Below are 55,720 nucleotides of genomic sequence, written 5' to 3'. Positions count from 1 at the left end.
TGTCGGCGATCCTGCCGTCCACGGACTGCACGGCGCTGAACGCGACCAGCGCGGTACCGGGGCGCACGGCGTCGGCGAGCGCCTCCAGCGGCACGGTGCGCAGTGTGATGCCCGGGTGGGCGGCGAAGGGGTTGACCAGCGAGCTGAAGTCGCCCTCGGGCACCAGCACTTCGGCGCCCGCCGGGAGCGAGGCGGCCACGAACCCCGACTGCACCGCGACCGAGCTGCCGACGGCGACCCGCTCGGCGGGCACGCCCATCAGCCGGGCGAAGGTGGCCCGGGAGGCGGTGGCGGCGGCGAAGTAGTCGCGGCCCATGGTGCCGTAGGAGGCCGATTCGTCGAGGGCCGCGCGCAGGGCGGCGGCGCTGCGTGCCGGGAGGAGCCCGCTGGAGGCCGAGTTCAAGAAGGTCGTCTCGGGCGCGAATTCCGCCCCGCCGAGTGGCACACGTCGCTGCATGCCCCCACTGTGCTCGGTGACACCCGCCCCGTCCATGACGCGGGCCCGTATCCCGCCACGGGGGCGTTGGGGGGGGCGGGGTCCGGGGCACGCGGGGGCGGCGCGGCCTGCGGGCAGGCCGCTGCGCGCTCACTCCCCCGGCACGGCGCAGCCGTCGTCCCCGCACACCGCACCGGCGCCCTCATCGCCGCCGTGTCCGTCACCGCCCGGCTCGCCACCCTCCGCATACGCCCGCTCCAGGGCCTGCCGGAAGACCTCGGCGGGCTGTCCGCCGGAGATGCCGTAGCGGCGGTCGATGACGAAGAACGGCACGCCGGTGGCGCCCAGCTCGGCCGCTTCGCGCTCCTCGGCGCGCACCTCCTGCGCATACGCCCCGGGGTCGGCCAGCACCCGCGCGACCTCGTCGGCGGGCAGCCCCGCACCGACCGCGAGCTCACTGCGCACCGCCGGGTCCCCGAGCGCCCGGGCCTCGGCGAAGTTGGCGCGGTAGAAGGCGTCGAGCAGCGCGTCCTCGACGCCGTGCGCCCTGCCCAGGTGCAGCAGCCGGTGCAGGTCGAAGGTGTTGCCGTGGATCCGGTCGGAGCGGTAGTCCAGCCCCTCCGCGGCCGCGGCCCCGGCGACCCGGGCCTCCCTCTCCGCGGCCTGCTCGCGGGTCACGCCGTACTTCTCGGCGAGCATGTCCAGCACCGGGAGATCACCGGTGGCCGGCGCCTTCGGGTCCAGCTCGAAGGAGCGGTGCACCACCTCGACCACGGCACGGTGCGCGAACCCGGCGAGCCCGGCCTCGAAGCGGGCCTTGCCGATGTAGCACCAGGGGCAGGCGATGTCGGACCAGATTTCCACGCGCATGGGACGGCTGACTTTCCTCGTGACGGATGTGCGTGGGGGCAACCATGTGCGGCACGCGCCTATTCCGGGGGTAGCGTCCGGGCATGACCTCGCCACAGGGATTCCTCGGCTTCTGGGAGACGACCGGGTCGGCCAAGACCTTCACGCATCCCCTCGATCCGGCGCTGCTGGAGGAGCATGTGCCGCGTGACGCGCGGGTGCTGGACTACGGCTGCGGCTACGGGCGGCTGACCGCCGAGCTGGCCGGGCGGGGTTACCGCTCGGTGCGCGGGGTGGATGTGTCGGCGGCGCTGATCGCCCGGGGGCGGCGGGAGCATCCGGAGCTGGATCTGCTGCGGTGGGGCGGGTTTCCGCTGCCGTTCGAGGACGGGGCGTTCGATGCGGCGCTGCTGTTCGCGGTGCTCACCTGTGTGCCCGGGGACGCGGACCAGAGTGCGATCGCCGGGGAGCTGGGGCGGCTGGTGCGGCCCGGCGGGGTGCTGTATCTGAGCGATGTGCCGTTGCAGGACGACGCGCTCAACCAGGAACGCTATGCGCGGTACGCGGAGCGGTACGGGACGTACGGGGTGTTCGAGACGCCCGACGGCGGGGTGTTCCGCCACCATCCGCCGGAGCTGCTGCGGGAGAGGGTGCAGGCGGCGGGCTTCTCGCTGCTGGCGGAGCGGCGGGGGTCGGTGGGCACCCTGGACGGGCGGACGGCCGAGCGCCTGCAGCTCGTCGCCCGCAAGGAGCCGGCGGCGGCCGGCTAGACGCCCTCCGCGCGGCCGTTGATCCGGCGCGGGAGGCCGAGCGGGTTGTCCTCGCGCAGCTCGGGCGGCAGCAGGGCGGGCGGGGTGTCCTGGTAGGCGACCGGTCGCAGCCAGCGTTCCACGGCGGTGCCGCCGACGGAGGTGGCGGTGGAGGTGGTGGCCGGGTAGGGGCCGCCGTGGTGCTGGGCGGGGGCGACCGCGACCCCGGTGGGCCAGCCGTTGACGACCACCCGGCCGGCGAGCGGGGTGACCGCGGCCAGCAGCCGGGCGCCGCGCCCCGTCCCGTCGGTGCCGGCGCTCTCCGCGTCGCCGAGGTGGAGCGTGGCGGAGAGGTTGCCGGGGAGCCGGGCGAGGACGGCGGCGATCTCGGCCTCGTCGGTGTAGCGGGCGACGACGGTGACCGGGCCGAAGCACTCCTCCAGGAGGAGGTCGTGGGGCCCCTCGGTGGTGAGGCGGGCGGCGGGGACGGTGAGGAAGCCGGCGCTGACGGTGTGCTCACCGCCGGCGCCCGGGGTCACCGGGGCCTCGACGCCCGCGAGCCCGGCGCGGCTGCCGATCCCGTCGAGGAACGCCTGGCGCATCCGGTGGTCGAGCAGCACCCCGGCCTCACTGTTGCTGACCGCGGCGGTCAGCGCGGTCACCAGCCGCTCGCCCGCCTGCCCCGCGGGCGCCAGGACCAGGCCGGGCTTGACGCAGAACTGGCCGACGCCGAGCGTCATCGAGCCGGCCAGCCCGGCGCCGATCTCCTCGGCGCGTTCCCCGGCCGCGGCCTCGGTGATCACCACGGGGTTGAGGCTGCCGAGCTCGCCGTGGAAGGGGATGGGGTGCGGACGGGCGGCGGCCGCGTCGTACAGGGCGCGGCCGCCGCGGACCGAGCCGGTGAAGCCGGCCGCGGTGATCAGCGGGTGGCGCACCAGGTCGATACCGGCCTGGAAGCCGTGCACCAGGTGCAGCACGCCCTCGGGCAGGCCGGCCTCGGCGGCGGCCCGGCGCAGCAGCGCGGCGCACAGCTCAGAGGTGGCCGGATGGTCCGGGTGGGCCTTGACGACGACCGGGCAGCCGGCCGCCAGGGCGCTGGCGGTGTCGCCGCCCGGTACCGAGAAGGCGAGCGGGAAGTTGCTGGCGGAGTAGACCGCGACCGGGCCCAGCGGGATCTTGTAGCGGCGCAGATCGGGCCGGGGCGGGGCGAGCGCGGGGTCGGCGTGGTCGATCCGTACGTCGAGGAACGCGCCCTCCTGCACGAGGTCCGCGAAGGCCCGCAACTGGTAGGTGGTGCGGGCGAGTTCGCCGGTGAGCCGGCCGGGGCCGAGCGCGGTCTCGGCGTCGGCGGCCTCGATGACCGCCTCGCCCGCGTCGTCGAGCAGCTCCGCGGCACGGCGCAGCAGGGCGGTGCGTACGGCGCGGTCGGCGAGCGCGCCGCGGGCGGTGTGCGCCGCGCGGACGACGGTGTCCACCTCGTCGGCCGTGGCCTCCACCGCCACCTGTTCCCGCTGCTTCCCGGTACGGGGATCGACACTCCAGACTGGAGCTGCTGCTGCCACCGTGCATTCCTCCCGGGCGATGCCGTGCCGAGTCGTTCAAGACGTTCCGCTTTCGCGCAGCACACCGGACCGCGTTCGCTATGCTGAACAGCGTCCCAGATCATGAACAACTGGGACTCTATGGCGGCCGGAACAGGGGGGTCAAGGGCGATGTCAGCTGCCGATACCGGTGGATCGCAGGTCAAATCCGCGGTGCGGACGGTGAAGTTGCTCGAATACTTCGCGGGACGCCCCGGACTGCACAGTCTGACGTCCGTCCAGGAAGCCGTCGGCTATCCGAAGTCCAGCCTCTTCATGCTGCTGCGCACCCTCGTCGACCTGGGCTGGATCGAGACCGATGCGACCGGCACCCGCTACGGCATCGGCGTCCGTGCGCTGCTGGTCGGCACGTCCTGCGTCGACGGCGACGAGGTGGTGGCCGCGGCGCGGCCGGCGCTGGACCGGCTCGCCGAGGACACCGCCGAGACCCTCCACCTCGCCCGCCTCGACGGCACCCACGTCGTCACTCTCGCCACCCGCCCCTCGCCGCACCACCTGCGCCCCTTCACGCGCGTCGGCCGGCGGCTGCCCGCGCACTCCACCGCGCTGGGCAAGGCGCTGCTCGCCACGCACACTGACGACCAGCTGCGGTCGTTGCTGCCGCCGGTCCTCCCCCGGCTGACCGAGCACACGCTCACCGACCGCGAGCAGCTGCTCGCGGAGCTGCACACGGTGCGCGCGCGGGGATACGCGGTCGACCGCGAGGAGAACACCCTGGGCCTGCGCTGCTTCGGTGTCGCGCTCCCCTACCGGGCACCCGCCCGGGACGCGCTCAGCTGCTCGGTGCCGGTGGCCCGGCTGACCCCGGCCCATGAGCAGCTGATCAAAGACGCCCTGTGCGGCGCCCGCGACCGACTGACGCCGGCCGCCCGGCAGCGGTGAGCCGTCCCCGCCGGGCGGCCCTCCCCCGTGCGGCGGAGGCGGATCGTCGCCGGGGCCGACGCGTACCGGTCCGGCTGCCGGAAGGCTGGCGGCCATGAGCCTTTCGACCGGCCGGGATGCCCTTCGCCGCCTGCGGGGCCCTTCCGCGGTGCGGATGACCGGGCGGCGCTGGGTCCATCTGGTGCTGGGCGGCGCGCTGTTGATGCCGTTCTTCCTGCTGGTCTCCGTCTTCCTCCCGCCGTTCGACGAGGACAAGGGCCCGCTGGGCTCCGCCGGCCGGCAGTTCCTCGACCTCGGCTGTGCACTGCCGCTGGCCGCCCTGGCCGCGCTGCTCTTCCCGCTGGCGCGGCCGCTGGAGGTGCACGCCGTCCGGTCGCTGTGCGGGGTGCCCGCGGAGCTGTTGGCCGAGGGGCCGGCTCTCTCATGGGCGGCCCGGCGGCGCACCGCGCTGTGGTTCGTGACGCATCTGCTGGCCGGAGTGATCGTCAGCGGGGTGTCGCTGGCCGCGCCGCCGGCCGCCGTCCTGCTGCTGGTCCTGCCGTTCTCCCCCTCCTTGCAGCACACCGAACCGCGCTGGCCGGACGCCTTTCACGGGGTGCTGGGGCCGCTCACGGGACTGGCGCTGCTGGCGCTGGTGGCCGGCGCCGCCTGGGGAGCCGGGACCCTGCTGGCGCGCTGCGCCCCGGTGCTGCTGGGGCCCACGCCCGCCGACCGGCTGGCCGCCGCCGAGCGCCGGGCCGCCGATCTGGCGTCCCGCAACCGGCTGGCCCGCGAACTGCACGACGCGGTCGGGCACGCGCTGAGCGCGGTCACCCTCCAGGCGGGCGCGGCCCGCCGGGTCCTGGACGCGGACCCGGAGTTCGCCCGCCGGGCGCTGGCCGCCATCGAGGAGACCTCCCGCACGGCGGTCGCCGAACTGGACGCCGTACTGGGCCTGTTGCGCGCGGAGGACGGCAGTGACCCGGCCGCGCCCGCGCCCACCCTGGACGGCCTGGAGGCGCTGCTCGACCGGACCCGGGCGGGCGGCGTACCGGTCGAGGCGACGGTCGAGAGGGGATGTACGGGGCTGCCGCCGGTGGTCTCGCGGGAGGCCTATCGGATCGTGCAGGAAGGACTCAGCAACGCCCTGCGGCATGCCGGGCCGGTGCCGGTCCGGCTGTCCGTACGGGTGGCGGACGCGCAGGTGAGGATACGGATGGAGAATCCGCTGCCCGGGGCGGTGGCCGGGCCGCCGGCCGCCCGCGCCGCCCCGAAGGCCCGCGCGGGCGGCGGCCGCGGGCTGCGGGGCATCACCGAGCGCGCCCGGCTGCTCGGTGGCGGGGCGAGCGCCGCCGCCGAGGACGGCGTCTGGCGCCTGGCGGCCCGGCTGCCACTGGCGGGCACGGGGGCGGGAGCGGAGACATGAGGAGTAAAGGCGAGTAAAGAACAGTAGAGGAGAGCAGAGAGGCGCAGAGGGGAGCAGAGGGGGTTAAAGGGGTGCAGAGGGGCACAAAGGCACAAAGAGGCGCACCGCCGGAAAAGGGGGACGAGGGAATGGCCACCGTACGGAACGACGGACGGCCGGCCGGTGACGCGGAGGCAGCCCGCCCGCTGCGCATCGTCCTCGCCGACGACGAACGGCTGGTGCGCGGCGCTCTGCGCGCGATCCTGGGCGCCGAGGACGGCATGGAGGTCGTCGGCGAGGCGGCGACCGGCGCCGAGGCGGTGCCGCTGATCCGGGAACTGCGCCCGGATCTCGTGCTGATGGACGTCCGGATGCCGGAGATCGACGGGATCCGGGCGACCGAGCAGGTGCTCGCCTCGATGTCCGCACCGCCGCGCATCATCGTGGTGACGACCTTCGAGAACGACGCCAGCGTCTACGGTGCCCTGCGGGCCGGTGCCAGCGGCTTTCTCCTCAAGCGTTCCGGCGCCGAGGAACTGGTCCAGGCCGTACGGCTGGTGGCGCGCAGCGACTCGCTGCTGTTCCCGGCGGCGGTGCGCCGGCTCGCCGCCCGGCACGCCGGGGAGCAGGCGGCGGACGAGGCGGTGCGGACGCTGCGGGCCCGGCTGTCCGGGCGGGAGGGTGCGGTGCTGCGGCTGATGACCACGGGGCTGACGAACGCCGAGATCGCCGAGCGGCTGGGGGTGGGCCCGGCCACGGTCAAGACCCATGTGGCGGGGGTGCTGGCCAAGCTCGGGGTGCGGGACCGGACGCAGGCGGTGATCGCCGCGTACGAGTGCGGGTTCGTCCGGCCGGGATGAGGACGGGCCGCGACGGCGGTTGACCTCGCGCGCGACGCCGGCCGGGTCCACCGCCGTGACCTGCGCACGTGGCCCGTGCCACGCCGCGGAACCCCTGCCGCCCGGCCGGCGTCCTGATCTGTGTACCAACCCTCCGCGCAGGAACGAGGAACGCATCATGGGCATCGTCAGTTGGCTCGTACTCGGGCTGATCGCAGGCATCATCGCCAAGGTCCTGCTGCCGGGCCGGGACCCGGGCGGGATCGTCGGGACGACCCTGATCGGCATCGTGGGCTCCTTCCTCGGCGGCTGGCTCTCCACGAAGTTCCTGCACCGCCCGATACCCAAGGACTTCGGCGAACCCTCCATGTGGATCGCCTCGGTCGCCGGTGCGCTGGTCCTGCTGATCGCCTACCGGCTGCTGTTCGGCAACTCCCGCGCCCGCCGGTGAACGCGGACGGCCAACCGGCCGCAGGTAATGGAACCGCAAAGGCGAGCCGATCGTTGAGCCCGGCATGACCGCTATGACTCCTGGCTCGAACCTCCCGCTCAGCGCCGCGCGGGTGGCGGTGGACGTCACCGCCCCCGTGCGGCTGGATGTGTCGGGCCTGCTGCTGGCCGCCGGCGGCAAGGTCCGCTCCGACGACGACTTCGTGTTCTACAACCAGCCCTCCGCACCGGGTGTGACGCACTCCGCGGCGGCCGCCGGCGGCGACACCATCACGGTCGACACCGCCGCGGTGCCCGAGGGCATCGAGAAGATCGTCGTGACCGCGAGCCTGGACACCCCCGGCGCGACCTTCGCCGGCACGGAGCCCACGGGCACGGTCCGCAACGCCGACGACGGCAGCGTCCTGGCCTCCTTCACCCCGCCGCGGCTGGGCACCGAGACCGCGCTGGTGCTCGTCGAGATCTACCGCCGGGGCGGCGTGTGGAAGGTCCGCGCGGTCGGCCAGGGCTACGCCAACGGCCTCGCGGGGATCGCCACCGACTTCGGCGTCAGCGTCGAGGAACCGGCCGCGCCCGCCGCCGCCCCGCAGGCACCCCCCGCTCCCCCGACCCCCGCCGCCGGGTGGGGACCGCCCACCGGCGCCCCCGCCCCGGTCGCCCCGCCGCCGCCCGCCGCCGCGCCGGCGGCCCCGGCTCCCGCGCCGTCCACCCCGGCCCCCGGCACCGGCACCGGCACCGGCACCGGCAAGATCAACCTCGACAAGGGCCGGGTCAGTCTGCAGAAGAACCAGACGGTGTCGCTGGTCAAGGGCGGCCGTCCGGTGCTCAGCTCGGTCCGGATGGGCCTCGGTTGGGAGCCCGCCTTCCGCGCCAAGAGCATCGACCTGGACGCCTCCGTCATCGCCTACGGCCCGGACCGCAAAAAGGTCGACAACTGCTTCTTCGGCAAGCTGATGATCCTGGGCGGCGCGATCCAGCACTCCGGCGACAACCTCACGGGCGAGGGCGCCGGCGACGACGAGGCGATCACCGTCCACCTCGGCGGGCTGCCTCCGGAGGTGACGGGCCTGGTCTTCGTCGTGAACTCCTTCTCCGGCCAGAAGTTCTCCGATGTCGCCAAGGCGTACTGCCGCCTGCTGGACGCCCAGAGCGGGGAGGAACTGGTCCGCTTCGACCTCACCCACGCCGAGCCGCGCACGGGCGTGATCATGGCGAAGCTCATCCGCCAGTTCTCCGGCGAGTGGGAGATGACCGCGCTGGGCGAGTTCGTCGACGCCCGCACGGTCCGCGGCATGACCAAGCCGGCCGCCCAGGCGCTGTGAAGCGGGGCCGTCCGCCCGCTCCGGACGGCCCGCCCGGCCAGGTCCCGCCCCGCAGCCCGGGGCGGGACCGTCCGCGCCGGCAGCCCGCCATGACGGACCGTCAGCGCCCGTACCGGCGGCGCGCCTTCCCCGGTGCGGGAGCGCTCCGGGCCGAGAATCGTGCCGTCCGTATCCGTACCGCCGGGCGCCACCGCATCCCGTCCGCCGACCGCCCCGCCCCGGGATCCCGCCCTCCCCCGCCCCGTCCCCGCACGGCCGCTCACGGCGCCGCCCGTCGCGGCAGGCCCCGCCCGGCACGCACGAGGAGCGTTCGATGACGCAGCAGCCGCCGCCCGCCGGCCCCCCGGACCTGCCCGACCGGGTCATGGAGGTGTACGGCGAGCTCGACCTCAGCACCGTTCCCGCCTTCGCCGGCGGCTTCATCAATTTCGGCTACTGGGCGGGCCTGACCGGCCCCGCGGACCGGCCGCTGACCGAGGCCGACCGCGTCCGCAGCGAGCAGGACCTCTACCGCCTGGTGCTCGGCACCTTCGCACCGGCGCGGGGCCGCACCGCGCTGGAGGTCGGCTGCGGGCGCGGGCTGGGCTGTGCGCTGGCGCTGCGCGAGTTCGGCCTGGGAACGGTCATCGGGCTGGACGCACACCCCGACCAGATCGCCCGGGCCAGGGAGGCGAACGCGGAGCTGCTCGCCGCCTCCCCGGACACCACCGGCCGGCTGGAGTTCCGCCGGGGCGCGGCGCAGCACCTCCCGCTCCCCGACGGCAGCGTCGACTGCCTCTTCTCCGTCGAGGCGGCGCAGCACTTCCGCGATCTGCCCGGTTTCGCCCGGGAGTCGGCGCGGGTGCTGCGCGCGGGGGGCCGGCTGGCGCTGACGACGTTCTTCGCCCGCACCCCGGCCGCCGCCCGCGCGCTGCCCGGGCTGCTGCCCCCGTACGCCGACGGCCTGGACGTACCGCACGTGGTCGACGAGGTCGCCGCGACGCTCTCGGCGGCGGGCCTGCGCCAGGTCGGCGTCCGGTCGATCGGCGAGGGGGTCTGGGAGCACTACGACCGCTACATGGCCCAGCGGCCGGAGCTCCGCGACGAGTGGCCGCGCCGCTATCTGACGGCCTATGAGACCGGTCTGCTGGACTACTACGTCCTCACCGCGACGGCCGGCTGAGGCGCGCCGCCCGTTGCGGCAGGGGCCTCGCCGTCCGGTCGCCCGCGGGGCGGTTACCGCTGCCGGCGGTGCCGCTTCCACGGGCCGGTGATGGCCAGCATGATGCCGGGCTCCTGGATGTTGGCGAACAGCGTCCGCCCGTCCGGGGAGAACACCGGGCCGGTGAACTCGCTGAACTCCGGCTTGTCCGCGGTGCCGATGTTGAGCTCGTTGCGGGCGACGGGGTAGGTCCGGCCGTCGTCGGTGGCGCCGAAGAGGTGCTGTACGCCCTCGCCGTCCTCGGCGATGATCAGGCCGCCGTAGGGCGAGACGGTGATGTTGTCGGGGCCGTCCAGCGCACCGTCCTCCGCCGGGTCCGGGTTGACGCCCAGCAGGACCTTCAGGGTCAGGGTCCGGCGTCGCGGGTCGTAGAACCACACCTGCCCGTCGTGCGGGACCGGGCTCTCGGCACGGGCGTAGGACGACACGACATAGGCGCCGCCGTCCGCCCACCACAGGCCCTCCAGCTTGCGGGCGCGGGTGACCTCACCGTCCTTGAACTGCTTGCGGACCGACACGGTCCGGGCGTCGCGGTCGGGCACCTCGACCCAGTCGACGCCGTAGACGGTGCCCGCCTTGGTGGCGCGCGAGAGGTCGTCGACGAACCGGCCGCCGGAGTCGAAGCACTTGAAGGCCGCCAGCACGCCCGCGTCATCGGCGAGCGTGCGCAGCCGGCCGTGGCCGTGCCGGAAGCCGTGCGGCGGGGTCCAGCGGTAGAAGAGGCCGTTGGGGCCGGCGGCGTCCTCGGTCAGGAAGAGGTGGCCGCGCTTGGGGTCGACGACGACGGCCTCGTGGGCGTACCGGCCCAGGGCCTTGACCGGCTCGGGGTGCCGGCCGGCCGCGAGATCGTGGGGGTCGACCTCGAAGACATAGCCGTGGTCCTTGGTCATGCCGTGCTCGCCGGCCTTGTCCTCGGTCTCCTCGCAGGTGAGCCAGGTGCCCCAAGGAGTGGTGCCGCCCGCGCAGTTGGTGGAGGTACCGGCGATGCCGACCCGCTCGCCGACCGGGCTGCCGTCCTTGGCGACCTCGACGACGGTGCAGCCGCCGGCCGCCGCCGGGTCGTAGACCAGCCCCTCGGCCGGCGGCACCGGGTGCGGCCAGTCGCCGCGCGGGCCCTTGAGCTCGTGGTTGTTGACGAGCAGGGTGGTGCCGCGGTGGCCCGCGAAGGTGCCGGTGCCGTCGTGGTTGGAGGGGGTGGACTCCCCGCTGTCGAGCGTGGTGACGCCGGTGCGGGTGATGATCCGGTACGAGAACCCGGCGGGCAGGGCGAGGATGCCGTCGGGGTCGGGGACCAGCGGGCCGTAGCCGGCGCCGTGTCCCTGCGGCGTGCCGTCGCCACCGGCGTCGGGCAGCTCCTCGGCGAGGGCGCCGGGCGCGGTGGCCAGCACCCCGGCGCTGCCGGCCAGCGCGACCCCCGCGCCGGCGAGGGCGGAACGCGTGGCGAAGTCTCTTCGAGTGAGCGGCATTGTCATCTCCAAGATGGCCGGAATCGTCTCCCCTGGGTCCTGCGCCGCACACGTTTCCGCCCGGCGTCGAACTCCAGTTGAACGCCGCGCGACATCCAGGAAGCAGTTGGGGCCGGTCCGGCGGACCGGGCCGGGCGGGCCCTGATCCGCCGGACCGGCCCCCGCGGTGCGTCACGCACCGCCCGGCCGCCGGCGCGGCTCAGTCCGACTGGCGCGAGCGCGCCTTGAACGCGGCCTTACGGGCCTCCTTGGCGGCCTTCTTGTCCGGGTGCAGCCGGCCCATGGCCTCCAGGACGTCGGCGGTGGCCGGGTGGTCCACCCGCCAGGCCGTCTCGAAGAAGCCGCTGTGCTGGTCGGTCAGGCCCTGGATCAGCTCGCGCAGTTCGCCGGCGGCCTCCTCGTCGGCGCTGTCGAGCTGCGCCGCGATGGTGTCCACCGTCAGCCAGAAGATCATCTCCTGGGACGGCTCGGGGATGCCGGGCAGCGCGCGCTCGGCGAGCCAGACCCGGGCCAGGCCGCCGAGCTGCCGGTCGTCGAGCACCTCGCGCAGCGCCTCCTCGGCGTCCGGGGAGACCAGGGAGAGGGTCTGCTGGGTGGCGAGCCGGCGGCGCGGGGCGCCCTCGTCGTCGCCCCGGGCCGCGGCGAGCAGGTCCCGCGCGGCGTCCCGAGGCGTACGGGCGGCGAGCCACCGCTCGGACTCGGCCTGGGCGAGCGGCTCGGGGTAGTCGGGCAGCGCCTCCAGGAGGACGTCGGCGCCCTTGTCGGTGAGGTCGCCAACGGCCGGGGCGTGCACCCCCGCGTCCAGCATCCGGGCGCGGACGGCGTAGACGCCGAGCGGGGTGAGGCGGACCAGGCCGTAGCGGGAGACGTCCTCGTCCGTGAGCGACTCGGCGGCGGGGGTCGCCGGCGCGCCGTCCGGCAGAACCATCTCGCCGTCCTCGTCGAGCTCCTCGATGAGCGCCTCGTCGACGGGCTGGTAGGCGACCAGACCGATCGGCTCCAGCACCCGGAACTGGTCGTCCAGGCGCATCATCGCCTCGGAGACCTCTTCGAGGATGTCGTCGGTGGGCTCGTCCATGTCCTCCGGGACGATCATGGAGGCGGCCAGCGCGGGGAGCGGAACCGCCTGGTCGGGGTGCTCGTTCAGGGCCGTGAGCAGGTAGAGGTTGCCGAGGATGCCGTCCAGCAGCTCGGCCTCCTCCTCCGGGTTCCAGTCGATCGCGTCCAGGTCCAGCTCGCCGCCCTGGGTGAGCTGGTCGGCGAGGTCGGCGAGGTCGGGGGCGGCCGCGTCGGCGAGCACGGTCTCCATGCCGCCGAGCCAGATGTCGAGGACATCCTGCGGGCTGCCGGAGGTGAGCAGGCTCAGCTCCTCGCCGGGGGTGGCGGTGCCGGCCGCGGCGTTGTCGGGCAGCTCGGTGCCGTCCTCGTCGTCGGGGACCTCCTCGATCTCCACGAGTCCGGTGTCCACGGCCAGCTGCCAGGCCTCGGCGGTGTACGCGGGGCCGTCCTCGTCGCCGGCCAGGCCGAGGTGCTCGGTGGCGGCGGCCAGCGGCTCCTGGAGGATCTCGCCGCCCACCCCGACCGGGACGCCCCGCTCGGCCCAGCGGGCGAGCTGTGCGGCCCGGGCCATCAGCGGGGCGCTCAGTGCGTCCCGGGCCAGCTCCGCTTCGGAGTGCAGCCGCACCGGCGGCAGGGTGGGACGGTCTGCGGACATCGGGTGCTCAGCTCCTCGGACGGACTACGGGCTCATGCGCCGCCCAAGCGTAGACGGAATTCTCCGGATCTCGGACGGTTCACCCCCGCGCCCCCCGCCGGTCACCGGAAGAGGCTTGACAACTCCCGTGCGTACACAAGAGATTGACGCGCGTAGCGCGCCGGTTACCGCTCCGTAGGCTCGCTGCGCCGACCACCCCCCATCACCCCTCGGAGGCATGCATGCCGTCCCGTCGTTCGCTCCGCAGGCCACTCGCCCTCAGTGCGGTGGCCTGTGCCGCCCTGGCCGGCGGACTGCTGACCACCACGCAGTCCGCCTCCGCGGCCGGCACCCGGATCCACGACATCCAAGGCAGCACCCGAATATCCCCGCTGGCCGGGCAGCAGGTCAGCGAGGTGCCGGGCACGGTCACCGCGATCCGCTCGTTCGGCTCGGCCCGCGGCTTCTGGGTGCAGGACCCGCACCCGGACAAGGACCCCGCCACCAGCGAGGCGGTCTTCGTCTTCACCGGCAAGGAGACGCCGAAGGTCGCCGTCGGCGACGCGATCACGTTCTCCGGCACGGTCAGCGAGTACTACCCGGGCGGCAAGGACGCCGGTCTGCAGTCCGTCACCGAGATCACCGGTGCGACCTGGAAGACGGTCTCCTCCGACGCCCCGCTGCCGGCCGCCTTCAAGCTCAACGCGGCCTCGGTGCCGAATCGTTACGCCCCCTCCGCCGGCGGCAAGAGCATCGAGTCGCTGAAGCTGCGCCCCTCCTCGTACGCCCTGGACCGCTACGAGTCGCTGGAGGGCATGCGGGTCGCGGTCTCGGGCGCCCCGGTCGTCGGCCCGACCAACAGCTACCACGAGCTGTGGGTGACCGCCGAGCCCCGCCACGACCGCACGACCCGCGGCGGGACGCTCTACCGCTCGTACGCGGACCCCAACGGCGGCCGGCTCAAGGTGGCGTCGCTGATCCCGTTCTCGCAGCAGCCGTTCCCGGTGGCCGATGTCGGCCAGGCGCTGACCGGCACCACCGCCGGTCCGCTGGACTACGACAACTTCGGCGGCTACACCCTGCAGGCCACCGAGCTGGGCAAGGTCACCGACCACGGCCCGGCGCCGGAGACCACCCGCAAGCAGAAGTCCGACGAGCTGGCGGTGGCCACCTACAACGTCGAGAACCTCTCCCCCGCCACCCCGCAGACCAAGTTCGACCGGCTGGCCAAGGCGCTGGTTGCCAACCTGTCCGGCCCCGACGTCGTGGCGCTGGAGGAGGTCCAGGACGACAGCGGCCCCAAGGACAACGGGGTGGTCACCGCCGGGGAGACCCTCAAGAAGCTGACCGACGCCATCAAGGCGGCCGGCGGCCCGGCGTACGAGTCGCGGCAGATCGACCCGGTCAACGACCAGGACGGCGGCCAGCCCGGCGGCAACATCCGCACCGCGTTCCTGTTCAACCCCGACCGGGTGTCGTTCACCGACATCAAGGGCGGCGACGCCACCACCCCGGTGAAGGTGGTCGGCGACCACGCCAAGACCACGCTGTCCGCGTCCCCCGGCCGGATCGCCCCGACCGACGAGGCGTGGAAGGACAGCCGCAAGCCCCTCGTCGGCCAGTTCTCACTGAAGAGCCGCCCGGGCAGCCGCGTCTTCGTGATCGCCAACCACTTCAACTCCAAGGGCGGCGACCAGGGCCTGGACAGCCGTTTCCAGCCGCCGGCGCGGAGCTCGGAGACCCAGCGCACCGGCCAGGCCAAGCTGGTCAACGGCTTCGTCAAGGAGCTGCTGGCCAAGGACCCGAAGGCCGGTGTCGTGGTGGCCGGTGACCTCAACGACTACCAGTTCTCGCCGGCCCTGAAGGACCTCACCGCCGGCGGTGTGCTCACCGACCAGGTCAACCGGCTGCCGGCCGCCGAGCGTTACGGCTACGTCTACAGCGGCAACTCCCAGGTGCTGGACCACATGCTCACCAGCCGCCCGCTGACCAGGGCCGACTACGACATCGTGCACATCAACGCCGAGTACGCCGACCAGGCCAGCGACCACGACCCGCAGGTGCTGCGCATCCGCCCCTGAGCCCCGCGCCGCGTCACCCCGCGTAACACTCCCGTCACTCGCCCGGCCCACGTCCGGGGGCCGACTGCCGCCGGGGGTGCGGTACTGGGCACGTAAGAAAAGTTCGGCGAGACATAGGGAGTCATCATGCCGAAGTCCCAGAACCGAAAGTCGGGCAACAAGGACCGTGCCGCGGAGCGGCGCGCCGACCAGCGGAAGCCGAAGTCGTCGGAGGAGTCCGCTTCCGAGCGGACCCAGGACCTGAAGCGTTCGCGGAATGGCCTGACTGACGCGTGATGGGCCTGTGATGCCCGAGCGGCCGTCGCACCGAAGGTGCGGCGGCCGCTCCGCGTTCCCGGCCGCCGCCCGGAACCTCGCAGCAATGCTTAACGAATCACCCAGAACAACTCACTGGACGTGAAATATGAGGCGCCCCCAGACTCCTGGCATGACCACCGTGACCCACCCCCTCACCCCCCGGGCGGCCGCGCCGCCCTTCGGCCGCACGGCGACCGCCATGATCACCCCGTTCACCGCCGACGGGGAGCTCGACACCGACGGCGCACAGCGGCTCGCCACCCACCTCGTCGACGACGGCGGCTGCGACGCCCTGGTGCTGAGCGGCACCACCGGGGAGTCCCCGACCACGACGGACGCCGAGAAGGAGACCCTGCTGCGGGCCGTCGTCGAGGCCGTCGGGGACCGCGCGAAGATCACCACCGGGGTGGGCACCAGCGACACCCGGCACACCGTCGCGCTGGCCCGCAGCGCCGAACGGGCGGGCGCACACGGCCTGTTGGTGGTCACGCCCTACTACTCACGGCCCACCCAGGAGGCCGTCACCCAGCATCTGCGGACGGTCGCGGACGCCACCGGGCTGCCGGTGATGCTCTACGACATCCCGGGCCGCACCGGCACCGCGCTGACCGCCGCCACCCTGCTGCGGCTGGCCGCCCACCCACGGATCGCCGCGGTCAAGGACTGCGGCAACGACCTGTTGAAGTCGGCGAAGGTCCTGGCCGCGACGGGCCTGGCCTACTACGCGGGCTGCGACGAGCAGATCCTGCCGCTGCGCGCCCTCGGCGGCGCCGGCTGCGTCAGCACCGCCGGCAATGCCGCGCCACGGGCGGTGTGCGCCGTCCTGGACGCCTACGACGCCGGCGACACCGCCGGGGCGGCCCGCCGGCAGCTCGCCCTGGTCCCCCTCATCGAGGCGGTGACCGGCGGCGAGACGCCCGGCACGGTCACCGCGAAGGCACTGCTGAACCACCTCGGTCTGCCCGCGGGGCCGGTCCGCGGCCCGCTGCTGGCGGCGGACGCCGCGCTCACCAGCCGGCTGGTGGACGCCCTGCGGACGACCCTGGACCGGACGGCGGATACGGATACCGCGGTGCCTGCGGCTGTCCCTGGTTAGGCGGGAAGGAAGCGGGCGCCGGCCCGAAGCCGCCCTGCGCACCCGGCTGCCCGGACGCACCGCCCTGCGGTCCATAGGGCGCCCCGGCCAGGTCCGGGCCGGCCGCGCCCTCCTCCCGCTCCCGCTCCCGGTCCGGGGCCGGCTCGGTGCCGTCCGGCACCAGCTCCCGTACCAGCAGCGTCGCCCCAGCCACCGCGCCCGGCATCAGCACCACCGCGACGAAGGGGATCAGGAACAGCAGCACGACGGGGGTGCCGAAGCCGACGGCGAGCCCCTTGCGTCCCCGCAGCAGCCGCAGCCGCTCGCGCACCGGGATCTCGCGGCGCTGCATGGCCACCGAGGTCAGCTCGACGGCGAGGAAGAAGCCGGAGACACAGAAGCCGACGGCGGGGATCACGGTCTGCCCGAGGAACGGCACGAAGCCGAGGACGAACAGCAGGATCCCGAAGCCGGCGGCCCGCAGCAGCACATGCACGCTGTCGCGCAGCGCGATCCAGATCTCCTGCCACAGCGGCCGGTCCGGGTCCGGCGGACAGTGCCCCTCGGACTCCTCGACGGCCCGGGACAGCGACTCGTAGAAGGGGTCGCCGATCAGCAGGGTGACGGCGGTGAACGTCAGCACCGACAGCGTCAGCCCGCCGGCGAAGAGCAGCGCCACGAACACCCCGCGCAGCAGCCCCTGCCAGGGCTCGCCCCAGCCGTCGGCGAACGGCGTCGCCCAGGCCGCGATGTCACCGGACCAGAGGGCGAGTGCGGTGAGCACCCCCGCATACAGCACCAGGGCGATCAGCGCCGGAATCAGCCCGAATCCCCACCAGCGGCCGTGCTGGGCGACCCAGCGCTGGCCCTTGCCCAGATACCGCATCCCCGCTACAAGATCACGCATGGCGCAAAGCCTATCGGCGCCCGTCCGGGAGCGGGACGGCGGTGGACGGCGGTGGGCCGCGGCGGACCGAGGGCGGCAGCGCCGACGGCCCAGCGGGGGTCCGCCGGGCCGTCGGTGGTGCCGTCCGCGCTCAGTTGTGGCTGTGCAGGACCTCGTTGAGGCCGCCCCAGGTCGCCTTGTTCGGGCGGGCCTCGACGGCGCCGGTGGTGGAGTTGCGGCGGAAGAGGATGTGGTCCGCGCCGGAGAGCTCCAGGGCCTTGACGATCTGGCCGTCGGGCAGGGTGACCCGGGTGCCCGCGGTCACATACAGACCGGCCTCGACGACACACTCGTCGCCCAGCGCGATCCCGATGCCCGACTCGGCGCCGAGCAGGCAGCGCTCGCCGACCGAGATGATCTGCTTGCCACCGCCGGACAGGGTGCCCATGGTGGAGGCGCCGCCGCCGATGTCGGAGCCGTCGCCGATGACCACGCCCGCGCTGATCCGGCCCTCGACCATGGAGGTGCCCAGCGTCCCGGCGTTGAAGTTGACGAAGCCCTCGTGCATGACGGTGGTGCCGGCCGCGAGGTGGGCGCCCAGGCGCACCCGGTCGGCGTCCGCGATCCGCACCCCGGCGGGCGCGACGTAGTCGGTCATCCGCGGGAACTTGTCGATGCTGGTGACCATCAGGTGCAGCCCCTCGGCGCGGGCGTTGAGCCGCACCGTCTCCACCTGGTCGACGGCCACCGGGCCCAGCGAGGTCCAGGCGGCGTTGGACAGCAGGCCGAACATGCCCTCCAGGTTCTGCCCGTGCGGCTTGACCAGCCGGTGGCTGAGCAGGTGGAGGCGCAGATAGGCGTCGTGCGCGTCCAGCGGCTTGTCGTCGAGGGAGGCGATGACCGTACGGACGGCGACGACCTCGACCTGGCGGACCGGGTCAGGGCCGATCGCCTTGAGCACGGTGGCGCCCAGCAGCTCGGTGGCGCGCGCGTCGTCGAGGTGCTCGGTGCCGGCCGGGCCGAGGTCCGCGGCGGACGCGGCGACCAGCTCGGGCGCCGGGAACCAGGTGTCGAGAACGGTGCCGTCGGGGGTGACGGTGGCGAGCCCGGCGGCCACGGCGCCGGTCGTACGGGAAGAAGCAGCGGAAACAGCAGCATCGGTCATGCTCGAAACCTAACCGGAGGGCGCCCGCCGAGGCGAACCGGTCTCAGCGACCGGGCCCGGACCCGCGGCCGCCCCACCGGCCCCGCGGGCCGCACGAGTACCAGCCGCACGCGCCGCCCGGTCAGCCCGCCCACCGGCCGGCCGGCCGGCTCAGCACCCCGGCCAGCCCGTCCCGCACCACGGCGGGTTCGAAGGGCGCTCCGGTCAGCAGATGCTGCAACAGCAGCCCGTCGGTGAAGGCCACCACGGCGCGCGCGGTCCGCTCGTCACCGATCCGCCGCCCCAGCAGCCGCACCATCTCCTCCAGGCACTCGGCGGCGATCGGCCGCACCGCCGCGTGCCGCAGCGCCGCCAGATACAACTCGTACTCCAGCTCCACCCGCGAGCGGTCGCCGGTCAGGGTGTCTTCCACCAGCCGCGCGACCTCCTCGGCCAGCGGCACCGCCGGATCGAGCCCGTCCACCCAGCGCGCGAAGTCGGCCAGCCACTCGCCGTTGACCTGCCGCAGCGCGGCGCTCAGCAGCTCGTCCAGGGTCGCGAAGTGGTAGGTGGTCGAGCCGAGCGGTACATCCGCCGCGGCGGCCACCGCCCGATGACTGAGCCCGGCGATCCCGCGCGCGCCGACCACCTCGATCGCCGCGTCGATGATCCGCTGCCGCCGGCCGGGGTCGTAACGCCGCGGCATCAGTGCGCCCCGCCCAGATTCAGCACCACGACCCCGGCGATGACCAGCAGCACCCCGAAAATCTTGAGCACACTCGTGGTCTCCCCCAGGAACACCATCCCGATCACGGCGATCAGCGCCGTGCCGGCCCCGGCCCAGATGGCGTACGCGGTCCCGACGCTCATCGACTTGAGCGCCTGCGCCAGCAGCACAAAGGCGAAGAGATAGCCCACCCCCGTGCACACCGACGGCCACAGCTTGCTGAAGCCGTCGCTGTACTTCATCGCGGTCGTCGCGAGCACCTCGGACAGAATCGCGCCGGCAAGCATCAGAGAGGCCATGCGTACGAGCGTACACAACGTTGCGTACGGGCGTACATATGCGTGCGGCGGGCCCGGAACGCCGAAACGGCCGTGCCCGCCAGTGGTGGCTGGCGGGCACGGCCGTTTTGCTCGGGGAGATCTCGTCAGACGTTGAAGCCCAGCGCGCGGAGCTGCTCGCGGCCGTCGTCGGTGATCTTGTCCGGGCCCCACGGGGGCATCCAGACCCAGTTGATCTTCAGTTCGTTGACGATGCCGTCCGTGGCGGACTTCGCCTGGTCCTCGATGACGTCGGTCAGCGGGCAGGCCGCGGAGGTCAGCGTCATGTCGATGGTGGCGATGTTGGCGTCGTCGATGTGGATGCCGTAGATCAGCCCCAGGTTGACGACATCGATGCCCAGCTCGGGGTCCACGACGTCGTACAACGCCTCGCGGACCTCTTCCTCCGAGGCCGGCTTGGTGGTGGTCGGGGTGTCGGTCATGCGGTCTTCGCCTCCTCGGAGAGGGCCTTGGCCGTGGCGTCCTTCCAGGCCATCCAGCTGAGCAGGGCGCACTTCACGCGCGCCGGGTATTTGGAGACGCCGGCGAACGCCACCGCGTCCTCCAGGATCTCCTCCATCGCGTCATCCGGCTCCACCTGGCCCTTGGACTGCATCAGCTCCAGGAACGTCTCCTGGATCTTCTGCGCGTCCCCGAGCTGCTTGCCCACCAGGAGCTCGTTGAGCACCGAGGCGCTGGCCTGGCTGATGGAGCAGCCCTGTCCCTCGTAGGACACGTCCACGATCGTCGCGCCGTCGAGCCGCACGCGCAGCGTGATCTCGTCGCCGCACGTGGGGTTGACATGGTGCACCTCGGCGTCGCCGTCCCGAAGACCGCGCCCGTGCGGGTGCTTGTAGTGGTCCAGGATGACGTCCTGGTACATGGAATCCAGCTTCACGGCTCAGTCAGTCCTCGTCCTCATCCGCTGTGCTTGGTAACCGGCTGTGTCTGTTTAACCGAAGAAGTTGCGGACGTGCTCCAGGCCCTCGACCAGGGTGTCGACCTCGGCGGGGGTGGAGTACAGATAGAACGACGCTCGCGTGGTCGCAGGAATTCCGTAGCGCAGGCAGACCGGCCGTGCGCAGTGGTGGCCCACCCGCACCGCGATGCCCTGCTCGTCCAGCACCTGGCCCACGTCGTGCGGATGGATGTCGCCGAGCGTGAAGGAGAGCGTCGCCCCGCGGTCCTCGGCCGTGCTCGGGCCGATGATGCGCAGGTCGGGGACCTCCAGCAGCCGCTTGACGGCGTACTCGGTGATCGCGTGCTCATGCGCGGCGATGTTGTCCATGCCGATCGAGGTGAGGTAGTCCACGGCCGCGCCGAGGCCGACGGCCTGGGCGATCGGGGGCGTACCGGCCTCGAACTTGTGCGGCGCGGGCGCATACGTCGAGGAATGCATCGAGACGGTCTCGATCATCTCGCCGCCACCGAGGAACGGCGGGAGGTCCTCCAGCAGCTCCTGGCGGCCCCACAGGACGCCGATGCCGGTCGGGCCGCACATCTTGTGGCCGGTGAAGGCCACGAAGTCGGCCTGCAGCGCCTGGACGTCCAGCACCATGTGCGGGGCGGCCTGCGAGGCGTCAATGCAGACCAGCGCGCCGACCTCCTGGGCCCGGCGGATGATCGTCTCGACCGGGTTGATGGTGCCCATGATGTTGGAGACCAGCGTGAAGGAGACGATCTTCGTCCGCTCGGTGATGATCTCGTCGATGTTGGACAGGTCGAGGCGGCCGTCGTCGGTGATGCCGAACCACTTCAGCTTCGCGCCGGTGCGCTGCGCGAGCAGCTGCCACGGGACGATGTTGGAGTGGTGCTCCATCTCCGTGATGACGATCTCGGTCTCGCGGTCCACGCGGTAGGGCTCGTCGGCCCAGCCGAGCATGTTGGCCACGAGGTTGAGCGACTCCGAGGCGTTCTTGGTGAAGATCACCTCGTTGCGGCTCGGCGCGTTGATGAAAGCGGCCACCTTGTCGCGGGCACCTTCGTACAGCGCCGTGGCCTCCTCGGCGAGCACATGCACGCCGCGGTGGACGTTGGCGTTGTGACGTTCGTAGTAGGCGTTCAGGGAGTCGAGGACCTGACGCGGCTTCTGCGAGGTCGCCGCGTTGTCCAGGTACACGATCTTCTTCCCGTCGTGGACCTGGCGGTCCAGAAGGGGGAAGTCCTTACGGATCGCCTCTGTGTCGAGGAGGCCCGGCAGCTGTGTCACGCGGTTGCGCCACCCTTCGTGTACTCCTCGTAGCCCTCGGCCTCGAGCTTGTCCGCGAGCTCGGCGCCGCCGGACTCGGCGATCCGGCCGTTGGCGAAGACGTGGACGCGGTCGGGCTTGATGTAGCGCAGGATGCGCGTGTAGTGGGTGATCAGCAGGGTGCCGACCTCGCCGGTCTCGCGGACGCGGTTGACGCCCTCGGAGACGGTGCGCAGCGCGTCGACGTCCAGGCCGGAGTCCGTCTCGTCGAGGATCGCGATGGCGGGCCTCAGCAGCTCCAGCTGAAGGATCTCGTGGCGCTTCTTCTCACCGCCGGAGAAGCCCTCGTTGACGTTGCGCTCCGCGAAGGCGGGGTCCATCTGGAGCCGCTCCATGGCCTCCTTGACCTCCTTGACCCACAGCCGCAGCTTGGGGGCCTCGCCGCGGATCGCGGTCGCGGAGGTGCGCAGGAAGTTGGAGACCGAGACGCCGGGCACCTCGACCGGGTACTGCATGGCGAGGAAGACGCCGGCACGGGCGCGCTCGTCGACGGACATCTCCAGGACGTTCTCGCCGTCGAGGGCGACGGTGCCGCCGGTGATCGTGTACTTGGGGTGACCCGCGAGGGAGTAGGCGAGGGTCGACTTGCCGGAGCCGTTGGGGCCCATGATGGCGTGCGTCTCGCCCTGCTTCACGGTCAGGTCGACGCCCTTCAGGATCTCGCGCGGGCCGTTCTCGGCCTCGACGGAGACGTGCAGGTCGTGGATCTCAAGCGTTGCCATGGGGAACTCAGGACTCCTGGGTGACGGAGACGAGCACGTCGTCCCCTTCGATCTTGACGGGGTAAACGGGGACGGGGCGCGTCGCGGGAAGGCCGTTCGGCTTGCCGGTGCGCAGGTCGAAGCTCGAACCGTGCAGCCAGCACTCGATCGAGCAGTCCTCGACCTCCCCCTCGGAGAGGGAGACGTTGGCATGCGAGCAGATGTCGTTGATCGCGAACACCTCGCCCGCGGTGCGGACCAGGGAGACGGGCGTGCCGTCGAGCTCCACCCGCTTGGGGGTGTCCTCTTCCAGCTCGCTCAGCGCCGCCGCGCGTACGTAGGTCATGCCGCGGACGCTTCCAGCTCGGCCTCGATCTTGGTCATCAGACGCTCTTCGACGTCCGGGAGACCGATCTGCTGGACCAGTTCGGCGAAGAAGCCGCGGACGACCAGCCGGCGGGCCTCGTCGGCCGGGATGCCGCGGGCCATCAGGTAGAACAGCTGCTCGTCGTCGAAACGGCCGGTGGCCGAGGCGTGTCCGGCGCCGACGATCTCGCCGGTCTCGATCTCCAGGTTGGGGACCGAGTCGACCCGCGCGCCGTCGGTGAGGACGAGGTTGCGGTTGAGCTCGTAGGTGTCCGTGCCGGTGGCCGACGCCTGGATGAGGACGTCGCCGATCCAGACCGCGTGGGCGTCCTGGCCCTGGAGCGCGCCCTTGTAGACCACGTGCGAGCGGCAGTTGGGCGCCTCGTGGTCGACGAAGAGGCGGTGCTCCTGGTGCTGGCCCTGCTCGGTGAAGTACAGACCGTAGAACTCGGCCTCGCCGCCGGGGCCCGCGTAGGTGACGCGCGGGTGCAGCCGGACGAGGTCGCCGCCGAAGGTGACCACCACGGACTTGAAGGTGGCGTCCCGGCCGACGAGGGCGTTGTGCTGGCCGACGTGGACGGCGGCGTCGTCCCAGTCCTGGACGGAGACGACGGTCAGCTTGGCGCCGTCGCCGAGGAGGTAGTCGACATTGGCGCCGAGCACCGCGTCGCCGGTGTGGTCGATGACGACGACCGCCTCGGCGAACGCGCCGAGCTCGACGACCTGGTGGCCGTAGGTCGTGCCGCCCTCACCGTGCACGGTGATCCGGATGGGCTCGGTCAGCACGGTCTCCTTGGGGACCGAGATCACCGAGGCCTTCTCGAAGGAGCTGTACGCCTGGGCGGCGACCCGGTCCACGGGCTTGCCGGCCTTGCCGACCCGCGGGTCGGAGCGGTCGACCAGCTGGTGGGTGACACCCTCCGGAGCCGTGATGTCGATCTTCAGGTCGGGACCGCCGGCCACGGCGCTGCCGTCGTGCAGACCCTTCAGACGCGCGAGGGGCGTGAAGCGCCACTCCTCCTCGCGGCCGTGCGGCACCGGGAAGTCCGCCACGTCGTAGGACGGCGGGGCGCTCATCCGGGTGGCGACGGTGGACTCCGCGGCCACCGCGAGGGCGCCCGTGGTCGTGGATCCCGCCGGTGGGGGTCCCCCCGCCCGAGCGGAGCCGGGAGTGGGGGAGTTCTGAGCCTCAGCCATGGCTGTCGTCTAGCTCGCTTTCTTGAAGAGGTCGCTGCCTCGTGAATCCGTTGCTGCCCGGTGGCCGGCGGTCAGCCGACCGCGCCTTCCATCTGCAGCTCGATCAGCCGGTTGAGCTCCAGGGCGTACTCCATCGGCAGCTCACGGGCGATCGGCTCGACGAAGCCGCGCACGATCATCGCCATGGCCTCGAACTCCGTCAGGCCGCGCGCCATCAGGTAGAAGAGCTGGTCCTCGCTGACCTTGGAGACGGTCGCCTCGTGGCCCATGGAGACGTCGTCCTCGCGGACGTCGACGTAGGGGTAGGTGTCCGAGCGGGAGATGGTGTCCACCAGCAGGGCGTCACACAGCACGTTGGACTTGGAGCCCGCGGCGCCCTCGCCGATCTCGACCAGACCGCGGTAGGAGGTGCGGCCGCCGCCTCGCGCCACCGACTTGGAGACGATGTTGGAGGAGGTGTTCGGCGCCATGTGGACCATCTTGGAGCCGGCGTCCTGGTGCTGCCCCTCGCCCGCGAAGGCGATGGACAGGGTCTCGCCCTTGGCGTGCTCCCCCATGAGGTAGACCGCCGGGTACTTCATCGTCACCTTGGAGCCGAGGTTGCCGTCGACCCACTCCATGGTCGCGCCCTCGTAGGCGACGGCGCGCTTGGTGACCAGGTTGTAGACGTTGTTCGACCAGTTCTGGATGGTCGTGTAGCGGCAGCGGCCGCCCTTCTTCACGATGATCTCGACGACCGCGGAGTGCAGCGAGTCCGACTTGTAGATCGGCGCCGTGCAGCCCTCGACGTAGTGGACGTAGGCGTCCTCGTCGACGATGATCAGCGTCCGCTCGAACTGGCCCATGTTCTCCGTGTTGATCCGGAAGTAGGCCTGCAGCGGGATGTCGACGTGGACACCCTTGGGGACGTAGATGAACGAGCCGCCGGACCACACCGCGGTGTTCAGCGACGCGAACTTGTTGTCACCGACCGGGATGACCGTGCCGAAGTACTCCTGGAAGAGCTCCGGGTGCTCCTTGAGGGCGGTGTCGGTGTCCAGGAACAGGACGCCCTGCTCCTCCAGGTCCTCGCGGATCTGGTGGTAGACGACCTCGGACTCGTACTGCGCGGCGACACCGGCGACCAGGCGCTGCTTCTCCGCCTCGGGGATGCCGAGCTTGTCGTAGGTGTTCTTGATGTCCTCGGGCAGGTCCTCCCAGGAGGCGGCCTGCTTCTCGGTGGAGCGGACGAAGTACTTGATGTTGTCGAAGTCGATGCCCGACAGGTCCGAGCCCCAGTTCGGCATGGGCTTCTTGTCGAACAGCTTCAGGCCCTTGAGGCGGAGCTTGAGCATCCACTCCGGCTCGCTCTTCTTCGCCGAGATGTCGCGGACGACGGCCTCGGAGAGCCCGCGCTTCGCCGAAGCGCCGGCCACGTCGGAGTCGGCCCAGCCGTATTCGTACTTGCCCAGGCCCTCGAGCTCAGGGTGAGCAGTCTCCGTGGGGAGCGTCATGCGGGGTTCCTCCCGGCCGTGCTGGCAGATGCTGTGGTGGTCTTGGTGGTACGTGGCGTGCGGTGAGCGGCCTTGCCGGCGCCGGCCTTCGGGACGAAGGTCGTGCACACCCCGTCGCCATGGGCGATGGTGGCCAGCCGCTGTACATGGGTCCCGAGCAATCGGGAGAAGACCTCGGTCTCCGCCTCGCACAGCTGCGGATACCGCTCGGCGACATGGGCGACCGGGCAGTGGTGCTGGCAGAGCTGTTCACCGAGCTGGGGATTGGGCGCGCTGCGCGCCGTAGCAGCGTACCCGTCCGCGGTCAATGCCTTCGCCAGGGCCTCGGTACGGGCTTCCGGCTCGGCGGCCTCGACCGCCGTGCGGTAGCCCTCGGCCTGGGCGTCGAGCCGGGCGCGGGCGAAGGCCGCGACGGCCGCCTCGCCCTCCACGCCGCCGCCCGCGCTCTGCGCGATCCAGCGCAGCGCCTCGGTGGCGAGCTGGTCGTAGGCCTGGTCGAAGGCGTCCCGTCCGCAGTCGGTGAGGGCGAAGGCCCGGGCCGGACGGCCGCGGCCGCGGGTGCCGTAGACCCGCTTCTCGCGGGGCTCGACGACGCCGTCAGCGGCCAGCGCGTCCAGATGACGGCGGACGGCCGCCTGGGTCAGCTCCAGCCGGAGGGCCAGCTCGGCCGCGGTGGACGGACCGTGATCGAGAATGGAGCGGGCGACCTTGTTGCGGGTGCCCTGCTGTTCGTCGTGCGGCGCCGTGGGGGGCACGGCGCCGGCGGCGCGGCCCCCGACCTGCTCGGGCGCGGAGGCGGCCGGCCCGGCGGTCCGCTCGACCGCAGGCCCTTCCTGACCTTGATTGCCCTCGCTCGCGTATTTCACAACGCCATTGTTGCGTAATTCGCCAAAGCGAGACAAGCCTCGTCCGGATCACGGACGGGTGGCCTCTATCACTTAGGTTCACCTAATTCAAGTACCTGCTGAGCCCCTCGAAAGCCCCGGCGACCTGCGACGCGACGGACCTGACGGACGCCGGCCCACAGGGGCGCAAAGGGGCGCACAGGCCGGCGAAAATAGTGCCGCCGCGCACCGCCGGATTGCGTACCCCGGCGCCTTTTGGCACCGACGCCCCCATTGATGAGCGCCCTGCCACTCTCCGTAGACTGCCCGGCATGCCCAGCACCTCTCCGGGGGGCGACCCCCGGCCCCCTGGCCGAGAGCCCGCCGTCGAGGTCGTCGGCCTGGTCAAGCGCTACGGCCCCAAGACCGCCGTCGACGGACTCGATCTGCTCGTCGAGCGCGGCGGGGTGACCGCCGTGCTCGGCCCCAACGGCGCCGGCAAGACCACCACCGTCGAGACCTGCGAGGGCTACCGCCGCCCGGACGCCGGCCGCGTCCGGGTGCTGGGCCTGGACCCGGTCGCCGACGCCGCGGCGCTGCGGCCGCGCATCGGGGTGATGCTGCAGTCCGGCGGCGTCTACGCGGGCGCCCGGGCCGAGGAGATGCTGCGGCACACCGCCACCCTGCACGCCGACCCCCTCGACGTGGGCATGCTGATCGAGCGGCTCGGCCTGGGCAGCTGCGGCCGGACGCCCTACCGGCGGCTCTCCGGCGGCCAGCAGCAGCGCCTGGCGCTGGCGATGGCCGTGGTCGGCCGCCCCGAACTGGTCTTCCTCGACGAGCCGACGGCCGGGCTGGACCCGCAGGCCCGGCACGCCACCTGGGACCTCGTACGGGAGCTGCGCGCCGACGGCGTCAGCACCGTGCTGACCACCCACTTCATGGACGAGGCCGAGCAGCTCGCCGACGATGTGTCGATCATCGACGGCGGCCGGGTGATCGCCCGGGGCACCCCGGACGAACTGTGCCGCGGCGGCGCCGAGAACAGCCTGCGCTTCACCGGCCGGCCGGGCCTCGACATCGCCTCGCTCCTCAAGGCGCTGCCCGCGGACAGCGCCGCCGCGGAGCCGGTCTCCGGCGTCTACCGGGTACACGGCAAGGTCAACCCCCAACTACTGGCCACCGTCGCCTCCTGGTGCGCCCAGAACGGTGTGATGCCCGACGCGATAGCCGTCGAACGCCACACCCTGGAGGACGTCTTCTTGGAGTTGACCGGCAGGGAGCTGCGCGCATGACCACGACCGAAACCGGTGCCGCCGCCGGCACGTTCACCCCGAAGCCCGGCGCGGCGCCGCTGTCCCGGATGATCCGGGCGCAGGCGGCGCTGGAGACCCGGATGCTGCTGCGCAACGGCGAGCAGCTGCTGCTGACCGTCGTCATCCCCACGCTGCTGCTGGTGCTGTTCTCCGCCGTCGACATCGTCGACACCGGGTCCGGCAAGCCGGTGGACTTCCTCGCGCCGGGTGTCCTCGCGCTGGCCGTGCTGTCCACGGCGTTCACGGGCCAGGCCATCGCCACCGGCTTCGAGCGCCGCTACGGCGTCCTCAAGCGGCTCGCCGTCTCCCCGCTCCCCCGCTGGGCGCTGATGACCGCCAAGACCGGCGCGGTGCTGGTCACCGAGATCCTGCAGACCGTGCTGCTGACGGTGATCGCCCTCGCGCTGGGCTGGTCCCCGCAGGGCGGCCCGGTGCCGGTGCTGCTGCTGCTCGTCCTCGGTACGGCCGCCTTCTCGGGCCTGGGTCTCCTCATGGCGGGGACGCTGAAGGCCGAGGCGACACTGGCCGCCGCCAACCTGGTCTTCCTGCTGCTGCTGGTCGGCGGCGGGGTGATCGTGCCGCTCACGAAGTTCCCGGCGGCGGCGCAGTCCGTCCTGCAGTTCCTGCCCGTCTCCGCCCTGTCGGACGGCCTGCGGGACGTCCTCCAGCACGGCGCCGGGATGCCGTGGACCGACCTGGGGATCCTCGCCGTATGGGCGGTCCTCGGGCTGGGCGCGGCGGCGAAGTTCTTCCGCTGGGAGTAGCCGGGGGCCGTGGGACCGGGGGCGGGCTGCCGCCTTCGGCCCACAGAACCGCGGTGGCCCAGGACGGCGCCGGGACCCCCCTCGTGAAAACTTGCACAAGGCCCGTCCTACGATGTCTCCCGTGCCGAACACGCTGAATCCCCTTGAGCTGATCGCCCGCCGCTGGCAGCCCTCTGCGGTCTTTGTGCGGCGGGCCGCGCTGGCCGCCGTCGTGATGGCCGTGATCATCGTCGTCACGGGCGGCGCGGTCCGGCTCTCCCAGTCCGGACTGGGCTGCTCGACCTGGCCCAAGTGCACCCCGGACAGCCTGACGCCGACCGCCGCCATGGGTATCAACGGCCTCATCGAGTTCGGCAACCGCATGCTGACCTATGTGCTGTGCGCGGTCGTCGGGCTGTTCATCATCGCCGCCCGCGCCCGCCACCCCCGGCGCCGCCCGCTGACCCGCCTGGGCTGGGCCCAGTTCTGGATCGTCATGAGCAATGCCGTCGTCGGCGGCATCACGGTCCTGACCGGCCTCAACCCGTACATCGTCAGCGCGCACTTCCTGGCGTCCACGGGTCTGCTCACCGTCGCCGTCCTGACCTGGAAGCGGGCGAGTGAGGGCGACGAGGAGCCGCGTGACCTGGTGGCCCGCCCGGTGCGGCAGCTGGCGTGGCTGCTGGTGGCGGCGTCCGCCGCGCTCACCGTCATCGGCACGGTCGTCACCGGCGCGGGGCCGCACGCGGGCGATGCCCGCAAGGTCCACCGGATCGCGGTGGACTGGCAGGAGATCACCCAGCTGCACGTCGACTTCGTCTACCTCGTCATCGGCCTGACCGTCGCCCTGTGGTTCACACTGCGCGCCGTCAAGGCGCCGGCCGCCCCCCGCCGCGCGGTCCTGGAGCTGTTCGTCTGCCTCGCCGCGCAGGGCGTCATCGGCTACGTCCAGTACTTCACGGGCCTGCCGGCGTTCGTCATCGGGCTGCACATGCTGGGCTCGGCCCTGGTGTGGATCTGTGTGCTGCGGGTGGCCATGTCGCTGCGCGACCGTGGTCCGCTCCCGGAGGAGGAGCCCGGCGCGCCCGCCTCCTCGGACGCGCACGAGGCGTCCGGCCCTCAGATGGCCGCCGCGTCCAGCCGGTAGACCCGGCGCGCGGTCCCCGACCCCACCATCTCCGTGATCCGCCGCCCGTCCCCGGCGCCGCACAGCCCCTCGTCGGTCCACTCCCGTACGAGCCGGCCCATGGCGCGGAGGAAGAACCGGGCGGCGGTGACGTACAGCTCGGGCAGCCCGCGGGCGCCGGAGGAGAACAGCAGCTTGCCGAACGGCGCCTGACCGAGCGTGTCCTCGGGGCGGGGCCCGGCGTCCGCGTACACATGGGTGTGCAGCGCGGCGAGCTGCGCCGCCCGCCGGTGGTGCGGTGCGGCCGGCAGCAGGACGAGATCCGGGCCGATACCGGCCGTGGCCCGCAAAAACGCCGCCAGGGGCGCGGGATCGTGGCAGTGCAGCTGCACCGGCAGGCCGGTCGCCACCGCGCTCCACAGCAGATGCCGCAGGAGGACGGGCTCGCCGAGCCGCTCCCCGGGGCGGCGGCCGCGCAGCCAGCGGTCCGCGACGCGCCGTACCTCACCGGCCTCGGGGGCGTGGCCGTCGCAGTGGGTGGCCCCGGAGGCGAAGGCGGTGGCGTGCTGGGCCGCGGCGTAGAGGGCCTCGGCGGTGTAGCCGAGGAAGGAGTCGACGCTGCCGGAGGTGTCGGCGACCTGCTCGGCGAGCGGTTCGAGCCGGACGACCTCGTGCGCGGGGGCCTCGGCGGCGGTGGCGAGCTCGGTGGCCGAGGTCAGGTCGCTGGGGGCGCCGGCCTCCAGCAGGAACGTGCCGATGCCGCAGCCGCGCAGCAGCATCCGTCCGGCGCGGTAGGCCCCGACCTCGCGTCTGCGGGCGAGGTAGCGGGCCGGCGAGCACTGGGGTTCCAGGCCGAGCAGCGGGGGGCACCAGCGGCGTATCGCCAGGCCGGTGACGGTGTCGAAGTAGCTGGTGCCGGCCGGTGCCGGGCCCTGGGCACCGACGGCGGCGGCGAGGTGGGTCTCGAAGGAGCCGAGTCCGAGCTCGCCGTGCACCGCGCCGTGGCTGTACTGATCGATGAGCGGTGGAGATCCGTCCATCCGCCCTCCTCGCCGTGAGCCCGCCGGGCGTGGCCCGAGCGCCGCGCCCGGTGGCCTAACGGACGGAGGGGTGGCGAGGTAGCGGGCTCCGCGTCCGGCGTGCGCTCCGGCGCGCGGCGCCCGGGCCCCGGTCAGGCGTTGGCCGGGCCGCCCACCTGGATGCCCGCCATCCGGGACCACTCGTAGCGGCCGGTGCGGACCCGGGCGGCGAGGTCGCCCTCGAAGTCGTCCTGAAGCGTGAGGCCGGCCCGCTCGGCGGCCTCCTTGGCGATGGCCGCGTCGTCGGCGACGAGGTTGCCCCACTCGCCGTTGGCCCCGACGAGGGCGATCCGGATGCGGCCGCGGCCGATGTGCGCGAGCTGGCCTTCGGCGCTGCCGCCGTGGGTGGCGGCGAAGGCGCGGATCTCCCGGGCCAGCTTGGCCGTGCGCCGGCCGGCCCGCTTCCCGGCGGCTGCGCCGCCCGCCGTCTCCACCTGCTCGTCCGCCTGCTGGGTGTCTGCCATGAACAGCATGCTACCCGCGAGTACGGCCCTTTGTGAGGGTGATCCCCCACACCCCCCTAGCGAAGGAAGGGATCCACGGCGACGGCGACGAACAACAGCGACACATAGGTGATGGACCAGTGGAACAGCCGCATCTCCTTGAGCTTGGCGCCCGTGATCCCGGCCTTGGCGCGGGACTGCAGACCGTGCGCCTCCTTGAGCCAGAAGGCGCCGCAGACGAGGGCGACCGCGGTGTACAGCCAGCCGGTGTAGCCGAGCGGCTGCAGCAGCAGGGAGACGCCGACCATCACCCAGCTGTAGGCGACGATCTGGCGCGCGACCACCTTGTTGCCCGCGACGGCCGGCAGCATCGGCACCCCGACCCGCTCGTAGTCGTCCTTGACCTTCATCGACAGCGGCCAATAGTGCGGCGGCGTCCAGAAGAAGATGACGAGGAAGAGGATCACCGCGGCCCAGGAGAACGAGTTCGTCACCGCGGACCAGCCGATGAAGACCGGCATACAGCCCGCGATACCGCCCCAGACGATGTTCTGCGTGGTGCGCCGCTTGAGAATCATCGTGTAAACGACGACGTAGAAAAGCAGCGCCCCGAGCGACAGCATCGCCGACAGCGGGTTGACGAAGTACCAGAACCAGGCGGTGGAGCCGACCGCGAGGGCGGTCGCGAAGACCAGGCACTCGCGCGGCGAGACCATGCCGGTGACCAGCGGCCGCTGCGACGTGCGGTCCATCAGCGCGTCGATGTCGCGGTCGAGGTACATGTTGAAGGCCGCGGCGCCGCCGGCGGAGAGATAGCCGCCGATGCAGGTCGCCAGGACGAGCCACAGATCGGGCACACCCTTGGCCGCCAGGAACATCACCGGCACGGTGGTCATCAGCAGCAGCTCGATGACCCGTGGCTTGGTCAGCGCCACGAACGCCTTGAGGCGGGCCCCGAACGGCCGGTCACCGGGACTCGCGGAGACCTCAGCGAGCGCCCCCGCAGGACGGGATTCGACGGCCGTCACGCACACCCCTGGAAGTAACATCAGCGGCCTCTGCCGCAGAAGAGATAAGGCCTGCAAGCTCCTTCGGCGGTGTGGACCCGTCGGGGAAGGGCTTGCGCGTACCACGCCACTTTAGACGTTGGCCATACGGCGATCTTCGCGGGGGTGGGCTCGTGTTGGGCACCGGGCCGCGGGGCCGCCCGGGCGTCATGGCCCGCCGGTTCCCCCGCCCGTCCCCCCGGCGTTCAGGAGGCGAACCGGACCGGTGCCCGGCAGTCTGGTGTTACGGCTGCCGGCCGGGAATGCACCAGGTCCCGACGTGGTTGCCGGGAGCGACTGGCAGGGCGCCCCACACCGACCGACTGAGCGCCGGAAACTCCGACTGAGCGTCGAAAAGACGCACGCACTTGCGGGGGTAGGCTCGACACCGCCTGGCGGACATACCGTCCGCGGCATTCGACATGTGGAGAGGAGCCCTGACTCAGGGTGAGCACCAAGCCGACCACCACAGATCTCGAGTGGAACGAACTGGACCAGCGGGCGGTGGACACCGTTCGTGTCCTGGCCATGGATTCCGTGCAGAAGGTCGGTAACGGCCATCCGGGTACGGCCATGAGCCTGGCCCCGGCCGCCTATCTTCTCTTCCAGAAGCTGATGCGGCACGACCCGGCGGACGCGAACTGGACCGGCCGCGACCGGTTCGTCCTCTCCGCGGGCCACTCCAGCCTGACCCTCTACATCCAGCTCTACCTCGCCGGCTACGGCCTGGAGCTGGACGACCTGAAGGCGTTCCGCACCTGGGGCTCGAAGACCCCCGGCCACCCGGAGTACGGCCACACCACCGGCGTGGAGACCACCACCGGCCCGCTGGGCCAGGGTGTCGCCAACGCGGTCGGCATGGCGATGGCGTCGCGCTACGAGCGCGGCCTGTTCGACCCGGATGCGGCCGAGGGCACCTCCCCGTTCGACCACACCATCTTCTGCATCGCCGGTGACGGCTGCCTCCAGGAGGGCATCTCCGCCGAGGCGTCCTCCATGGCAGGCCACCAGAAGCTCGGCAACCTCGTGCTGCTGTGGGACGACAACCACATCTCCATCGAGGGTGACACCGAGACCGCGGTCTCCGAGGACACCCTCAAGCGCTACGAGGCCTACGGCTGGCACGTCCAGCGCGTCGCGCAGCTGCCCAGCGGCGACCTGGACCCGGTCGGTCTGGCCCGGGCCGTGGAGGCCGCGAAGGCCGAGACCGGGCGCCCGTCGTTCATCGCGATGCGCTCGATCATCGCCTGGCCGGCCCCCCACGCCCAGAACACCGAGGCCGCGCACGGCTCGGCGCTGGGTGACGAGGAGGTCGCGGCCACCAAGCGCGTCCTGGGCTTCGACCCCGAGAAGTCCTTCGACGTCGGCGACGAGGTGCTGGGGCACACCCGGGGCGCCCTCGACCGCGGCCGGGACGCCAAGAAGGAGTGGGAGAAGTCCTTCGCCGCCTGGCGCACCGCCAACCCGGAGCGCGCCGCGGAGTTCGACCGGATCGCCGCGGGCGAGCTGCCCGAGGGCTGGGAGGAGCACCTCCCGGCGTTCGAGACCGGCAAGTCGGTGGCCACCCGCGCCGCGTCGGGCAAGGTGCTGCACGCGCTCGGTGCGGTCATCCCCGAGCTGTGGGGCGGCTCCGCGGACCTCGCGGGCTCCAACAACACCACGATCGACAAGACCTCGTCGTTCCTGCCCGAGGGCAACCCGCTGCCGGGCGCCGACCCGTACGGCCGCACGATCCACTTCGGCATCCGTGAGCACGCCATGGCCGCGGAGATGAACGGCATCACGCTGCACGGCAACACCCGTGTCTACGGCGGCACCTTCCTGGTGTTCTCCGACTACATGCGCAACGCCGTCCGGCTGTCCGCCCTGATGCACCTTCCGGTGACGTACGTGTGGACGCACGACTCCATCGGTCTGGGCGAGGACGGCCCGACCCACCAGCCCATCGAGCACCTGGCCTCGCTGCGCGCCATCCCGGGCCTGAACGTCGTCCGCCCGGCCGACGCCAACGAGACCGCCATCGCCTGGCGCGAGATCCTCAAGCGCTGGACGAAGGAGTACGGCGTGGGGGCCCCGCACGGCCTCGCGCTGACCCGCCAGGGTGTGCCGACGTACCCGGCCAACGAGGATGCCGCCAAGGGCGGTTACGTGCTGTTCGAGGCCGAAGGCCCCGACGGCCGGGACACCGCACCGCAGGTCGTGCTGATCGGCACCGGCTCCGAGGTACAGCTCGCCGTCGGCGCGCGCGAGCAGTTGCAGGCCGAGGGCGTTCCCACCCGTGTGGTGTCGATGCCGTCGGTCGAGTGGTTCGAGCAGCAGGACCGGGCCTACCGCGACAGCGTGCTCCCCCCGGCCGTGAAGGCCCGGGTCGCCGTCGAGGCCGGCATCGGCCTGACCTGGCACCGCTACGTCGGCGACGCCGGCCGCATCGTCTCCCTGGAGCACTTCGGTGCCTCGGCCGATGCCAAGGTCCTCTTCCGCGAGTTCGGGTTCACCCCGGACGCGGTCGCGGCCGCCGCCCGGGACTCGCTCGCCGCAAGCACCGGCGTCGACGCCACCGCACGCTGACGCCCGTACACGACACGTAGGAGATGCAAAACCCATGACAGACGCACTCAAGCGCCTCTCCGATGAAGGCGTCGCGATCTGGCTGGACGACCTGTCGCGCAAGCGCATCACGTCCGGCAACCTCGCCGAGCTGATCGACCAGCAGCACGTCGTCGGTGTCACCACGAACCCGTCGATCTTCCAGAAGGCGATCTCCGCGGGCGACGGCTACCAGCAGCAGGTCACCGACCTCGCCGCCCGCAAGGTCACCGTCGAGGAAGCCATCCGCATGATCACGACGGCGGACGTCCGCAACGCCGCCGACATCCTGCGGCCGGTCTTCGACGCCACCGGCGGCCAGGACGGCCGGGTCTCGATCGAGGTCGACCCCCGCCTGGCGCACAAGACCGACGCGACCATCGCCGAGGCCAAGCAGCTGGCGTGGCTGGTGGACCGCCCGAACACGCTGATCAAGATCCCGGCCACCAAGGCCGGCCTCCCGGCGATCACCGAGGTCATCGGCCTGGGCATCAGCGTCAATGTCACGCTGATCTTCTCGCTGGAGCGCTACCGCGAGGTCATGGACGCCTACCTCGCGGGCCTGGAGAAGGCCAAGGCCGCGGGCCTGGACCTGTCCCTGATCCGTTCGGTGGCGTCGTTCTTCGTGTCCCGGGTGGACACCGAGATCGACAAGCGCCTGGAGAAGCAGGACTCGGACGAGGCCAGGGCCCTCAAGGGCAAGGCCGCGCTGGCCAACGCACGACTGGCCTACCAGGCGTACGAGGAGGTCTTCTCCTCCGCGCGCTGGGCCGCCCTCGACAAGGCCGGCGCCAACAAGCAGCGTCCGCTGTGGGCCTCGACCGGCGTCAAGGACCCGGCCTACAAGGACACGCTGTACGTGGACGAGCTGGTCGCCCCGGGCACGGTCAACACCATGCCGGAGGCCACCCTGGAGGCCACCGCGGCCCACGGCGAGATCACCGGTGACACCATCCGCGGCCGGTACGACGCGGCCAAGGCCGACCTCGATGCGCTCGCGAAGCTGGGGATCTCGTACGACGATGTCGTGCAGCTCCTGGAGGACGAGGGCGTGGAGAAGTTCGAGGCCTCCTGGATTGACCTGCTCAAGTCGACGGAGGCGGAGCTCAAGCGCCTCGCTCCCTCGGAGGGCTGATCTCCTTTGTCCGATTCAAGCGGAGCCAACCCGCTTCGTGACCCCGCAGACCGACGGCTCCCGCGTATCGCGGGGCCGTCGGGCCTGGTCATCTTCGGCGTCACGGGCGATTTGTCCCGTAAAAAGCTGATGCCCGCCGTCTACGACCTGGCCAACCGCGGCCTGCTTCCGCCCGGTTTCTCCCTCGTCGGGTTCGCCCGTCGTGAGTGGGAGCACGAGGACTTCGCGCAGGAGGTGTACGAGGCGGTCAAGCAGCACTCCCGTACGCCGTTCCGCGAGGAGGTCTGGCAGCAGCTGGTCCAGGGCTGCCGCTTCGTCCAGGGCACCTTCGACGACGACGACGCCTTCGAGACGCTCAAGGAGACGATAAGCGAGCTCGACAAGGCCCAGGGCACCGGCGGCAACTTCGCCTTCTACCTCTCGGTGCCGCCGAAGTTCTTCCCCAAGGTCGTCCAGCAGCTGAAGAAGCACGGGCTGGCCGACCAGAAGGAGGGCTCCTGGCGCCGCGCGGTCATCGAGAAGCCCTTCGGCCACAACCTCAAGAGCGCCCAGGAGCTCAACCGGATCGTCCACGACGTCTTCCCGACGAACGAGGTCTTCCGGATCGACCACTACCTGGGCAAGGAGACGGTCCAGAACATCCTGGCGCTGCGCTTCGCCAACACGATGTTCGAGCCGCTGTGGAACCGCAGCTACGTCGACCACGTCCAGATCACCATGGCCGAGGACATCGGCATCGGCGGCCGGGCCGGCTACTACGACGGCATCGGCGCCGCCCGGGACGTCATCCAGAACCACCTCCTCCAGCTGCTCGCACTGACCGCCATGGAGGAGCCGTCCTCCTTCGGGGCGGACGCGCTGGTCGCGGAGAAGACCAAGGTGCTGGGCGCGGTCAAGATCCCCAAGGATCTCGGCAAGGAGACCGTCCGGGGACAGTACGCGGCGGGCTGGCAGGGCGGCGAACAGGCCGTCGGCTACCTCGAGGAAGAGGGCATCGACCCCAAGTCGAAGACCGACACCTACGCCGCCGTCAAGCTGCAGATCGACAACCGCCGCTGGGCGGGCGTCCCCTTCTATCTGCGCACCGGCAAGCGTCTGGGCCGCCGGGTCACCGAGATCGCGGTGGTCTTCCAGCGCGCCCCGCACTCCCCCTTCGACCACACCGCCACCGAGGAGCTGGGACAGAACGCCCTGGTCATCCGGGTGCAGCCGGACGAGGGCGTGACCGTGCGGTTCGGTTCGAAGGTGCCCGGCACCTCGATGGAGGTGCGCGACGTCTCGATGGACTTCGCGTACGGCGAGTCCTTCACGGAGTCCAGCCCCGAGGCGTACGAGCGGCTGATCCTGGACGTGCTGCTGGGCGACGCGAACCTCTTCCCCCGGCTGGAGGAGGTCGAACAGTCCTGGCGGATCCTCGACCCGATCGAGGAGTACTGGGACAAGCACGGCAAGCCCGCGCAGTATCCGGCGGGCACCTGGGGCCCCACCGAGGCGGACGAAATGCTCGCACGAGACGGACGGAGCTGGCGCCGGCCATGAAGATCGATCTGACGGAAACCACAGCCAGCAAGATCAACAAGGCGCTGGTCGAGGGCCGCCGCGCCGTCGGCACCCCCGCCATCGGCATGGTGCTCACCCTCGTCATCGTCACCGACGAGGAGAACGCCTACGACGCCCTCAAGGCCGCCAACGAGGCCTCGCGCGAGCACCCCTCCCGCACCCTCGTCGTCATCAAGCGGGTCAGCCGGTCGCCGCGCGACCGCGCCAAGGCCCGCCTGGACGCCGAGGTGCGGGTCGGCACGGACGCCGGCACCGGCGAGACGGTCATACTCCGGCTCTACGGCGAGGTGATCGACCACGCCCAGTCCGTGGTGCTGCCGCTGCTGCTGCCGGATGCCCCGGTGGTGGTCTGGTGGGCGGTGAACGCCCCGCTGGATCCCGCCAAGGACCCGCTCGGCGCGCTGGCCCAGCGCCGGGTCACCGACGCCTACGCCGCCGAGCAGCCGGTGCGGGAGCTGTCCGCCCGCGCGGAGACCTACACGCCGGGCGACACGGACCTGTCCTGGACCCGGATCACGCCGTGGCGCTCGATGCTGGCGGCGGCGCTCGACCAGGCCCCGTGCACGGTCGCCTCGGCGGAGGTCGAGGGCGAGGAGTTCAACCCCAGCTGCGAGCTGCTCGCCATGTGGCTGGCCGACCGGCTGAAGATCCCGGTCAGCCGCAAGGTGTCGGCCGGCCCCGGCCTGACCGCCGTCCGCATGGAGTCCGGCATCGGCTCGATAGTGCTGGACCGCCCGGACGGCTCGCTGGCCACGCTCTGCATGCCGCACCAGCCCGACCGTGCGGTGGCGCTCAAGCGGCGGGACACCTCCGAGCTGCTCGCCGAGGAGCTGCGCCGGCTCGATCCGGACGACATCTACGCCGCCGCGCTCAAGTACGGCGTGGACCGGCTCGGCACGGGCAAGGACCCCTCGCCGGCGGACGCGGAGCCGGCGGCGGCCGGCAGCGCCGCGGCCAAGCCCGCGGGGAAGAAGGCGCCCGCGAAGAAGGCAGCCGCCAAGTGAGTGCTCCGCAGGTCGTCGTCCACCGCGACAAGGAGCTGATGGCCAAGGCGGCGGCGGCCCGGCTGATCACCAAGATCGTGGATGCCCAGGCCGCCCGGGGCTCCGCCTCCGTGGTGCTGACCGGCGGGCGCAACGGCAACGGGCTGCTCGCAGCCGTCGCCGAGGCGCCCGCACGGGACGCGGTGGACTGGTCCCGGCTCGATCTGTGGTGGGGCGACGAGCGTTTCGCACCGGACGGCGACCCGGAACGCAACCACACCCAGGCCCGGGAGGTGCTGCTGGACAGCGTCCCGCTGAACCCGGCCCGGGTGCACCCCATGCCCCCCTCGGACGGCCCGTACGGCAATGACGCCGATGCCGCCGCCGAGGCCTACGCCGTCCAACTCGCCGCCGCCGCGGGGCCCGAGGACCACGGCCCGGTGCCGTCCTTCGACGTCCTGCTGCTCGGCGTCGGCCCGGACACCCATGTCGCCTCGCTCTTCCCGGAGCTGCCCGCCGTCTACGAGCAGGAGCGGACGGTGGTCGGGGTGCACGGTGCGCCGAAGCCGCCGCCGACCCGCGTCTCGCTGACCCTGCCGGCGATCCGCGCGGCACGGGAGGTCTGGCTGCTGGCGGCGGGCGCGGACAAGGCCAACGCCGCGGCCATGGCCCTGTCCGGAGCCGGCGAGGTCCAGGCCCCGGCGGCCGGCGCCCGCGGCCGCAGCCGGACCCTGTGGCTGCTGGACGAGGCGGCGGCGGCACAGCTGCCGCGCGGGCTCTATCCGCCGGCGTCGGCCTGAACGGTCCGGCCCCGGCAGACGCCGAAGGCCCCGCACCCCCTTGGGGGTGCGGGGCCTTCGGCGTCAGGGCGGCCCGCCGTCGGGCCGCCGCGGGATCAACGCCCGCGCAGGGTGCGGTACGTGGCGACCAGACCGGCCGTCGACGCGTCCAGCCCCGGCACCTCGGCACCCTCGGTCAGCGCGGGCTCGACCCGCTTGGCCAGGACCTTGCCCAGCTCCACGCCCCACTGGTCGAAGGAGTCGATGTTCCAGACCGCGCCCTGGACGAACACCTTGTGCTCGTAGAGCGCGATCAACTGGCCCAGCACGGACGGGCTGAGCTCCTTGGCCAGGATGGTGGTGGTGGGGCGGTTGCCCGGGAAGGTCTTGTGCGGGACCAGTTCCTCGGCCACGCCCTCGGCGCGCACCTCGTCCGGCGTCTTGCCGAAGGCCAGCGCCTGGCCCTGCGCGAAGAGGTTGGCCATCAGCAGGTCGTGCTGCGGCACGAGACGGGGCTGCAGATCGGCGACCGGCTCGGCGAAGCCGAGGAGGTCGGCCGGGATCATCTTGGTGCCCTGGTGGAGCAGTTGGTAGTACGCGTGCTGGCCGTTCGTGCCGGGCGTGCCCCAGACGACGGGGCCGGTCTGCCAGTTGACGCGCTGTCCGTCACGGTCCACCGACTTGCCGTTGGACTCCATGTCCAGCTGCTGCAGATAGGCGGTGAACTTGGAGAGGTAGTGGCTGTAGGGCAGCACGGCATGGGACTGGGCGTCCCAGAAGTTGCCGTACCAGATGCCCAGCAGGCCCATCAGCAGCGGGGCGTTCTCGTGCGGCGGGGCCGAGCAGAAGTGCTCGTCGACGAGGTGGAAGCCCGCCAGCATCTCGCGGAAGCGCTCATGGCCGATCGCGACCATCAGCGACAGGCCGATGGCGGAGTCGAAGGAGTAGCGGCCGCCGACCCAGTCCCAGAACTCGAACATGTTGTCCGGGTTGATGCCGAACTCCGTCACCTTCTCGGCGTTGGTCGACAGCGCCACGAAGTGCTGGGCCACGGCCTCGTTCCCTGCGCCCAGCCCGCTCAGCAGCCAGTCGCGGGCCGACGTGGCATTGGTGATCGTCTCGATGGTGGTGAAGGTCTTCGAGGCGATGATGAACAGCGTCTCGGCCGGGTCGAGATCGCGGACCGCCTCGTGCAGATCGGCACCGTCCACATTGGAGACGAAGCGGAACTGCATGTCCCGGTGGGTGTAGGCACGCAGCGCCTCGTACGCCATCGCCGGGCCCAGGTCGGAGCCGCCGATACCGATGTTGACGACGGTCTTGATGCGCTTGCCGGTGTGGCCCTTCCAGTCGCCCGAGCGGACCCGGTCGGAGAAGGTGCCCATCTTCGTCAGAACGGCCTGCACACCGGGGACGACGTTCTCCCCGTCGCTCTTGACGACCGCCGAGCCGGGCGCGCGCAGCGCGGTGTGCAGCACGGAGCGCTGCTCGGTGATGTTGATCTTCTCGCCGCGGAACATCGCGTCCCGCAGCCCGGCCACGCCGGTCGCCGAGGCGAGTTCACCCAGCAGCCGCAGCGTCTCGTCGGTGACCAGGTGCTTGGAGTAGTCCAGGTGCAGATCGCCCACCTGGAGGGTGTAGCGCTCGGCGCGCGCCGGATCCCGCTCGAACAGCTCGCGCAGATGCACCTTCCCCAGCTGCTCGCGGTGCTTGCCCAGTGCGGTCCACTCAGGCAACTGGTCGAGCCTGCTGGCGCCTTCTGCGTTCATCTCGGACATCTGCCTTCTTCATCTCGTAGCGGCCCCGCCCGCTCCCAACCTAATTGATCAGCGCGCGGTGGGGGGACCTCCCACTCGAGCGAAGCCGAGAGTGGGGGAGGGTATCTGTCCACCGCCGGACGAGGCGCCGTCGGGAGCCTGAAGAACGGGTGTCGGCGCCACGGCGATCGCGCCGGGCAGCGCGCTGCGGCCCGCTCTCCCGCACCTCCGAGGGTGCACCTACGCGGCCGGCCCGGCCGGAGGGTGCGATGCCCTCCGGCCGGGCCGGCCGGTGTGTGTGCTGGTCCGTCAGATCTCGCCGCGGAGCTTGGCGAGCGCCTCCGCGAGGATCGCCTCACCGTCGGCGTCGCTGCGGCGCTCCCGGACATAGGCGAGGTGGGTCTTGTACGGCTCGGTGCGCGGCGGGTCCGGTGGGCTGTCCCGGTCCTTGCCTGCCGGGAAACCACAGCGCGGGCAGTCCCAGGTGTCCGGAACCTGCGCGTCGCCGGCGAAGCTGGGCTGCGTCTCGTGCCCGTTGGAGCACCAGAAGGAGATGCGGGTGCGCGGCGCGGACTCGCCGCGCTCGGCCTCCCCCATCGGCCCCGCCCCGACCCGACTTCCTCGGATCGCGTTGCCACTTGCCACGGTCGTAACTCCCTGCGTAATGGTGCTGCACAGCCTCTCGCAGCAGCTGCGCTGCGGAACGCCCCAGTCTACGTAAGGCCCAACGCGCGTCCAGTGGCTGGAGTTACCCGTCCGAGGACGCCACCCTCATGATAGGCCGCGCCTCCGACGCCTTGTCAGTTGCCGAGCTTCATCAGGATGCCGAGCACGACGATGCAGGCGAACCACAGCAGAGCGATCACGATGGTGATGCGGTCGAGGTTACGCTCGGCGACCGAGGAGCCACCGACCGAGGACTGCATACCGCCACCGAACATGTCGGACAGGCCGCCGCCCTTCCCCTTGTGCATGAGCACCAGCATCATCAGCAGCAGGCTGAAGACGATGAGGGCGATCGAGAACCCGATGACCACGGCTGGACCAACTCTCTAGGACTGACGGACGGACGTATGGATCAGTATCCGTGAAACGTATGATGCGGGGCCGGGTCGGCGCTGCTGCACCGGTCCCGGCCCCGACAGGGTACGACGAGGGCTCCCCCTCGTCATAGCCGCTACTGGTCGCGGAAGCGGACGATCTTCACGAATTCGTCCGTGTCCAGCGCCGCGCCGCCGATCAGCGCGCCGTCGACGTCGGGCTGCGCCATGATCGCGGCCACGTTGCCGGACTTGACCGAGCCGCCGTACTGGATGCGGACCTTGTCGGCCAGGTCCTGGCTGTAGAGCTCCGCGAGGCGGCCGCGGATGGCCCCGCAGACCTCCTGCGCGTCCTCGGGGGTGGCGACCTCGCCGGTGCCGATGGCCCACACCGGCTCGTAGGCGATCACGATCGTCTCGGCCTGCTCGGCCGGGACGTCCGCCAGGCCGCCGTCGACCTGGGCGAGGGTGTGCGCGACCTGGTTGCCGGCCTTGCGCACGTCCAGGCCCTCGCCGACGCACAGGATCGGGGTGAGACCGTTCTTGAAGGCGGCCTTGACCTTGGCGTTGCAGATCTCTTCGTTCTCGCCGTGGTACTGGCGGCGCTCGCTGTGGCCGACGGCCACGTACGCACACTTGAGCTTGGCCAGCATCGGGCCGGAGATCTCGCCGGTGTAGGCGCCGGAGTCGTGCGCGGAGATGTCCTGGGCGCCGTACTTGATCTTGAGCTTGTCGCCGTCGACCAGCGTCTGCACCGACCGCAGGTCGGTGAAGGGCGGCAGGACCGCGACCTCTACGGCGTCGAAGTCCTTGTCGGCGAGGGCGAAGGCGAGCTTCTGGACGTGTGCGATGGCCTCGAGGTGGTTGAGGTTCATCTTCCAGTTGCCCGCCATCAGCGGGGTACGGCCGTCGTTAAGAGCAGTCACGATGTTCAGTCCTCCAGAGCGGCGAGGCCGGGGAGCGTCTTGCCTTCGAGGTATTCGAGGCTGGCGCCGCCGCCGGTCGAGATATGGCCGAAAGCATTCTCGTCGAAGCCCAGCAGCCGGACCGCGGCGGCACTGTCACCGCCACCGACGACGGAGAAGGCGTCCGAGTCCAGCAGAGCCTGCGCGACGGCCTTGGTGCCGCCCGCGTAGTCGGGGTGCTCGAAGACACCCATCGGGCCGTTCCAGAAGACCGTGCCCGCGTCGGCGAGCTTCGCGGCGTAGAGCTCGCGGGTCTTGGGGCCGATGTCCAGGCCCTCCTTGTCGGCCGGGATGCCGTCCGCGGCGACGGTGTCGGGGTGGGCCGGAGCCTTGGTCTTCAGGTCCGGGAACTCGGCCGCCACCAGGACATCGACGGGCAGGACGAACTCCACCCCGCGCTTCTCGGCCCGCGCGAGGTACTCCAGGCAGGCCGGGACCTGGTCCTCCTGGAGCAGCGAGATGCCGACCTCGTGACCCTTGGCCTTGAGGAAGGTGTAGGCCATCCCGCCGCCGACCAGGATGCGGTCGGCCTTCTCGATCAGCTGGTCGATGACGGCGAGCTTGTCGGAGACCTTGGCGCCGCCGAGCGCGACGACGTAGGGGCGCTTGACGTCCTCGGTGAGCTTCTTCAGGACACCGACCTCGGTGGCGATCAGGTCGCCGGCGGCGTGCGGAAGGCGCTTCGGCAGGTCGTAGACGGAGGCGTGCTTGCGGTGCACGGCGCCGAAGCCGTCGCCCACGTACAGGTCGGCGAGGGCGGCGAGCTGGTCGGCGAAGGCGCCGCGCTCGGCGTCGTCCTTGCTGGTCTCGCCCGCGTTGAAGCGCAGGTTCTCCAGCACGGCGACCTGGCCGTCCGCCAGAGCGGCGGTCACGGACGCGGCGGACTCGCCGACGGTGTCCGTCGCGAACGCCACGTCCCGGCCGAGGATTTCACCCAGCCGCGTGGCCGCCGGGGCCAGCGAGAAGGCGGGTTCCGGAGCGCCCTTGGGCCGGCCCAGGTGGGAGGCGACGATCACCTTGGCGCCGCGCTCGAGGAGCTTGGCGATCGTCGGGGCGACGGCGCGGATGCGGCCGTCGTCGGTGATGGTGGTGCCGTCCAGCGGCACGTTCAGGTCGGCGCGGACAAAGACCCGCTGCCCGGCGACCTGGAGGTCGTCGATCGTCTTCATGAGGAGTGGCTCCGTTGTGCGTAGGTCGGTCGCGGGACGGGGCTCGTACGACGCGTCCTCGCGCCGTACGAGCCCCGTCCTCACATCTCGGTGCCTCGGGTGTCAACCAGAGATCAGAGCTGGCCGCCGACGAAGGTGGTCAGGTCCACCAGGCGGTTGGAGTAGCCCCACTCGTTGTCATACCAGCCGACGACCTTGACCTGCTTGCCCTGGGACATCGTCAGCTTCGAGTCGAAGGTGCAGGAGGCCGGGAAGTTCACGATGTCCGAGGAGACGATCGGGTCCTCGGTGTACTCGAGAATGCCCTTGAGCTGGCCCTCGGCGGCCTTCTGGAAGGCGGTGTTGATCTCGTCCCTGGTGACCTCGCGGTCCAGCTCCAGCACCAGGTCGGTGACCGAGCCGGTGGGCACGGGCACGCGCATGGCGATGCCGTCCAGCTTGCCCTTGAGCTGCGGGAGGACCAGGGCGGTGGCCTTGGCGGCACCGGTCGAGGTCGGGATGATGTTCTCCGCGGCGGCGCGGGCGCGGCGCAGGTCGCTGTGCGGGAAGTCCAGGATCCGCTGGTCGTTGGTGTACGCGTGGACCGTGGTCATCAGGCCCTTGACGATGCCGAAGTTCTCGTCGAGCACCTTCGCCATCGGCGCCACACAGTTGGTGGTGCAGGAGGCGTTGGAGATGACGTGGTGCTGGGCCGCGTCGTACTTGTCCTGGTTGACGCCCATCACGATCGTGATGTCCTCGTCCTTGGCGGGCGCGGAGATCAGGACCTTCTTGGCGCCGGCCTGGAGGTGCTTGGCGGCGTCGGCCTTCTTGGTGAAGATGCCGGTCGACTCGATGACGATGTCGGCGCCGAGCTCCGCCCAGGGGAGGTTCGCCGGGTCACGCTCGGCCATCGTCTTGAAGGTCTGGTTGCCGACGGTGATGGTGTCGTCGGTGTGGCTGACGTTCTGCTTGAGGCGACCCAGAATGGTGTCGTACTTCAGCAGGTGCACCAGAGTGGCGTTGTCGGTCAGGTCGTTGACACCGACGATCTCGATGTCCGCACCCTGCTCCAGGAGCGCGCGGAAGTAGTTGCGACCAATGCGGCCGAATCCGTTGATGCCTACGCGGATCGTCACGAACCGATCTCCTCGTTAGGTACGCCGATGAGTCACCGGCGAGCTGTATGGGCTGTCCCCGACCGACTCCGACCCTACCCCCAATAAGAGACGTACGTGACATTGACAAACGGGCCTCCGATACCTCAAACGAGCACCCCCGGACGTGCCCTTCGGCGCCTGTTTGCGCCTCCCCCGACCAGCATCGATCCGGGAGTGGCACCAGGGGCGCGAAGAGACGCCGGGGGCGTGCCGGGCAGGGGGCCGGTCAGCCCACCATGCCCTCGGCGAGCTCCTCGGTGAGGGTGGATTCCGTGCCGGGAATGCCGAGGTCCTGGGCCCGCTTGTCGGCCATCGCCAGCAGCCGGCGGATCCGGCCCGCGACGGCGTCCTTGGTCAGCGGCGGATCGGCGAGCGCACCCAGCTCCTCCAGGGAGGCCTGCTTGTGCTCCATGCGCAGCCGGCCGGCCGCGGCGAGATGCTCGGGGACCTCCTCGCCGAGGATCTCCAGGGCCCGCTGGACCCGGGCGCCCGCGGCGACCGCGGCGCGCGCCGAGCGGCGGAGGTTGGCGTCGTCGAAGTTGGCCAGCCGGTTGGCGGTGGCGCGCACCTCGCGGCGCATCCGCCGCTCCTCCCACGCGAGCACCGACTCATGGGCGCCGAGCCGCGTCAGCAGGGCGCCGATGGCGTCACCGTCACGGACGACGACGCGGTCCACGCCGCGGACCTCGCGGGCCTTGGCGCCGATGCCGAGCCGGCGGGCGGCCCCGACCAGCGCGAGCGCCGCCTCGGGCCCGGGGCAGGTGACCTCCAGCGACGAGGAACGGCCGGGCTCGGTCAGCGAGCCGTGGGCCAGGAAGGCCCCGCGCCAGGCCGCCTCGGCGTCGCAGGTCGCGCCGGAGACCACCTGTGGGGGCAGTCCGCGGATCGGGCGGCCGCGGCCGTCCACCAGGCCGGTCTGCCGTGCCAGCTGGTCGCCGCCGGCCACGACCCGTACGACGTAGCGGCTGCCGCGCCGCAGCCCGCCGGGGGCCATCACCACCAGGTCGGAGCTGTGCCCGAAGATCTCCAGGATGTCCTTGCGCAGGCGCCGGGCGGCAATGCCGGTGTCCAGCTCCGCCTCGATCACGATGCGTCCGCTGACCAGGTGCAGACCGCCCGCGAACCGCAGGATCGACGAGACCTCCGACTTCCGGCAGCAGGTCCGGGTGACGGGGAGCCGGGAGATTTCATCCTTCACCGCTGCCGTCATCGCCATGGGCCGATCCTTCCATGCATCCGAAAAATACGGTCGTACGCGGCTGCCAGCAGCTCCGGGTCGTGCCGGTCGGGGGCTCCCCCGGCGCTCGACCGGGCGTCGTCTCCTCGTGCGGCGACCGCCGCCAGCTCGACCTCGCTGCCGACCAGCTGTTTTGCGGCAGCGGTCAGGCCTTCGGCGTCGGGCACGGCGGCCTTGTCGGCCAGCACCACGTCGAAGGCGAGTTTAGGGGCGTGTCGGGCCAAAACCTCCAAATGACGCTGCGGGGAGAAGCCATCGGTTTCGCCCGGCTGGGGCGCAAGGTTGAGCGAAAGGACCTTTCGGGCCTTGGTCTCCTCCAGCGCTTCGCGCAACTCCGGCACCAGCAGATGCGGGATCACCGAGGAGAACCAGGACCCGGGTCCGAGCACCACCCAGTCGGCGTCCCGCACCGCGGCGACCGCCTCGGGGACGGCCGGCGGCTCCTCGGGGACCACATGGACGGACTGCACCTCGCCGCAGGTCAGCGCGACGGTGGCCTGCCCGCGGACCGTGGTGATCTCGTCCGGGCGGGCCGGGTCGTGCCCCTTGACCTGAGCCTGCAGCTCCAGGGGGACCGCCGACATCGGCAGCACCCTGCCGTGCGCGCCGAGCAGCTTGCCGACCAGGTCGAGCGCTTGGACGTGATCGCCGAGCTGCTCCCACAGCGCGACGATCAGCAGATTGCCGACCGCGTGGTCGTGCAGCTCCCCTTCGCTCTGGAAGCGGTGCTGGATCACCCGGGACCAGGTCTGGCCCCAGTCGTCGTCGCCGCAGAGGGCGGCCAGCGCCTTGCGCAGATCGCCGGGCGGCAGGACGCCCAGCTCCTCGCGCAGCCGGCCGCTGGAGCCGCCGTCGTCGGCAACCGTGACCACGGCGGTCAGATCACCGGTGATCCGGCGCAGCGCGGTCAGCGAGGCGGACAGGCCCATGCCGCCGCCGAGCGCGACCACCTTGGGGGTGGCGCCCTTCGCCGTCCGCCCGCTGGGCACGAAGCGCCGGACCCGGCGCAGCCGTGGAGTGGTACGCCCGCTCACTCGCGCCCCATGTCCCGGTGGACGATGACGGTTTCCACCCCTTCGGAGACCAGACGGCGGCCGAGCTTCTCGGACATCGCGACGCTGCGGTGCTTGCCGCCCGTGCAGCCCACGGCGATGGTCACATAGCGCTTGCCCTCGCGGCGGTAGCCCTCCGCGACGATCCGCAGCAGCTCGGCGTAGCCGTCGAGGAACTCCTTGGAGCCGGGCTGGCTGAAGACGTAACTGGAGACCTCGTCGTTGAGGCCCGTGAAGGGGCGCAGCTCGGGGACCCAGTGCGGGTTGGGGATGAAGCGGCAGTCGATGACCATGTCGGCGTCGACCGGCAGGCCGTACTTGAAGCCGAAGGACATGACCGTGGCGCGCAGCTCGGGGACCTCTTCGCCGGCGAACTGGGCGTCCATCTTGGCGCGGAGTTCGTGGACGTTGAGGCTGGAGGTGTCGATGACCAGGTCGGCGTCGCCGCGCAGCTCACGCAGCAGATCGCGCTCGGCGGCGATGCCGTCGACGATCCGGCCGTCGCCCTGGAGGGGGTGCGGGCGGCGCACCGACTCGAAGCGGCGCACCAGGGCCTCGTCGGAGGACTCCAGGAAGACGATGCGGCGCTTGACGCTCTGCGCGTCGAGGGTGGCCAGCGATTCCTTGAGGTTGGCGAAGAACCGGCGGCCGCGGACGTCGACGACGACCGCGATCCGGGCGACGTTGCCCTGCGAGCGGGCGCCCAGCTCGACCATCGGCGCGATCAGCTCGGGCGGGATGTTGTCGACGACGAACCAGCCGAGGTCCTCCAGGCACTTGGCGGCCGTACTGCGGCCGGCGCCGGACATCCCGGAGATGATCACCAACTCGGGGATCGCGGCGCTCTCGCCCTGGTCGGTCGTGCCCGTGTTCACCTGTGCACCATCTCTCTCGGGTTCCTGCGCTTCGTGCGGTGTGCTCATCGTTCCTGCCCCCGTTCTGCCGACAACGCGGCCGGTGGGGCCCCGTCATCCTCAATGATCTCTCCTGTGGCGGTGTTCACCGCGGGGGCGGACGGTGCCGCCCCGGCCAGCGCCGCGGCGACCGTCTCGGCGGTCTTGCGGCCGACGCCCGGGACCTCGCAGATCTCGTCGACCGTCGCGGCCCGCAGCTTCTTCAGCGAGCCGAAGTGCTTGAGCAGCGCCTGACGGCGGGTGTCGCCCAGCCCGGACACGGCGTCCAGGGGCGAGGCCTTCAGCCGCTTGCCCCGCTTGGTGCGCTGGTACTGCAGGGCGAAGCGGTGCGCCTCGTCACGGACGCGCTGGAGGAGGTAGAGGCCCTCGCTGCTGCGCGGCAGCACGACCGGGTCGTCGTCCCCGGGCAGCCAGACCTCTTCGAGGCGCTTGGCCAGGCCGCAGACGGCGACGTCGTCGATGCCGAGCTCGTCCAGGGCCCGGCGGGCGGCCGCGACCTGCGGGACGCCGCCGTCGACGACCACGAGCTGGGGCGGGTAGGCGAACCGCTTGGGGCGGCCGTCCTCGTCGACCGGACGGCCGGCGCCGCCCGGCTCCAGGGGGCCGTCGGCCTCGACGGGGGCCTCGGCCTCCACGGGGGCGTCACCGGCCGGCTCCTCCGTCCACTCGCCGGAGCGCTGCTTCTCCTGGAGATAGCGCCGGAAGCGGCGGGCGATGACCTCGTGCATGGACCGGACGTCGTCCTGGCCCTGGCCGTGCCAGATCTGCTCGTCGCCGACGCGGCCCTTGATCTGGAAGCGGCGGTATTCGCTCTTGCGGGCGAGGCCGTCCTCGAACACCACCATCGAGGCGACGACGTCATCGCCCTGGAGGTGGGAGATGTCGAAGCACTCGATGCGCAGCGGCACGGAATCCAGGTCGAGCGCCTCGGCGATCTCCTCCAGCGCGCGGGAGCGGGTGGTCAGATCGGAGGCGCGCTTGGTCTTGTGCAGCGCCAGTGCCTGCTGGGCGTTGCGGCCGACCGTGGCCATCAGGTCCTTCTTGTCGCCGCGCTGCGGGATCCGCAGCGAGACCTGGGAGCCGCGGCGGTCGGAGAGCCACTGCGCGACCGGCTCGACGGGCTCGGGCAGCGCCGGGACCAGGACCTCCTTGGGGACGGCGTCGCCGCGCTCCTCGCCGTACAGCTGCTGGAGGGCGTGCTCGACGAGGTCGCCGGTGGTGACGGCCTCGACCTTGTCGGTGACCCAGCCGCGCTGGCCGCGGACCCGGCCGCCGCGGACGTGGAAGATCTGGACGGCGGCTTCGAGTTCGTCCTCGGAGACGGCGATCAGGTCGGCGTCGGTGGCGTCGGCCAGGACCACGGCGCTCTTCTCCATGGCCCGCTTGAGCGCCCCTATGTCGTCCCGCAGCCGGGCGGCGCGCTCGTACTCCATCTCCTCGGCGGCCTCCTGCATCCCCCGCTCCAGGCGGCGGAGGTAGGCGCCGGTGCGGCCGGCCATGAAGTCGCAGAATTCCTCGGCGAGTTCGCGGTGCTCCTCGGCGGAGACCCGCCCGACGCAGGGGGCCGAGCACTTGCCGATGTAGCCCAGCAGGCAGGGGCGGCCGATCTGGGCGGAGCGCTTGAAGACGCCGGCGGAGCAGGTGCGCACCGGGAAGACCCGCAGCATCAGGTCGACGGTCTCGCGGATGGCCCAGGCGTGGCCGTAGGGGCCGAAGTAGCGCACGCCCTTCTTCTTGGCGCCGCGCATCACCTGGACGCGGGGGAACTCCTCGTTGAGGGTCACCGCCAGATACGGATAGCTCTTGTCGTCGCGGTACTTGACGTTGAAGCGGGGGTCGAACTCCTTGATCCAGGTGTATTCGAGCTGGAGCGCCTCGACCTCGGTGGACACGACGGTCCATTCCACGGAGGCGGCGGTGGTGACCATCGTGCGCGTCCGCGGATGGAGGCCGGCCAGGTCCTGGAAGTAGCTGGCCAGGCGCTGGCGCAGGCTCTTGGCCTTGCCGACGTAGATGACCCGGCCGTGCTCGTCGCGGAACTTGTAGACCCCCGGCGAGTCGGGGATCTGTCCCGGCTTGGGTCGATAGCTGCTGGGGTCTGCCATGCACACCACCCTACTGACCGCCACCGACATTCACGGTGCCCCGGCCACTCCGCGGCGGCCCCGCCCGGCGCCGGTCCGGCGGCCCCTCGGCGCCACACCGCCGCGTCCGGGCCCCAGCGGGCCGCCCCGGCGCCGGAGGGCCCGCGGAGGGCCCGCGGAGCGGAGGCGGGCACGGGAGGTGGTGGGCGGCGGGTGGAGCGGGCGGGGTTTGCGGGCGACGGGTGGCGAGCGGGCGGCGCACGGTCCGGTCGCGGCGTGCGCCGATCCGCACCCCGTCCCGGGGCGGGGGCCCGCGACGCGGCGGACCGGCCCCGGGGGCGGGACCTCCCGGCGGACCGGCGCCGTCCCGCCCGGCTCCCTGCCGCCAGGGGCAGGCCAGGGGCGGGCCAGGGGCATGACGGCCCGTCAATGCCCCTACGGGCGCACCCGTCCCCCCGCCACCACCCTCCGTCCGGCAGCGGGGAGACGGCCTGCTCAGTGGCTGTAGCGCCGGCGCAGTGCCACGGCGGCGGACAGCCCCAGGGCGAGCAGCGCGGCGACGGCCGCCACGGTGGAGGCCGCGGCCACCGGGAAGGAGTCGCCCGCCAGCGTCGCGGCCTCGAGGGGCGCCTTGCGGTGACGCCGCCCGGCGGCATGCTGCCCGTAGCCGCCGGCCTCACCGCGCTTGTCGTACGCGGAGCCCGGGAGCTTGTCGCCGTAGGCCTTCGCCACCCGCGTGCGGTAGGCGGCGACGGTGGTGCCGTGCGGGCCGACGGCCGTGCGGGCGTCGGCGTCCAGCGGCTCGATCCGGTCGCCGTGCTGGACGTACCAGGCGTCGATCTGGGGCTCCCGGAAGACCGTGCCGCCCTGGGCCCGCGCGGCCCCCGCCGCGGCGTAGCGGGTCTCGTCGTCTCCGCCGGCGATGTTGACGACCTTCCAGGCGCCGCCCCGCGAGGCGGTCCACACCGAGGCGGTGCGGCCGTCTGCGGCCACCGCCTTGGTGGCGAGGAACTCCAGCCGGGCGACCGGGGCCGCGGACCGGCCGCGGACGAAGTCCGGTGACAGGCCGTACACGGGGACGGTGCCGCCCTCGAGGCGTGCGGCGGCCGGTGCGGCCGGTGCAGCCGGTGAGGCCGCAGCCGTCCCGGCGCCGCGCTGCCGCTCGGCGGCGAAGAACCGGGCGAGCGTGTCCAGGGTGGCGGGCGCGCCAGCCGCCGCGCGGGCGGCGGTGAGACTCGCCCGGGCCGGGGCCTGGGGCGCGGGGGCGGGTGCGGCCAGTGCGGTGTGCGGGGCGAGGCCGATGAGGGCGGTCGCGACCGTCCCGGTGGCGACGGCGCGGCAGGCGGTGCGGACGGCGGTGCGCTTCGTCATGGCCTCAGGCTCCTATCCGGTAGAGGGAGTGTGTCCAGGAGAAGGAGCTGCCGTTCACGTAGTAGTCGAAATCGCCCCAGTTATAGCGATTATTGGTCGCCCAGGAATCACCCCAGTAGACCCAGTTGCGTTCCGTGTCATATCCGTAGATCACATGCATGTGGCCACCGCCGGAGGACCACTGGATGCGGGTCTCCATCGGACGGCCGGCGTCGATCTCGCTCCGCACGGTGTCGTAGCCGAGCCAACTGCTCACGTAGGAACCGGAGTTGATGCCCATCCAGCCGAAGGCGTCCTGCACGTTGGCCAGGGTGGCCTGGTCGTTGGGGCAGGGGGTGCCCTGGGGGCGGCGGAAGGCGGCGTTGCAGAACTGGTTCTGGCTGTAGTTCCTGCCGTACCAGGCCGCGATGGTGTCGCCGGAGCCCGCCCAGCACCAGTTGCTGTTCTCCTGGGCCTGCATGGCGATGCCGAGGCGGTTGGCGGCGCTCGGGGCGGCGGCCGTTCCGCCGGCGGTACGGGTGTGCGCCGGGGGCGCGAGGGGCGCGGCGGAGGCCGGGGCCGTCGCCGTGAGCGTGGTCAGTGCGGCGGCGGTGAGCGCCGCGGCCGACAGTCGTCTGCGGCGGGAGTGGCGTGCGTGGGGTGCACGGGTCATGGCGTTCCTCCCGAAGAGGGGGTGAGGGGAGAGAGGAGCGCATCCGGATGCTGCTGAGGAGCATCGGGTGTTGTCGCAGGCAGGTCAACACGCTTCAATGCGGGGTGACATGGGGGTGTGGACGGACGGGCCCGGATGTGAACGGCCGATGCCCGGCTTGCTGCGGTGACCAGGCGGTACGGCGCGCGGCGGGCGATCCGGATGTGAACGTTCACCGGCGCGCCGGAGGATTGAGGCAATGGCACAGGACACCCCCCGGTCGGCCGAGCTGGCCCAGCTGCTGCGCACCGGCCCGTTCCATCTCGCGCTGCGCTCCGCGCTCACCGAGCGTGGCCTCGCCCTCACCCGCGTCCAGCACAAGCTCGCACAGCGCGGCATCACCATCGGGGTGACCAGCCTCAGTTACTGGCAGCAGGGCGCCCGGCGCCCGCAGCGTCCCGAGTCGCTGCGGGCGGTGCGTGCCCTGGAGGAGGTCCTGGAGCTGCCCGCGCGCTCGCTGCACCGACTGCTGGTGCCGAAGGACGGCGTGCGCCCGGAGGCCGAGCGGCCGGCCGCGCGCACCTACCGCTCCCTGGTGGCGCCCGCGGCGGCGCTGCGGCAGCTGTACGCGGAGCTGGAGGCCCCCCTGGACGGCGGGCTGCACACCGTGGGGCATCACGAGCGGGTCCGCATCGGGCCCGGGCGCGGGCTCCTGGAGCGGGAGTCACTCCAGGTGGTGCGCGCCCACCGGGACGGCGTGGACCGCTGTGTCGCCCTCCACCGCGGCGAGTCCGGCTGCGACCCCTCCCGCGTCCGGGTGCGGGCCGCGGAGAACTGCCGGCTGGGCCGGGTGCGCGGCAGCGCGGAGGCCGGGGTGGTGGTCGCCGAGCTGCTCTTCGACACCCGGCTGCGGGCCGGTGACACCCATGTCTTCGGCTACGCCTTCGAGGACGGCAGCGGCGGCCCGAGCGCCGAGTATCTGCGCGGGTTCAGTTTCACCGGCGGCCAGTACGTGCTCCAGGTCCGGTTCGACCCGGCGGCGCTGCCGGTGCGCTGCCGCCGCTTCGCCCAGACCTCGGCGGGCGCCCCGCGCAGCGGTCAGCAGGAGCTGACGCTCAGCGGACGGCACCACGCCGTGCACCTCGTGGAGCAGGGGGTACGCCCCGGAATACTGGGCATCGCCTGGGACTGGGGGTGAGTCCCCGCGGCCGGAACGGCGGACCGGCGCTCAGCCCGCGATCAGCTTGCCGTCCTTGGTCTTGACCGGCACCTCGGGCAGCGGGTCGGCCGCCGGCCCCTGGAGGACCTTGCCGGTGGTGACGTCGAAGCGGCTGCCGTGGCAGGGGCAGCTGCCCTCCTTCTTGTCGACCTCCGACAGGATGCAGCCGGCGTGGGTGCACTTGGCGCTGAAGCACTTGTAGGTGCCCTTGGCGGGCTGTGACACCACGAGGCGGTCCTCGCGGTAGAGCTTGGCGCCGCCGACCGGCACCTCGGCCGCCGACCCGAGCTCCACCGGCCGGTCGGGCACCGCTGCGGCGTTCGCGCCCGAGTCCCCCGGCGAGCAGGCGGCCAGCCCGAAGCCGGCGGCGCCGGCGAGCGCGGCCCCCCGCAGCACGGTGCGGCGGGCGGGTGGCTGGCTCATGGCTGCTCCAGAGGGGACGGCGTCAGTGGCTGGCGGCTGACGACGATACCGGCACAGACCGCTCCGCTTCCGGCCGGGCCGGGCATTGCACGGCAGGGCGCCCCGGGCAGGCCGCAGGGGACGCCGCCGGGGGCAACCGCAGCAGAGCCACCCTGCACGTAAGCGCTTACGTAAGCGTTTACGTTTGGGCCGTGGGCTCGTAGGGTGGGCACCTCGCGGGACGGGACCGTGCCAGGAGCGGCCCCGGGGCGCCTGACGTACGGGAGCGAGAACCGGATGACGACGATGGCGGATGTGGCGCGGCGCGCGGGGGTGTCCGTCGCCACGGTCTCGCACGTGCTGAACGGGACGAGGCCGGTGCGCCCCGGTACCCGTACCGCGGTACTCGGCGCCATCGACGCGCTCGGCTACACCCACAACACCCTGGCCCGCTCCCTGGTCACCGCCCGCACCCGCTCGATCGGCCTGGCGGTCTCGGCGATCAGCAACCCGTACTTCACCGAGATCCTCCAGGGCGTCGAGGCCGGTGCCCTGGAAGCCGGCTACAGCCTGCTGCTCGCCGACCCGCACGACGACCCGCACCACGAGCGCACGGTCGTCCAGCTGCTGCACGAGCGGCGGGTGGACGGCATGATCGTCGCGCCGTCCGCGGAGCCCGCCGAGATGGTGGCGTATCTGGCCCGGCGCGAGGTGCCCACCGTCTTCCTGGACCGGCTGGTGGGCGACGACCACGACCAGGTGTGCGCCGACAACACCGGCCCGGTGCGTCAGCTGGTGGAGCACCTGGCCGACAGGGGGCACACCCGGATCGGTCTGGTGGCCGGCCTCCCCGGGCTGAGCACGACCACCGAGCGCATCCAGGGCTACCGCGAGGGACTGCGCGCCCGCGGGCTGCCGTTCGTCCCCGAACTCCTCGCCGGCGGCAACTCCGAGGCGGCGGGCGCCCACGACGCCACCCGGCAGCTGCTCGCCGCGCCGACGCCGCCCACCGCGCTCGTCACGGCCAACAATGCGATGACCATCGGCGCGCTCCGGGCGCTGCGCGAACGGGGCCTGGAGGTGCCCCGCGACCTCGCCCTCGCCTGTTTCGACGACTTCTCGTGGGCCGACCTGTTCACGCCCCGGCTGACCGTGATCGCCCAGCCCAGCAGGGAGATCGGGGCGGCGGCGGTCCGGCTGCTGCTGGCGCGCCTGGAGCGGCCGGACCGGCCGCCGCGCACCGTCCGCCTCCCCTGCGCCTTTGTGCACCGCACCTCGTGCGGCTGCGCCGAACCCGCCCCGGCCGCGCCCCCGGCCGCCCAGGAAAGGAACCGCACCCCGTGATCGTCGTCGCCGGCGAGGCACTGATCGACCTCGTCCCCAGTCCGCAGCAGCCCTCCCCGGACCGGCCGGGCGAGAGGGCCGCCGCCACCCCGGACGGCCGGCTTCCGGCGCTGCAGCCGCAGCGCGGCGGCGGCCCGTACAACACCGCGGTCGCGCTGGGGCGGCTGGGCTCGCCCGCCGCGTTCTGCTCCCGCGTCTCCACTGACGCCTTCGGTGCGGCGCTGCTGCACGGGCTGCACCGCAGCGGTGTGGACACCTCGCTGGTGCAGCGCGGCAGTGAGCCGACCACCCTCGCCGTGGCCGACATCAGCCCGGACGGGTCGGCGGGCTACGGCTTCTACTCCGAGGGCACCGCCGACCGGCTCTTCACCC

General features: G+C 72.1%; 54 protein-coding genes (2 of these 54 running past the window's edge). 21 read left to right on the top strand and 33 right to left on the bottom strand.

All coding sequences use genetic code 11. The features are described 5' to 3' along the window. Positions 1-457, bottom strand: partial view of an aminotransferase class V-fold PLP-dependent enzyme gene (locus OIU81_RS28250; protein ID WP_329152256.1) — the 5' end (the start) only. Its footprint begins 629 nt before the window's first position; the window shows 457 of its 1,086 coding nt (coding positions 1-457); it begins with the start codon at positions 455-457; the stop codon falls past the left edge of the window. A 129-nt stretch (positions 458-586) separates the two neighbouring features. After that, positions 587-1,306, bottom strand: coding sequence for a DsbA family oxidoreductase (locus OIU81_RS28245; protein WP_329152254.1), 720 nt, complete (start codon positions 1,304-1,306; stop codon positions 587-589). Between the two features lie 83 nt (positions 1,307-1,389). On the opposite strand from OIU81_RS28245, the gene OIU81_RS28240 reads away from it, so the two are divergent. Next, positions 1,390-2,055: a class I SAM-dependent methyltransferase gene (locus OIU81_RS28240; protein ID WP_329152252.1), complete on the top strand. Its 666-nt coding sequence runs from the start codon at positions 1,390-1,392 to the stop codon at positions 2,053-2,055. On the opposite strand, the gene OIU81_RS28235 is transcribed toward OIU81_RS28240, so the two are convergent. After that, positions 2,052-3,596, bottom strand: a complete 1,545-nt coding sequence (locus OIU81_RS28235; RefSeq protein WP_329152250.1) for an aldehyde dehydrogenase (NADP(+)) — start codon at positions 3,594-3,596, stop codon at positions 2,052-2,054. The two genes, OIU81_RS28240 and OIU81_RS28235, sit on opposite strands and share 4 nt — an antisense overlap. Before the next feature lie 150 nt (positions 3,597-3,746). Between OIU81_RS28235 and OIU81_RS28230 the strand changes: the two genes are divergently transcribed. The 6 genes from OIU81_RS28230 to OIU81_RS28205 all read left to right on the top strand — a co-directional run bounded on the left by OIU81_RS28230 (position 3,747) and on the right by OIU81_RS28205 (position 9,674). Further along, complete coding sequence (locus OIU81_RS28230; protein WP_329152248.1) at positions 3,747-4,517, top strand: IclR family transcriptional regulator; 771 nt, start codon at positions 3,747-3,749, stop codon at positions 4,515-4,517. Between the two features lie 154 nt (positions 4,518-4,671). Continuing rightward, positions 4,672-5,922 carry a sensor histidine kinase gene (locus tag OIU81_RS28225; RefSeq protein WP_329155417.1) on the top strand — a complete coding sequence of 417 codons (1,251 nt, stop codon included), beginning with the start codon at positions 4,672-4,674 and terminating at the stop codon, positions 5,920-5,922. Between the two features lie 128 nt (positions 5,923-6,050). Beyond that, positions 6,051-6,761: a response regulator transcription factor gene (locus OIU81_RS28220; RefSeq protein ID WP_329152246.1), complete on the top strand. Its 711-nt coding sequence runs from the start codon at positions 6,051-6,053 to the stop codon at positions 6,759-6,761. 157 nt (positions 6,762-6,918) lie between these two features. Then, on the top strand, positions 6,919-7,191 hold the full coding sequence (locus OIU81_RS28215) for a GlsB/YeaQ/YmgE family stress response membrane protein (protein WP_329152244.1): 273 nt from the start codon (positions 6,919-6,921) through the stop codon (positions 7,189-7,191). A gap of 73 nt (positions 7,192-7,264) precedes the next feature. Further along, positions 7,265-8,512: a TerD family protein gene (locus OIU81_RS28210; protein WP_329155416.1), complete on the top strand. Its 1,248-nt coding sequence runs from the start codon at positions 7,265-7,267 to the stop codon at positions 8,510-8,512. A gap of 313 nt (positions 8,513-8,825) precedes the next feature. After that, complete coding sequence (locus tag OIU81_RS28205; RefSeq protein WP_329152242.1) at positions 8,826-9,674, top strand: class I SAM-dependent methyltransferase; 849 nt, start codon at positions 8,826-8,828, stop codon at positions 9,672-9,674. A 53-nt stretch (positions 9,675-9,727) separates the two neighbouring features. Here the strand turns inward: OIU81_RS28205 and OIU81_RS28200 are convergent, their stop codons facing one another. Then, positions 9,728-11,179: an alkaline phosphatase PhoX gene (locus OIU81_RS28200; protein ID WP_329155414.1), complete on the bottom strand. Its 1,452-nt coding sequence runs from the start codon at positions 11,177-11,179 to the stop codon at positions 9,728-9,730. Positions 11,180-11,378: 199 nt separating this feature from the next. Further along, the gene (locus tag OIU81_RS28195; protein ID WP_329152240.1) at positions 11,379-12,893 is read right to left on the bottom strand and encodes a hypothetical protein; all 1,515 of its coding nucleotides are present in this window, start codon (positions 12,891-12,893) and stop codon (positions 11,379-11,381) included. 221 nt (positions 12,894-13,114) lie between these two features. Between OIU81_RS28195 and OIU81_RS28190 the strand changes: the two genes are divergently transcribed. The 3 genes from OIU81_RS28190 (at position 13,115) to dapA (ending at position 16,346) form a co-directional block, all read left to right on the top strand. Next, entirely contained in the window at positions 13,115-14,953 is a 1,839-nt protein-coding gene (locus tag OIU81_RS28190) for an endonuclease/exonuclease/phosphatase family protein (protein ID WP_329152237.1), read from the top strand. A gap of 126 nt (positions 14,954-15,079) precedes the next feature. Further along, positions 15,080-15,229 carry a hypothetical protein gene (locus OIU81_RS28185; RefSeq protein ID WP_167511565.1) on the top strand — a complete coding sequence of 50 codons (150 nt, stop codon included), beginning with the start codon at positions 15,080-15,082 and terminating at the stop codon, positions 15,227-15,229. Positions 15,230-15,380: 151 nt separating this feature from the next. Further along, positions 15,381-16,346, top strand: coding sequence for a 4-hydroxy-tetrahydrodipicolinate synthase (gene dapA, locus OIU81_RS28180; RefSeq protein WP_329152233.1), 966 nt, complete (start codon positions 15,381-15,383; stop codon positions 16,344-16,346). On the opposite strand, the gene OIU81_RS28175 is transcribed toward dapA, so the two are convergent. The 12 genes from OIU81_RS28175 to OIU81_RS28120 form a co-directional block, all read right to left on the bottom strand. Further along, positions 16,258-17,232, bottom strand: a complete 975-nt coding sequence (locus tag OIU81_RS28175; RefSeq protein ID WP_329152230.1) for an EI24 domain-containing protein — start codon at positions 17,230-17,232, stop codon at positions 16,258-16,260. The two genes, dapA and OIU81_RS28175, sit on opposite strands and share 89 nt — an antisense overlap. A gap of 130 nt (positions 17,233-17,362) precedes the next feature. Continuing rightward, positions 17,363-18,376 carry a 2,3,4,5-tetrahydropyridine-2,6-dicarboxylate N-succinyltransferase gene (gene dapD, locus OIU81_RS28170; RefSeq protein WP_329152229.1) on the bottom strand — a complete coding sequence of 338 codons (1,014 nt, stop codon included), beginning with the start codon at positions 18,374-18,376 and terminating at the stop codon, positions 17,363-17,365. A 121-nt stretch (positions 18,377-18,497) separates the two neighbouring features. After that, on the bottom strand, positions 18,498-19,061 hold the full coding sequence (locus OIU81_RS28165) for a TetR/AcrR family transcriptional regulator (RefSeq protein WP_329152228.1): 564 nt from the start codon (positions 19,059-19,061) through the stop codon (positions 18,498-18,500). After that, complete coding sequence (locus tag OIU81_RS28160) at positions 19,061-19,381, bottom strand: DMT family transporter (protein ID WP_329152227.1); 321 nt, start codon at positions 19,379-19,381, stop codon at positions 19,061-19,063. The genes OIU81_RS28165 and OIU81_RS28160 overlap by 1 nt, the downstream gene beginning before the upstream one ends. 125 nt (positions 19,382-19,506) lie before the next feature. After that, a complete protein-coding gene (locus OIU81_RS28155) occupies positions 19,507-19,842 on the bottom strand; it encodes a metal-sulfur cluster assembly factor (protein WP_033270552.1) in 336 nt (111 codons plus the stop codon). After that, a complete protein-coding gene (gene sufU / locus OIU81_RS28150) occupies positions 19,839-20,297 on the bottom strand; it encodes a Fe-S cluster assembly sulfur transfer protein SufU (RefSeq protein WP_329152225.1) in 459 nt (152 codons plus the stop codon). Before sufU ends, OIU81_RS28155 begins: the two co-directional genes overlap by 4 nt. Before the next feature lie 54 nt (positions 20,298-20,351). After that, positions 20,352-21,608, bottom strand: a complete 1,257-nt coding sequence (locus OIU81_RS28145) for a cysteine desulfurase (RefSeq protein ID WP_329152224.1) — start codon at positions 21,606-21,608, stop codon at positions 20,352-20,354. Beyond that, positions 21,605-22,369 carry a Fe-S cluster assembly ATPase SufC gene (sufC, locus tag OIU81_RS28140; RefSeq protein WP_329152223.1) on the bottom strand — a complete coding sequence of 255 codons (765 nt, stop codon included), beginning with the start codon at positions 22,367-22,369 and terminating at the stop codon, positions 21,605-21,607. The genes OIU81_RS28145 and sufC overlap by 4 nt, the downstream gene beginning before the upstream one ends. Before the next feature lie 7 nt (positions 22,370-22,376). Beyond that, complete coding sequence (locus OIU81_RS28135) at positions 22,377-22,694, bottom strand: non-heme iron oxygenase ferredoxin subunit (RefSeq protein ID WP_329152222.1); 318 nt, start codon at positions 22,692-22,694, stop codon at positions 22,377-22,379. Further along, positions 22,691-23,911: a Fe-S cluster assembly protein SufD gene (gene sufD / locus OIU81_RS28130; RefSeq protein ID WP_329152221.1), complete on the bottom strand. Its 1,221-nt coding sequence runs from the start codon at positions 23,909-23,911 to the stop codon at positions 22,691-22,693. Before sufD ends, OIU81_RS28135 begins: the two co-directional genes overlap by 4 nt. A gap of 71 nt (positions 23,912-23,982) precedes the next feature. Further along, positions 23,983-25,404, bottom strand: a complete 1,422-nt coding sequence (gene sufB, locus OIU81_RS28125; RefSeq protein WP_329152220.1) for a Fe-S cluster assembly protein SufB — start codon at positions 25,402-25,404, stop codon at positions 23,983-23,985. Further along, positions 25,401-26,270 (bottom strand): helix-turn-helix transcriptional regulator, encoded by an 870-nt coding sequence (locus OIU81_RS28120; RefSeq protein WP_329152218.1) that lies wholly within the window; start codon positions 26,268-26,270, stop codon positions 25,401-25,403. The genes sufB and OIU81_RS28120 overlap by 4 nt, the downstream gene beginning before the upstream one ends. A gap of 290 nt (positions 26,271-26,560) precedes the next feature. Between OIU81_RS28120 and OIU81_RS28115 the strand changes: the two genes are divergently transcribed. The 3 genes from OIU81_RS28115 (at position 26,561) to OIU81_RS28105 (ending at position 29,434) form a co-directional block, all read left to right on the top strand. Beyond that, complete coding sequence (locus OIU81_RS28115; RefSeq protein ID WP_329152216.1) at positions 26,561-27,523, top strand: ABC transporter ATP-binding protein; 963 nt, start codon at positions 26,561-26,563, stop codon at positions 27,521-27,523. Then, positions 27,520-28,308 (top strand): ABC transporter permease, encoded by a 789-nt coding sequence (locus OIU81_RS28110; RefSeq protein ID WP_329152214.1) that lies wholly within the window; start codon positions 27,520-27,522, stop codon positions 28,306-28,308. Before OIU81_RS28115 ends, OIU81_RS28110 begins: the two co-directional genes overlap by 4 nt. A 121-nt stretch (positions 28,309-28,429) precedes the next feature. Next, a complete protein-coding gene (locus OIU81_RS28105) occupies positions 28,430-29,434 on the top strand; it encodes a COX15/CtaA family protein (protein WP_329152213.1) in 1,005 nt (334 codons plus the stop codon). On the opposite strand, the gene OIU81_RS28100 is transcribed toward OIU81_RS28105, so the two are convergent. From OIU81_RS28100 to OIU81_RS28090, 3 genes are all read right to left on the bottom strand, one after another. Beyond that, the gene (locus tag OIU81_RS28100) at positions 29,407-30,453 is read right to left on the bottom strand and encodes an amidohydrolase (RefSeq protein WP_329152211.1); all 1,047 of its coding nucleotides are present in this window, start codon (positions 30,451-30,453) and stop codon (positions 29,407-29,409) included. The two genes, OIU81_RS28105 and OIU81_RS28100, sit on opposite strands and share 28 nt — an antisense overlap. Before the next feature lie 131 nt (positions 30,454-30,584). Further along, positions 30,585-30,965 (bottom strand): hypothetical protein, encoded by a 381-nt coding sequence (locus tag OIU81_RS28095; protein ID WP_329152209.1) that lies wholly within the window; start codon positions 30,963-30,965, stop codon positions 30,585-30,587. A gap of 47 nt (positions 30,966-31,012) precedes the next feature. Continuing rightward, positions 31,013-31,963, bottom strand: a complete 951-nt coding sequence (locus tag OIU81_RS28090; protein WP_329152207.1) for a heme o synthase — start codon at positions 31,961-31,963, stop codon at positions 31,013-31,015. Between the two features lie 465 nt (positions 31,964-32,428). Here OIU81_RS28090 and tkt point away from each other — a divergent pair, with 465 nt between their 5' ends. From tkt to pgl, 5 genes are read left to right on the top strand one after another with little or no spacing between them, the layout of a single operon-like run. Beyond that, positions 32,429-34,549, top strand: a complete 2,121-nt coding sequence (gene tkt / locus OIU81_RS28085) for a transketolase (protein ID WP_329152205.1) — start codon at positions 32,429-32,431, stop codon at positions 34,547-34,549. Positions 34,550-34,583: 34 nt separating this feature from the next. Continuing rightward, a complete protein-coding gene (tal, locus tag OIU81_RS28080; protein ID WP_329152203.1) occupies positions 34,584-35,702 on the top strand; it encodes a transaldolase in 1,119 nt (372 codons plus the stop codon). Between the two features lie 6 nt (positions 35,703-35,708). Further along, the gene (gene zwf, locus OIU81_RS28075) at positions 35,709-37,241 is read left to right on the top strand and encodes a glucose-6-phosphate dehydrogenase (protein ID WP_329152201.1); all 1,533 of its coding nucleotides are present in this window, start codon (positions 35,709-35,711) and stop codon (positions 37,239-37,241) included. Further along, positions 37,238-38,266, top strand: coding sequence for a glucose-6-phosphate dehydrogenase assembly protein OpcA (gene opcA, locus OIU81_RS28070; protein ID WP_329152199.1), 1,029 nt, complete (start codon positions 37,238-37,240; stop codon positions 38,264-38,266). Before zwf ends, opcA begins: the two co-directional genes overlap by 4 nt. Further along, positions 38,263-39,045: a 6-phosphogluconolactonase gene (pgl, locus tag OIU81_RS28065; protein WP_329152197.1), complete on the top strand. Its 783-nt coding sequence runs from the start codon at positions 38,263-38,265 to the stop codon at positions 39,043-39,045. The genes opcA and pgl overlap by 4 nt, the downstream gene beginning before the upstream one ends. A gap of 95 nt (positions 39,046-39,140) precedes the next feature. Here the strand turns inward: pgl and pgi are convergent, their stop codons facing one another. The 12 genes from pgi to OIU81_RS28005 form a co-directional block, all read right to left on the bottom strand. After that, positions 39,141-40,793 (bottom strand): glucose-6-phosphate isomerase, encoded by a 1,653-nt coding sequence (gene pgi, locus OIU81_RS28060; protein WP_329155412.1) that lies wholly within the window; start codon positions 40,791-40,793, stop codon positions 39,141-39,143. Positions 40,794-41,090: 297 nt separating this feature from the next. Then, positions 41,091-41,426 carry an RNA polymerase-binding protein RbpA gene (locus OIU81_RS28055; protein ID WP_006606296.1) on the bottom strand — a complete coding sequence of 112 codons (336 nt, stop codon included), beginning with the start codon at positions 41,424-41,426 and terminating at the stop codon, positions 41,091-41,093. Between the two features lie 155 nt (positions 41,427-41,581). Beyond that, complete coding sequence (gene secG, locus OIU81_RS28050; protein ID WP_189099770.1) at positions 41,582-41,818, bottom strand: preprotein translocase subunit SecG; 237 nt, start codon at positions 41,816-41,818, stop codon at positions 41,582-41,584. 140 nt (positions 41,819-41,958) lie between these two features. Further along, entirely contained in the window at positions 41,959-42,714 is a 756-nt protein-coding gene (gene tpiA / locus OIU81_RS28045; RefSeq protein ID WP_329155410.1) for a triose-phosphate isomerase, read from the bottom strand. Positions 42,715-42,752: 38 nt separating this feature from the next. Then, a complete protein-coding gene (locus tag OIU81_RS28040) occupies positions 42,753-43,955 on the bottom strand; it encodes a phosphoglycerate kinase (protein ID WP_329152190.1) in 1,203 nt (400 codons plus the stop codon). 113 nt (positions 43,956-44,068) lie between these two features. Then, positions 44,069-45,073 (bottom strand): type I glyceraldehyde-3-phosphate dehydrogenase, encoded by a 1,005-nt coding sequence (gene gap / locus OIU81_RS28035; protein WP_329152188.1) that lies wholly within the window; start codon positions 45,071-45,073, stop codon positions 44,069-44,071. A 247-nt stretch (positions 45,074-45,320) separates the two neighbouring features. After that, entirely contained in the window at positions 45,321-46,310 is a 990-nt protein-coding gene (gene whiA / locus OIU81_RS28030; protein WP_030988539.1) for a DNA-binding protein WhiA, read from the bottom strand. Next, positions 46,301-47,365 carry a gluconeogenesis factor YvcK family protein gene (locus OIU81_RS28025; RefSeq protein ID WP_329152183.1) on the bottom strand — a complete coding sequence of 355 codons (1,065 nt, stop codon included), beginning with the start codon at positions 47,363-47,365 and terminating at the stop codon, positions 46,301-46,303. Before OIU81_RS28025 ends, whiA begins: the two co-directional genes overlap by 10 nt. Then, positions 47,362-48,306 carry an RNase adapter RapZ gene (gene rapZ, locus OIU81_RS28020; protein WP_329152182.1) on the bottom strand — a complete coding sequence of 315 codons (945 nt, stop codon included), beginning with the start codon at positions 48,304-48,306 and terminating at the stop codon, positions 47,362-47,364. Before rapZ ends, OIU81_RS28025 begins: the two co-directional genes overlap by 4 nt. Continuing rightward, the gene (gene uvrC / locus OIU81_RS28015) at positions 48,303-50,402 is read right to left on the bottom strand and encodes an excinuclease ABC subunit UvrC (RefSeq protein ID WP_329152180.1); all 2,100 of its coding nucleotides are present in this window, start codon (positions 50,400-50,402) and stop codon (positions 48,303-48,305) included. Before uvrC ends, rapZ begins: the two co-directional genes overlap by 4 nt. A gap of 474 nt (positions 50,403-50,876) precedes the next feature. Beyond that, a complete protein-coding gene (locus OIU81_RS28010; protein ID WP_329152178.1) occupies positions 50,877-51,752 on the bottom strand; it encodes a hypothetical protein in 876 nt (291 codons plus the stop codon). Positions 51,753-51,756: 4 nt separating this feature from the next. Beyond that, positions 51,757-52,404 carry a papain-like cysteine protease family protein gene (locus OIU81_RS28005; protein WP_329152176.1) on the bottom strand — a complete coding sequence of 216 codons (648 nt, stop codon included), beginning with the start codon at positions 52,402-52,404 and terminating at the stop codon, positions 51,757-51,759. Positions 52,405-52,642: 238 nt separating this feature from the next. Here OIU81_RS28005 and OIU81_RS28000 point away from each other — a divergent pair, with 238 nt between their 5' ends. Then, positions 52,643-53,581, top strand: a complete 939-nt coding sequence (locus tag OIU81_RS28000; RefSeq protein WP_329152175.1) for a hypothetical protein — start codon at positions 52,643-52,645, stop codon at positions 53,579-53,581. A gap of 30 nt (positions 53,582-53,611) precedes the next feature. Here OIU81_RS28000 and OIU81_RS27995 read toward each other — a convergent pair whose 3' ends face one another. After that, complete coding sequence (locus tag OIU81_RS27995) at positions 53,612-54,025, bottom strand: Rieske (2Fe-2S) protein (RefSeq protein WP_329152173.1); 414 nt, start codon at positions 54,023-54,025, stop codon at positions 53,612-53,614. A gap of 276 nt (positions 54,026-54,301) precedes the next feature. On the opposite strand from OIU81_RS27995, the gene OIU81_RS27990 reads away from it, so the two are divergent. Further along, a complete protein-coding gene (locus OIU81_RS27990) occupies positions 54,302-55,348 on the top strand; it encodes a LacI family DNA-binding transcriptional regulator (RefSeq protein WP_329152171.1) in 1,047 nt (348 codons plus the stop codon). Then, positions 55,345-55,720, top strand: partial view of a carbohydrate kinase family protein gene (locus OIU81_RS27985; RefSeq protein ID WP_329152170.1) — the start only. It continues 623 nt past the right edge of the window; 376 of the gene's 999 nt are visible here — the first part of the coding sequence; the start codon lies at positions 55,345-55,347; the stop codon falls past the right edge of the window. The genes OIU81_RS27990 and OIU81_RS27985 overlap by 4 nt, the downstream gene beginning before the upstream one ends.

The organism is Streptomyces sp. NBC_01454, assembly GCF_036227565.1.
Classification (GTDB): domain Bacteria; phylum Actinomycetota; class Actinomycetes; order Streptomycetales; family Streptomycetaceae; genus Streptomyces.
This window is presented reverse-complemented; position numbering and strand designations above follow the sequence as displayed.

Excerpts from the sequence above, each read along its gene's own strand:
- OIU81_RS28245 (WP_329152254.1), bottom strand. The coding sequence starts at position 1,306 with ATGCGCGTGGAAATCTGGTCCGACATCGCCTGCCCCTGGTGCTACATC.
- OIU81_RS28240 (WP_329152252.1), top strand. The coding sequence starts at position 1,390 with ATGACCTCGCCACAGGGATTCCTCGGCTTCTGGGAGACGACCGGGTCG.
- OIU81_RS28230 (WP_329152248.1), top strand. The coding sequence starts at position 3,747 with ATGTCAGCTGCCGATACCGGTGGATCGCAGGTCAAATCCGCGGTGCGG.
- OIU81_RS28225 (WP_329155417.1), top strand. The coding sequence starts at position 4,672 with ATGACCGGGCGGCGCTGGGTCCATCTGGTGCTGGGCGGCGCGCTGTTG.
- OIU81_RS28220 (WP_329152246.1), top strand. The coding sequence starts at position 6,051 with ATGGCCACCGTACGGAACGACGGACGGCCGGCCGGTGACGCGGAGGCA.
- OIU81_RS28215 (WP_329152244.1), top strand. The coding sequence starts at position 6,919 with ATGGGCATCGTCAGTTGGCTCGTACTCGGGCTGATCGCAGGCATCATC.
- OIU81_RS28210 (WP_329155416.1), top strand. The coding sequence starts at position 7,265 with ATGACTCCTGGCTCGAACCTCCCGCTCAGCGCCGCGCGGGTGGCGGTG.
- OIU81_RS28205 (WP_329152242.1), top strand. The coding sequence starts at position 8,826 with ATGACGCAGCAGCCGCCGCCCGCCGGCCCCCCGGACCTGCCCGACCGG.
- OIU81_RS28200 (WP_329155414.1), bottom strand. The coding sequence starts at position 11,179 with ATGCCGCTCACTCGAAGAGACTTCGCCACGCGTTCCGCCCTCGCCGGC.
- OIU81_RS28195 (WP_329152240.1), bottom strand. The coding sequence starts at position 12,893 with ATGTCCGCAGACCGTCCCACCCTGCCGCCGGTGCGGCTGCACTCCGAA.
- OIU81_RS28190 (WP_329152237.1), top strand. The coding sequence starts at position 13,115 with ATGCCGTCCCGTCGTTCGCTCCGCAGGCCACTCGCCCTCAGTGCGGTG.
- OIU81_RS28185 (WP_167511565.1), top strand. The coding sequence starts at position 15,080 with ATGCCGAAGTCCCAGAACCGAAAGTCGGGCAACAAGGACCGTGCCGCG.
- dapA (WP_329152233.1), top strand. The coding sequence starts at position 15,381 with ATGACCACCGTGACCCACCCCCTCACCCCCCGGGCGGCCGCGCCGCCC.
- OIU81_RS28175 (WP_329152230.1), bottom strand. The coding sequence starts at position 17,232 with ATGCGTGATCTTGTAGCGGGGATGCGGTATCTGGGCAAGGGCCAGCGC.
- dapD (WP_329152229.1), bottom strand. The coding sequence starts at position 18,376 with ATGACCGATGCTGCTGTTTCCGCTGCTTCTTCCCGTACGACCGGCGCC.
- OIU81_RS28165 (WP_329152228.1), bottom strand. The coding sequence starts at position 19,061 with ATGCCGCGGCGTTACGACCCCGGCCGGCGGCAGCGGATCATCGACGCG.
- OIU81_RS28160 (WP_329152227.1), bottom strand. The coding sequence starts at position 19,381 with ATGGCCTCTCTGATGCTTGCCGGCGCGATTCTGTCCGAGGTGCTCGCG.
- OIU81_RS28155 (WP_033270552.1), bottom strand. The coding sequence starts at position 19,842 with ATGACCGACACCCCGACCACCACCAAGCCGGCCTCGGAGGAAGAGGTC.
- sufC (WP_329152223.1), bottom strand. The coding sequence starts at position 22,369 with ATGGCAACGCTTGAGATCCACGACCTGCACGTCTCCGTCGAGGCCGAG.
- OIU81_RS28135 (WP_329152222.1), bottom strand. The coding sequence starts at position 22,694 with ATGACCTACGTACGCGCGGCGGCGCTGAGCGAGCTGGAAGAGGACACC.
- sufD (WP_329152221.1), bottom strand. The coding sequence starts at position 23,911 with ATGGCTGAGGCTCAGAACTCCCCCACTCCCGGCTCCGCTCGGGCGGGG.
- sufB (WP_329152220.1), bottom strand. The coding sequence starts at position 25,404 with ATGACGCTCCCCACGGAGACTGCTCACCCTGAGCTCGAGGGCCTGGGC.
- OIU81_RS28115 (WP_329152216.1), top strand. The coding sequence starts at position 26,561 with ATGCCCAGCACCTCTCCGGGGGGCGACCCCCGGCCCCCTGGCCGAGAG.
- OIU81_RS28110 (WP_329152214.1), top strand. The coding sequence starts at position 27,520 with ATGACCACGACCGAAACCGGTGCCGCCGCCGGCACGTTCACCCCGAAG.
- OIU81_RS28100 (WP_329152211.1), bottom strand. The coding sequence starts at position 30,453 with ATGGACGGATCTCCACCGCTCATCGATCAGTACAGCCACGGCGCGGTG.
- OIU81_RS28095 (WP_329152209.1), bottom strand. The coding sequence starts at position 30,965 with ATGCTGTTCATGGCAGACACCCAGCAGGCGGACGAGCAGGTGGAGACG.
- tal (WP_329152203.1), top strand. The coding sequence starts at position 34,584 with ATGACAGACGCACTCAAGCGCCTCTCCGATGAAGGCGTCGCGATCTGG.
- opcA (WP_329152199.1), top strand. The coding sequence starts at position 37,238 with ATGAAGATCGATCTGACGGAAACCACAGCCAGCAAGATCAACAAGGCG.
- pgi (WP_329155412.1), bottom strand. The coding sequence starts at position 40,793 with ATGAACGCAGAAGGCGCCAGCAGGCTCGACCAGTTGCCTGAGTGGACC.
- tpiA (WP_329155410.1), bottom strand. The coding sequence starts at position 42,714 with ATGGCGGGCAACTGGAAGATGAACCTCAACCACCTCGAGGCCATCGCA.
- OIU81_RS28040 (WP_329152190.1), bottom strand. The coding sequence starts at position 43,955 with ATGAAGACGATCGACGACCTCCAGGTCGCCGGGCAGCGGGTCTTTGTC.
- whiA (WP_030988539.1), bottom strand. The coding sequence starts at position 46,310 with ATGGCGATGACGGCAGCGGTGAAGGATGAAATCTCCCGGCTCCCCGTC.
- rapZ (WP_329152182.1), bottom strand. The coding sequence starts at position 48,306 with ATGAGCACACCGCACGAAGCGCAGGAACCCGAGAGAGATGGTGCACAG.
- uvrC (WP_329152180.1), bottom strand. The coding sequence starts at position 50,402 with ATGGCAGACCCCAGCAGCTATCGACCCAAGCCGGGACAGATCCCCGAC.
- OIU81_RS28010 (WP_329152178.1), bottom strand. The coding sequence starts at position 51,752 with ATGACGAAGCGCACCGCCGTCCGCACCGCCTGCCGCGCCGTCGCCACC.
- OIU81_RS28005 (WP_329152176.1), bottom strand. The coding sequence starts at position 52,404 with ATGACCCGTGCACCCCACGCACGCCACTCCCGCCGCAGACGACTGTCG.
- OIU81_RS28000 (WP_329152175.1), top strand. The coding sequence starts at position 52,643 with ATGGCACAGGACACCCCCCGGTCGGCCGAGCTGGCCCAGCTGCTGCGC.
- OIU81_RS27995 (WP_329152173.1), bottom strand. The coding sequence starts at position 54,025 with ATGAGCCAGCCACCCGCCCGCCGCACCGTGCTGCGGGGGGCCGCGCTC.
- OIU81_RS27990 (WP_329152171.1), top strand. The coding sequence starts at position 54,302 with ATGACGACGATGGCGGATGTGGCGCGGCGCGCGGGGGTGTCCGTCGCC.